This is a genomic window from Aquibacillus koreensis (genome assembly GCF_025154055.1).
Lineage (GTDB): Bacteria > Bacillota > Bacilli > Bacillales > Amphibacillaceae > Aquibacillus_C > Aquibacillus_C koreensis.
In genome coordinates this window covers 57,672-110,129 of record NZ_JAOALK010000037.1, presented here as the reverse complement: position 1 = coordinate 110,129, position 52,458 = coordinate 57,672, and the positions used below count along the sequence as shown (strand labels likewise).

Annotated in this window: 58 protein-coding genes and 1 riboswitch (1 of these 59 cut by a window edge); of the genes, 25 read left to right on the top strand and 33 right to left on the bottom strand. The window is 37.4% G+C overall.

The features are described 5' to 3' along the window. Nucleotides 1-85: 85 nt before the first annotated feature. A protein-coding gene (locus tag NYQ66_RS10620; protein ID WP_259867866.1) for an IS3 family transposase occupies nt 86-1,248 on the top strand; the annotation gives its coding sequence in 2 pieces (ribosomal slippage) (nt 86-368 and nt 368-1,248; 1,164 coding nt in all). 59 nt (nt 1,249-1,307) lie between these two features. Here the strand turns inward: NYQ66_RS10620 and NYQ66_RS10615 are convergent. From NYQ66_RS10615 to lepB, 10 genes are all read right to left on the bottom strand, one after another. Continuing rightward, the gene (locus tag NYQ66_RS10615; protein WP_259869354.1) at nt 1,308-1,835 is read right to left on the bottom strand and encodes a type 1 glutamine amidotransferase domain-containing protein; all 528 of its coding nucleotides are present in this window, start codon (nt 1,833-1,835) and stop codon (nt 1,308-1,310) included. An 86-nt stretch (nt 1,836-1,921) separates the two neighbouring features. After that, nucleotides 1,922-2,572: a thiamine phosphate synthase gene (gene thiE / locus NYQ66_RS10610; RefSeq protein ID WP_259869353.1), complete on the bottom strand. Its 651-nt coding sequence runs from the start codon at nt 2,570-2,572 to the stop codon at nt 1,922-1,924. Then, nucleotides 2,569-3,393: a hydroxyethylthiazole kinase gene (thiM, locus tag NYQ66_RS10605; protein ID WP_407652071.1), complete on the bottom strand. Its 825-nt coding sequence runs from the start codon at nt 3,391-3,393 to the stop codon at nt 2,569-2,571. The genes thiE and thiM overlap by 4 nt, the downstream gene beginning before the upstream one ends. Nucleotides 3,394-3,400: 7 nt before the next feature. After that, nucleotides 3,401-4,207, bottom strand: a complete 807-nt coding sequence (gene thiD, locus NYQ66_RS10600) for a bifunctional hydroxymethylpyrimidine kinase/phosphomethylpyrimidine kinase (RefSeq protein WP_259869349.1) — start codon at nt 4,205-4,207, stop codon at nt 3,401-3,403. Nucleotides 4,208-4,209: 2 nt separating this feature from the next. Further along, a complete protein-coding gene (gene tenA / locus NYQ66_RS10595) occupies nt 4,210-4,899 on the bottom strand; it encodes a thiaminase II (RefSeq protein WP_259869347.1) in 690 nt (229 codons plus the stop codon). A 110-nt stretch (nt 4,900-5,009) separates the two neighbouring features. After that, nucleotides 5,010-5,114: riboswitch (TPP riboswitch) on the bottom strand. Between the two features lie 81 nt (nt 5,115-5,195). After that, nucleotides 5,196-6,224, bottom strand: a complete 1,029-nt coding sequence (gene splB, locus NYQ66_RS10590) for a spore photoproduct lyase (protein ID WP_259869346.1) — start codon at nt 6,222-6,224, stop codon at nt 5,196-5,198. Next, nucleotides 6,217-6,489 carry a transcriptional regulator SplA domain-containing protein gene (locus NYQ66_RS10585; protein WP_259869345.1) on the bottom strand — a complete coding sequence of 91 codons (273 nt, stop codon included), beginning with the start codon at nt 6,487-6,489 and terminating at the stop codon, nt 6,217-6,219. The genes splB and NYQ66_RS10585 overlap by 8 nt, the downstream gene beginning before the upstream one ends. A 77-nt stretch (nt 6,490-6,566) precedes the next feature. Continuing rightward, nucleotides 6,567-7,139 (bottom strand): LOG family protein, encoded by a 573-nt coding sequence (locus NYQ66_RS10580; RefSeq protein WP_259869344.1) that lies wholly within the window; start codon nt 7,137-7,139, stop codon nt 6,567-6,569. A 49-nt stretch (nt 7,140-7,188) separates the two neighbouring features. Further along, on the bottom strand, nt 7,189-7,590 hold the full coding sequence (locus NYQ66_RS10575; protein WP_259869343.1) for a TIGR02328 family protein: 402 nt from the start codon (nt 7,588-7,590) through the stop codon (nt 7,189-7,191). A 71-nt stretch (nt 7,591-7,661) separates the two neighbouring features. Then, nucleotides 7,662-8,210: a signal peptidase I gene (gene lepB / locus NYQ66_RS10570; RefSeq protein ID WP_259869342.1), complete on the bottom strand. Its 549-nt coding sequence runs from the start codon at nt 8,208-8,210 to the stop codon at nt 7,662-7,664. 109 nt (nt 8,211-8,319) lie between these two features. Here lepB and NYQ66_RS10565 point away from each other — a divergent pair, with 109 nt between their 5' ends. After that, nucleotides 8,320-9,501, top strand: coding sequence for a CynX/NimT family MFS transporter (locus NYQ66_RS10565; protein ID WP_259869341.1), 1,182 nt, complete (start codon nt 8,320-8,322; stop codon nt 9,499-9,501). A gap of 4 nt (nt 9,502-9,505) precedes the next feature. Here NYQ66_RS10565 and NYQ66_RS10560 read toward each other — a convergent pair whose 3' ends face one another. Both NYQ66_RS10560 and NYQ66_RS10555 read right to left on the bottom strand, forming a co-directional pair. Continuing rightward, nucleotides 9,506-10,540 (bottom strand): EAL domain-containing protein, encoded by a 1,035-nt coding sequence (locus NYQ66_RS10560; protein ID WP_259869340.1) that lies wholly within the window; start codon nt 10,538-10,540, stop codon nt 9,506-9,508. Between the two features lie 15 nt (nt 10,541-10,555). Then, the gene (locus tag NYQ66_RS10555; RefSeq protein ID WP_259869338.1) at nt 10,556-10,984 is read right to left on the bottom strand and encodes a hypothetical protein; all 429 of its coding nucleotides are present in this window, start codon (nt 10,982-10,984) and stop codon (nt 10,556-10,558) included. Between the two features lie 342 nt (nt 10,985-11,326). Here NYQ66_RS10555 and NYQ66_RS10550 point away from each other — a divergent pair, with 342 nt between their 5' ends. Then, nucleotides 11,327-11,797 (top strand): NfeD family protein, encoded by a 471-nt coding sequence (locus tag NYQ66_RS10550; RefSeq protein WP_259869337.1) that lies wholly within the window; start codon nt 11,327-11,329, stop codon nt 11,795-11,797. A 14-nt stretch (nt 11,798-11,811) separates the two neighbouring features. Then, the gene (locus NYQ66_RS10545) at nt 11,812-13,263 is read left to right on the top strand and encodes a flotillin family protein (RefSeq protein ID WP_259869336.1); all 1,452 of its coding nucleotides are present in this window, start codon (nt 11,812-11,814) and stop codon (nt 13,261-13,263) included. Between the two features lie 49 nt (nt 13,264-13,312). Here the strand turns inward: NYQ66_RS10545 and proC are convergent, their stop codons facing one another. Further along, nucleotides 13,313-14,107, bottom strand: coding sequence for a pyrroline-5-carboxylate reductase (gene proC, locus NYQ66_RS10540; RefSeq protein ID WP_259869335.1), 795 nt, complete (start codon nt 14,105-14,107; stop codon nt 13,313-13,315). A gap of 197 nt (nt 14,108-14,304) precedes the next feature. On the opposite strand from proC, the gene NYQ66_RS10535 reads away from it, so the two are divergent. Both NYQ66_RS10535 and yidC read left to right on the top strand, forming a co-directional pair. Next, nucleotides 14,305-14,736, top strand: a complete 432-nt coding sequence (locus NYQ66_RS10535; RefSeq protein ID WP_259869334.1) for a hypothetical protein — start codon at nt 14,305-14,307, stop codon at nt 14,734-14,736. After that, nucleotides 14,631-15,446 carry a membrane protein insertase YidC gene (yidC, locus tag NYQ66_RS10530; protein WP_259869333.1) on the top strand — a complete coding sequence of 272 codons (816 nt, stop codon included), beginning with the start codon at nt 14,631-14,633 and terminating at the stop codon, nt 15,444-15,446. The genes NYQ66_RS10535 and yidC overlap by 106 nt, the downstream gene beginning before the upstream one ends. A 56-nt stretch (nt 15,447-15,502) precedes the next feature. On the opposite strand, the gene NYQ66_RS10525 is transcribed toward yidC, so the two are convergent. The 3 genes from NYQ66_RS10525 to pflB form a co-directional block, all read right to left on the bottom strand. Next, on the bottom strand, nt 15,503-15,922 hold the full coding sequence (locus tag NYQ66_RS10525; RefSeq protein WP_259869332.1) for an organic hydroperoxide resistance protein: 420 nt from the start codon (nt 15,920-15,922) through the stop codon (nt 15,503-15,505). Between the two features lie 693 nt (nt 15,923-16,615). Next, the gene (gene pflA / locus NYQ66_RS10520) at nt 16,616-17,356 is read right to left on the bottom strand and encodes a pyruvate formate-lyase-activating protein (protein ID WP_259869330.1); all 741 of its coding nucleotides are present in this window, start codon (nt 17,354-17,356) and stop codon (nt 16,616-16,618) included. Between the two features lie 112 nt (nt 17,357-17,468). Continuing rightward, nucleotides 17,469-19,727: a formate C-acetyltransferase gene (gene pflB, locus NYQ66_RS10515; RefSeq protein ID WP_259869328.1), complete on the bottom strand. Its 2,259-nt coding sequence runs from the start codon at nt 19,725-19,727 to the stop codon at nt 17,469-17,471. 403 nt (nt 19,728-20,130) lie between these two features. On the opposite strand from pflB, the gene NYQ66_RS10510 reads away from it, so the two are divergent. Further along, nucleotides 20,131-20,394 carry a DUF1292 domain-containing protein gene (locus NYQ66_RS10510; protein WP_259869327.1) on the top strand — a complete coding sequence of 88 codons (264 nt, stop codon included), beginning with the start codon at nt 20,131-20,133 and terminating at the stop codon, nt 20,392-20,394. Nucleotides 20,395-20,521: 127 nt separating this feature from the next. Next, the gene (locus tag NYQ66_RS10505) at nt 20,522-21,148 is read left to right on the top strand and encodes a LysE family translocator (RefSeq protein WP_259869326.1); all 627 of its coding nucleotides are present in this window, start codon (nt 20,522-20,524) and stop codon (nt 21,146-21,148) included. Between the two features lie 22 nt (nt 21,149-21,170). Here the strand turns inward: NYQ66_RS10505 and NYQ66_RS10500 are convergent, their stop codons facing one another. From NYQ66_RS10500 to NYQ66_RS10490, 3 genes are all read right to left on the bottom strand, one after another. After that, nucleotides 21,171-22,538 carry an amino acid permease gene (locus NYQ66_RS10500; protein ID WP_259869325.1) on the bottom strand — a complete coding sequence of 456 codons (1,368 nt, stop codon included), beginning with the start codon at nt 22,536-22,538 and terminating at the stop codon, nt 21,171-21,173. Nucleotides 22,539-22,695: 157 nt separating this feature from the next. Continuing rightward, on the bottom strand, nt 22,696-24,135 hold the full coding sequence (locus tag NYQ66_RS10495) for a DHA2 family efflux MFS transporter permease subunit (RefSeq protein WP_259869324.1): 1,440 nt from the start codon (nt 24,133-24,135) through the stop codon (nt 22,696-22,698). A 2-nt stretch (nt 24,136-24,137) separates the two neighbouring features. Next, nucleotides 24,138-25,031, bottom strand: a complete 894-nt coding sequence (locus tag NYQ66_RS10490) for a TetR/AcrR family transcriptional regulator (RefSeq protein WP_259869323.1) — start codon at nt 25,029-25,031, stop codon at nt 24,138-24,140. A gap of 170 nt (nt 25,032-25,201) precedes the next feature. Here NYQ66_RS10490 and NYQ66_RS10485 point away from each other — a divergent pair, with 170 nt between their 5' ends. Further along, nucleotides 25,202-26,092 (top strand): SDR family oxidoreductase, encoded by an 891-nt coding sequence (locus tag NYQ66_RS10485; RefSeq protein ID WP_259869322.1) that lies wholly within the window; start codon nt 25,202-25,204, stop codon nt 26,090-26,092. A 528-nt stretch (nt 26,093-26,620) separates the two neighbouring features. Next, complete coding sequence (locus NYQ66_RS10480; RefSeq protein ID WP_259869321.1) at nt 26,621-27,787, top strand: iron-containing alcohol dehydrogenase; 1,167 nt, start codon at nt 26,621-26,623, stop codon at nt 27,785-27,787. A 53-nt stretch (nt 27,788-27,840) separates the two neighbouring features. Here NYQ66_RS10480 and ytzI read toward each other — a convergent pair whose 3' ends face one another. Beyond that, nucleotides 27,841-27,999: a YtzI protein gene (ytzI, locus tag NYQ66_RS10475; protein ID WP_259869319.1), complete on the bottom strand. Its 159-nt coding sequence runs from the start codon at nt 27,997-27,999 to the stop codon at nt 27,841-27,843. Between the two features lie 157 nt (nt 28,000-28,156). Between ytzI and NYQ66_RS10470 the strand changes: the two genes are divergently transcribed. After that, nucleotides 28,157-28,576 carry a pyridoxamine 5'-phosphate oxidase family protein gene (locus NYQ66_RS10470; RefSeq protein ID WP_259869317.1) on the top strand — a complete coding sequence of 140 codons (420 nt, stop codon included), beginning with the start codon at nt 28,157-28,159 and terminating at the stop codon, nt 28,574-28,576. Between the two features lie 421 nt (nt 28,577-28,997). After that, on the top strand, nt 28,998-29,144 hold the full coding sequence (locus tag NYQ66_RS10465; RefSeq protein ID WP_259869316.1) for a BH0509 family protein: 147 nt from the start codon (nt 28,998-29,000) through the stop codon (nt 29,142-29,144). A 45-nt stretch (nt 29,145-29,189) separates the two neighbouring features. Here the strand turns inward: NYQ66_RS10465 and NYQ66_RS10460 are convergent, their stop codons facing one another. Beyond that, on the bottom strand, nt 29,190-29,879 hold the full coding sequence (locus NYQ66_RS10460) for a YjjG family noncanonical pyrimidine nucleotidase (RefSeq protein ID WP_259869314.1): 690 nt from the start codon (nt 29,877-29,879) through the stop codon (nt 29,190-29,192). Between the two features lie 34 nt (nt 29,880-29,913). Further along, nucleotides 29,914-30,936, bottom strand: a complete 1,023-nt coding sequence (gene ltaE, locus NYQ66_RS10455; RefSeq protein WP_259869312.1) for a low-specificity L-threonine aldolase — start codon at nt 30,934-30,936, stop codon at nt 29,914-29,916. 168 nt (nt 30,937-31,104) lie between these two features. Here ltaE and NYQ66_RS10450 point away from each other — a divergent pair, with 168 nt between their 5' ends. The 3 genes from NYQ66_RS10450 to NYQ66_RS10440 all read left to right on the top strand — a co-directional run bounded on the left by NYQ66_RS10450 (nt 31,105) and on the right by NYQ66_RS10440 (nt 34,913). After that, the gene (locus NYQ66_RS10450) at nt 31,105-31,335 is read left to right on the top strand and encodes a hypothetical protein (protein WP_259869311.1); all 231 of its coding nucleotides are present in this window, start codon (nt 31,105-31,107) and stop codon (nt 31,333-31,335) included. A 57-nt stretch (nt 31,336-31,392) separates the two neighbouring features. Continuing rightward, a complete protein-coding gene (adhE, locus tag NYQ66_RS10445; RefSeq protein WP_259869310.1) occupies nt 31,393-33,996 on the top strand; it encodes a bifunctional acetaldehyde-CoA/alcohol dehydrogenase in 2,604 nt (867 codons plus the stop codon). Between the two features lie 116 nt (nt 33,997-34,112). Further along, entirely contained in the window at nt 34,113-34,913 is an 801-nt protein-coding gene (locus tag NYQ66_RS10440) for an SDR family NAD(P)-dependent oxidoreductase (protein ID WP_259869309.1), read from the top strand. Nucleotides 34,914-35,145: 232 nt separating this feature from the next. On the opposite strand, the gene NYQ66_RS10435 is transcribed toward NYQ66_RS10440, so the two are convergent. From NYQ66_RS10435 to NYQ66_RS10425, 3 genes are all read right to left on the bottom strand, one after another. After that, the gene (locus NYQ66_RS10435) at nt 35,146-36,087 is read right to left on the bottom strand and encodes a nucleoside hydrolase (RefSeq protein WP_259869308.1); all 942 of its coding nucleotides are present in this window, start codon (nt 36,085-36,087) and stop codon (nt 35,146-35,148) included. 72 nt (nt 36,088-36,159) lie between these two features. Continuing rightward, nucleotides 36,160-36,807, bottom strand: coding sequence for a lysozyme family protein (locus NYQ66_RS10430; protein ID WP_259869307.1), 648 nt, complete (start codon nt 36,805-36,807; stop codon nt 36,160-36,162). 445 nt (nt 36,808-37,252) lie between these two features. Beyond that, nucleotides 37,253-37,603 carry a DUF1360 domain-containing protein gene (locus NYQ66_RS10425; RefSeq protein ID WP_259869305.1) on the bottom strand — a complete coding sequence of 117 codons (351 nt, stop codon included), beginning with the start codon at nt 37,601-37,603 and terminating at the stop codon, nt 37,253-37,255. A 490-nt stretch (nt 37,604-38,093) separates the two neighbouring features. On the opposite strand from NYQ66_RS10425, the gene NYQ66_RS10420 reads away from it, so the two are divergent. Further along, nucleotides 38,094-38,216: a hypothetical protein gene (locus NYQ66_RS10420; RefSeq protein ID WP_259869304.1), complete on the top strand. Its 123-nt coding sequence runs from the start codon at nt 38,094-38,096 to the stop codon at nt 38,214-38,216. 288 nt (nt 38,217-38,504) lie between these two features. Next, nucleotides 38,505-38,699, top strand: a complete 195-nt coding sequence (locus NYQ66_RS10415) for a hypothetical protein (RefSeq protein WP_259869303.1) — start codon at nt 38,505-38,507, stop codon at nt 38,697-38,699. A 337-nt stretch (nt 38,700-39,036) separates the two neighbouring features. Here the strand turns inward: NYQ66_RS10415 and NYQ66_RS10410 are convergent, their stop codons facing one another. From NYQ66_RS10410 to NYQ66_RS10400, 3 genes are read right to left on the bottom strand one after another with little or no spacing between them, the layout of a single operon-like run. After that, entirely contained in the window at nt 39,037-39,483 is a 447-nt protein-coding gene (locus NYQ66_RS10410) for a GNAT family N-acetyltransferase (protein WP_259869302.1), read from the bottom strand. Between the two features lie 28 nt (nt 39,484-39,511). Then, on the bottom strand, nt 39,512-40,474 hold the full coding sequence (locus NYQ66_RS10405; RefSeq protein ID WP_259869300.1) for a bile acid:sodium symporter family protein: 963 nt from the start codon (nt 40,472-40,474) through the stop codon (nt 39,512-39,514). 25 nt (nt 40,475-40,499) lie between these two features. Continuing rightward, the gene (locus NYQ66_RS10400; RefSeq protein WP_259869299.1) at nt 40,500-41,273 is read right to left on the bottom strand and encodes an ABC transporter ATP-binding protein; all 774 of its coding nucleotides are present in this window, start codon (nt 41,271-41,273) and stop codon (nt 40,500-40,502) included. A gap of 517 nt (nt 41,274-41,790) precedes the next feature. Between NYQ66_RS10400 and NYQ66_RS10395 the strand changes: the two genes are divergently transcribed. The 7 genes from NYQ66_RS10395 to NYQ66_RS10365 all read left to right on the top strand — a co-directional run bounded on the left by NYQ66_RS10395 (nt 41,791) and on the right by NYQ66_RS10365 (nt 47,864). After that, nucleotides 41,791-43,254 (top strand): catalase, encoded by a 1,464-nt coding sequence (locus tag NYQ66_RS10395; RefSeq protein WP_259869298.1) that lies wholly within the window; start codon nt 41,791-41,793, stop codon nt 43,252-43,254. 196 nt (nt 43,255-43,450) lie between these two features. After that, the gene (locus NYQ66_RS10390) at nt 43,451-44,407 is read left to right on the top strand and encodes a calcium/sodium antiporter (protein ID WP_259869357.1); all 957 of its coding nucleotides are present in this window, start codon (nt 43,451-43,453) and stop codon (nt 44,405-44,407) included. A gap of 26 nt (nt 44,408-44,433) precedes the next feature. Continuing rightward, a complete protein-coding gene (locus NYQ66_RS10385) occupies nt 44,434-45,036 on the top strand; it encodes a DNA-3-methyladenine glycosylase (protein WP_259869297.1) in 603 nt (200 codons plus the stop codon). A 77-nt stretch (nt 45,037-45,113) separates the two neighbouring features. Then, nucleotides 45,114-45,257, top strand: a complete 144-nt coding sequence (locus NYQ66_RS10380; RefSeq protein WP_259869296.1) for a YfhD family protein — start codon at nt 45,114-45,116, stop codon at nt 45,255-45,257. Nucleotides 45,258-45,604: 347 nt separating this feature from the next. After that, nucleotides 45,605-46,084: a diaminobutyrate acetyltransferase gene (gene ectA / locus NYQ66_RS10375; RefSeq protein WP_259869295.1), complete on the top strand. Its 480-nt coding sequence runs from the start codon at nt 45,605-45,607 to the stop codon at nt 46,082-46,084. Nucleotides 46,085-46,166: 82 nt separating this feature from the next. After that, nucleotides 46,167-47,438, top strand: coding sequence for a diaminobutyrate--2-oxoglutarate transaminase (gene ectB, locus NYQ66_RS10370; protein ID WP_259869294.1), 1,272 nt, complete (start codon nt 46,167-46,169; stop codon nt 47,436-47,438). Between the two features lie 39 nt (nt 47,439-47,477). Continuing rightward, a complete protein-coding gene (locus NYQ66_RS10365; RefSeq protein ID WP_259869292.1) occupies nt 47,478-47,864 on the top strand; it encodes an ectoine synthase in 387 nt (128 codons plus the stop codon). A gap of 32 nt (nt 47,865-47,896) precedes the next feature. Here NYQ66_RS10365 and NYQ66_RS10360 read toward each other — a convergent pair whose 3' ends face one another. Both NYQ66_RS10360 and mscL read right to left on the bottom strand, forming a co-directional pair. Further along, a complete protein-coding gene (locus tag NYQ66_RS10360; RefSeq protein WP_259869291.1) occupies nt 47,897-48,367 on the bottom strand; it encodes a hypothetical protein in 471 nt (156 codons plus the stop codon). A 246-nt stretch (nt 48,368-48,613) separates the two neighbouring features. Then, the gene (mscL, locus tag NYQ66_RS10355; protein WP_259869356.1) at nt 48,614-49,120 is read right to left on the bottom strand and encodes a large conductance mechanosensitive channel protein MscL; all 507 of its coding nucleotides are present in this window, start codon (nt 49,118-49,120) and stop codon (nt 48,614-48,616) included. A gap of 177 nt (nt 49,121-49,297) precedes the next feature. Here mscL and NYQ66_RS10350 point away from each other — a divergent pair, with 177 nt between their 5' ends. Then, nucleotides 49,298-49,732, top strand: a complete 435-nt coding sequence (locus NYQ66_RS10350) for a YueI family protein (protein WP_259869289.1) — start codon at nt 49,298-49,300, stop codon at nt 49,730-49,732. Between the two features lie 309 nt (nt 49,733-50,041). On the opposite strand, the gene NYQ66_RS10345 is transcribed toward NYQ66_RS10350, so the two are convergent. The 3 genes from NYQ66_RS10345 to NYQ66_RS10335 all read right to left on the bottom strand — a co-directional run. Further along, nucleotides 50,042-51,235: an aminotransferase-like domain-containing protein gene (locus NYQ66_RS10345; protein WP_259869288.1), complete on the bottom strand. Its 1,194-nt coding sequence runs from the start codon at nt 51,233-51,235 to the stop codon at nt 50,042-50,044. 205 nt (nt 51,236-51,440) lie between these two features. Next, nucleotides 51,441-52,235, bottom strand: a complete 795-nt coding sequence (locus tag NYQ66_RS10340) for an ABC transporter ATP-binding protein (RefSeq protein WP_259869287.1) — start codon at nt 52,233-52,235, stop codon at nt 51,441-51,443. 3 nt (nt 52,236-52,238) lie between these two features. After that, nucleotides 52,239-52,458, bottom strand: partial view of an ABC transporter permease gene (locus NYQ66_RS10335; protein ID WP_259869286.1) — the 3' end only. The gene runs 767 nt beyond the window's last position; 220 of the gene's 987 nt are visible here — the last part of the coding sequence; its start codon lies beyond the right edge, outside the window — the gene reads right to left on this strand; it ends in the stop codon at nt 52,239-52,241.

Genomic DNA, 52,458 nt, shown 5'->3' with positions numbered 1-52,458 from the left:
TGGAGTGACCTAACTAAATGAGACAGAGGAAAAAGCACCCCCTGAGTCGTATATAAATTAAACGACTACTGGAGGTGCTTTTCTCATGGGAGAAAATAAAAATGTTTATTCTGAAGAGGTTAAAAGGAAAGTCATTGAAATGAAGTTGTCTAAAAAATATACCAATAAACAGATTATGGAGAAGTGCGGTATACGTAACGTTAGTCAAATCAAAAGATGGATGAAATGGTTTCGTGATGGGGAGGAACACCGACTGTCGCAACCCATTGGTAAACAATATTCCTTTGGGAAAGGTCCTGAGGAGCTAAGTGAAATAGACCAATTAAAACGGCAAGTTAAGCATCTAAAAATTAAAAATGAAATCTTAAAAAAGTACCAGGAAATCGAAGGGAGTTGGTACCAGAAGTAGTAATAGAGCTAGTGGAGTCATTAAAGGAAGTTTATGCGGTATCGATGATATGTGATTGTATTGGAGTCCCTAGATCTACTTACTATCGTTGGCTTCAAAAGTCATGGGAACCGACTGAGCTAGAACAACAAATAATCGATATTTGTAAAACCCTAAAATACAGAGTTGGACATAGAATGGTTAAAAAAATATTAAAAGAGGATCATCATATTTCTGTAAATAGGTTAACTGTGCAAAGAATCATGCAAAAATACAACATCCAATGTCGAGTCAAACCTAAAAGAAAATCAAAAATTGCTGGTGAAAGTAAATGTATCGTTCCAAATTTGTTGGAACAGAATTTTAAAGCAGATAGACCTAACCAAAAGTGGGTTACAGATATAACATACTTGAATTTTGGAGAGTCAACGATGTATTTATCATCCATCATGGATTTGTACAATAATGAAATTGTTGCTTATCGAGTTAGTCATAACCAAGAAGTAGATCTAGTGCTAGAAACATTGAAAGCAGCTTGTAATGGGCGAGAAACGAAAGGACTGATACTTCACAGTGACCAGGGATCGCAATACACTTCGTATGCTTTTCAAGAGTTAGCTGAAGAAAAAGGCATTATCACAAGCATGTCCCGCAAAGGCAATTGCTTTGATAATGCCGTCATTGAATCCTTCCACTCCACCATAAAGTCGGAAGAATTCTACACACACCAAAAGGCGCGTCTTACAAACTCTATTGTACTAGAAAAAGTCGAATCTTACATGTATTATTACAACTATATACGACCGTTTTCAAAATTAAACTGCCTTTCCCCTGTTCAATTCAGGGCAAAGGCAGCATAGGTGCTTTTTCTTGTCTCATATTACTAGGTCAGTTCAAGTTGAAGGGACCTTTCATTATTTTAAGATTGCTCCGCTAGCTTATCAGCAAACTCTTTCATATAAGGCGGTAAATCAGGTGGACGACGACTGGAAATGAGATGTCCATCGACAACTACAGCCTCATCAATCCATGTAGATCCAGCATTTGTCATATCATCTTTAATTCCTGGTGTACTTGTTACTTTTTTGCCTTGTAGTATATCGGCAGAAATAAGCACCCATCCCGCATGACAGATTTGACCAATTAATTTCTTTTGTTGATCCATATGACGGACAAAATCCAACACTTCTGGATATCTTCTTAATTTATCTGGTGCCCATCCTCCTGGTACAAGGATTGCATCATACGTACTTACATCAATATCCGTAAATGCTTTATCTGACTCAGCTGGAACACCGTATTTTCCTACATACTTTTTATTTGCTTCTTTTCCAACTAAATGTACTTCCGCTCCCTCTTCACGAAGGCGTAGGACCGGGTACCAAAGTTCAAGATCTTCAAAATCATCTTCAATTAGAGCAATTACTTTTTTATTGTTTAATCGCATTTTTCTGACCTCCATTTCGATCTACTATTTTAAGTGTAACAAAGATATTTCGAACTACAGAACAGAATGCTCACTTGAATTACCTATCAGACGGACTTATGTTGATCCACTAACTCCCTTATATCACGAGCTGCAACAAGTGGAGATTCTGCCTGGCTAATTGCCGATATAACTGAAACACCATCAGCACCTGCCTTTATAATCCCAGGAGTATGTTCATGCTTGATCCCACCAATGGCTACCATAGGAATATCTCCTACAGCATCTCTAATCTCTGTGATCCCATCCAGTCCAATTGGCGCTTTCGCATCCTCTTTTGTATTGGTTGCGAATATAGGACCTACGCCAATATAATCCGCACCATCTATTACTGCTTGTTTTGCTTCGGCTAAATTCGTGGCCGATACCCCAACAATGAAATGGGAAGGGCAGTTTTTCTTAATATTTACTGCTGATTCATCATCTTGTCCAACATGCACGCCATCAGCGTGAATATTTATAGCAAGATTAACATCATCATTCACAATAAAAGGCACATTATATTGCTTGCAAAGCTGTTGCATATCCTTAGCTAACTTTACTTTTTCATCGCCAACTTTAGCGTTAGCACCTTTTTCTCTAAACTGAAATAACGTAATTCCACCTTTTAAAGCCTGCTCCAATACAAAAAGGGGATCTAAGTTTGCATTGTTACTTCCCATGATAAAATAAGCTCCAAGTGCTTCTCTCACGTTCATTTCGTTTCTACCTCTTCAATAAAGCGTTCTGTTAGCTTTATTGTGTCTGTTACAACATCACTATTGACATGGTATAGCGCATCGAGGAAGGCAACTTGAAATGTTCCAGGTGCACTTGTGTGGGATGCGGCAACTTCTGCGGCAACACCATAAAACCCGACCGCTCCAGCACATGCTTCTAACACATTTTCATGCGCTGCAAGAAAGGCTGCAACAACGGAGCTTAATAAACAACCAGTACCAGTAACCTTCGTTAACAAAGGATGACCATTTTCAATAACAAACACTTTGCTTCCATCGGTAATCACATCATGCTCACCTGTAACAATGACAGGGATACCTAGTTGTTTTGTCGCTTGAAGCGCTACTGCTTGATGATCTCCTTGCGCTTCGGCATCGACGCCTCTCATTACTGCCTTCAATCCTGCTAGAAGACCGACTTCTGCAGCGTTCCCTCTTACAACAGATACTTGGACATTGTCGAGAATTTTCTTTGCCATCGCGGAGCGATACGGTGTTGCACCAACACCTACTGGATCAAAAACTACTGGTATTCCTTTTTGATTTGCAGCTTTCCCAGCTAAGATCATAGCGTCTACTTGAACAGTCGTTAATGTTCCTATATTAAGTAACAACGCATCTGCATTGTTCGCCATATCCGCTGCTTCTTCTACGGCATTCGCCATAACAGGCGCTGCCCCAATTGCGTAAAGGCCATTTGCAGTGTAATTAATTACTACTTGATTCGTAATATTATGGACTAGCGGTTGCTTTTCTCTTACCTTATTTACTAATGATGTAATTTCACTCATGTGCTTCATCGTCTCCTTATTGGTTTGGAAGTCCTTTTAAACGATAACCCCAATGGTTTGTCGGTCCGTTCCCTTTTCCTACACCAAGCGTGTATTTAATCGCATCAGATATATACGCTTTACCCGTAGCCACAGCCTCTGCAATAGGTTTTCCCTTTGCTAATTCAGCTGTAATGACTGCAGAAAAAGTACATCCAGTTCCATGTGTATGTTTTGTATCAAAGCGTTCCGATTTAAAGTAGCTGAATTCTTTCCCGTCATATAAAACATCAATAGCTTCCCCTACGAGGTGCCCACCTTTGACTACCGCAGCCTTCGAACCTAATTCATTCACAATAACTTTGGCAGCTTTTTCAGCATCTTCTGTACTATGAATCTCAAAACCGACTAGGCTTTCTGCTTCTGGTACGTTTGGTGTTACAACGGTAGCTAACGGAACTAATACTTTACGAATTACTTCCCTAGACTGCTCTTCCATTAATGAATGTCCACTTTTTGCAACCATTACCGGATCAATAACATAATGAACGTTTTTATCTTTTAAATTCTTTGCGATCATTTCCATCATATCAATCGTTGCGATCATACCCGTTTTGACAGCATCTGGTGTAATATCTTCAAAAACAGCATGCAACTGTTTTTCAATAAAATCTACTGGCAGGTGTTGAATAGACTGAACTCCTAATGTATTCTGCGCTACAACCGAAGTTACGACACTCATGCCGTACACTTCTCTTTCCTGGAAGGACTTTAAGTCTGCTTGGATTCCCGCTCCACCTGTTGGGTCTGTTCCAGCTATCGTTAATGCACTTGCTACCTTCATTCTTATACCTCCTCAGCCGCTATTTTAAACGGCCATTCCTCTTGGATATAGGCCATTTCCCAAAATGCGTATTCCAATTGACAACTTTTTATAAATGCTTGTCTTGCCTTTTCCTTTTCGGTTTCCCCAACAGTCTCCGCCCAAAGATCTAACTTTTCCCGAAGCCCAGTTGTGACGGATGCCGATTCTTCCTTTGCATAGAAGGTAATCCAATCATAGAAAGGATGATTCGGTTCAGGCTTATATTTATCTTTTAAATAATGACCAATTTCTAGATATGTCCATGGACAAGGCAATAGAGCTGCTAGTAATTCGCCCATGCTCCCTTGTTGTGCTGCACTCTTCATATGGCTTACATAATGATCAGCTGTGGGCGGAAGCGCATAGCCTTGTAAGTCATCATATGCGACCCCAGCTACGTCACATAGATTATTATGTGGATGAATTTCACTATGTAGTATAAAACCTATCTTCTCGTAAAAATAAGTCATATCTTCTCTTGTTGAGCTCTTGGCAATAGCTAGCCCATAAATGTTCATAAATGCATTCAAGTACTCAAAATCTGCTTTAACATAATGGATGAGCGCTTCTTTTGGGACTACCCCTTTACCTAAGCCCTCCACAAATGGATGCTCGAAAATCCCTTGAAAAATAACCTCTGATTCTTTTCTTAATTCTTTTGAAAATGACATGTGAACTCCTCCTCTTTTAGTAGAAGAAAGCCCTAAGTAGTTTCGAGAACGATGCTTTATAATAGAAAAAACCGCTCTAAAACTGGAGCGGTTTGGTATCATTAAACATAGCTATCCCGTCTCCACTTTCCTACGCTGGTATTACCCAGTTCAGGTTCAAAGGGACAAAGGAATACTCCTTATCTCAGCTAACAAAAGCGCCCCTAGTGGACTTCCTATATTCATTTACATCTCTACTAAATCACTATATGATTCGCTTGTCAACTATAGCACACACTTAGATATGCTTATCCTGATTAAGTGAAGTATTCAATTTTAGCATTTGGAAATAAACGATTCACGTATCCATAAAGTTTATCCTTCATTTCCTCCTGTTCAGGATCTGTATAGACATATTTGCCTATCCCGTATTTCCCCCATTTGTATTTCCTTTTTGATTCATCTAGCTCTAATTTTGACATCGGATAGTTTTTTTCAATGACTCTCTTAGCGGGCTTTGTAAATCGATGTTGAATCAATTCAAACGTTACATCTTTTTTGGCAAAAGCAGGAAGTGCAGCTTCTAGCTTTTCTAACATCTCTCCATAACCTTCTTGCCATCCTTCATGTAGATAAATCGGAGCAATAATGAATCCTAAAGGATAGCCTGCTTCTGCAACTTTGACGGCCGCTTCAATTCGTTCGTTCAGTCGAGAAGTACCTGGTTCAAAATATTTAATAACATAATCATCATTAATACTGAACCTAAACCTTGTTCGACCATTATGTTCTGCATCTAATAAATGATCCACATGTGCAAATTTCGTAACAAAACGTAATAATCCATGATCAGATTTACCAAAAAATTCGATCGCTTGCTTTAACGTGTGCGTTAAATGATCGACCCCAACTATATCAGAGGTACAAGATGCTTCAAACCTCGTCGTTTCAGGCATTCTTTCTTGCATATATTTTTCGGCTGCATCAAATATTTCATCGGTATTTACATAGGTTCGAATATAAGGTTTACTGCCCATCGTTGTTTGTAAATAACAGTAATGACAATGCCCCATGCATCCTGTGGCAAATGGAATCGCATATTCAGCAGAAGGTTTAGATGTATCAAATTTTAACGTTTTTCGTATCCCAACTACTAAAGTCGATTTTGCATTGCGGTATTTCTGAAAGTCATTATCTCCAGGAAGGTCACGCACTTGGTTATGGGAAGTAGTTTCTCTTATATCTAATCCCATCTTCTCAAATTTTTCTTTCAGTTGTTTTCCTAAAGGATACTCCAAAGCACGAGGTTCAAAATAAACGAGTTGCGGTACAAATGGTTTAACCATAGTAATTCCATTCTCCTGAATCTGTGGTACCGAATGCCTGTTGAAATTCTTGTTCAGCTTCCATCTGAGAAGGATATACGGCTACTTCATCATTGAGCGGATAATACGTTTCATATACAAACAAAGCCAATTCACCAGGATCATCAGGATTTCTTACTACAGCAGCCTCCTGCACATTGGCAGCTCCTTGTACATGTGGATTTCGGATAATAACATAAACAACATCTCCAGGTTGATACATATCCATCATTTCACCTATCTTCATTAAGATTTCCTTTTATTATGACTCTGGAGATATTGTTTTATGTCTCATTTTCTAGAAAAAGATAAAAGAGGATTGACTTATGATTTCCATTTCGTTTCCATAACCGGAGGGCTATAGGTTTCTAATTTCTGTAATAACTGATCTGGATTATTAGAAGTTTGTATGATCCCCATATGCGCATCACCAGAGAACCCTTCTTCAGCACTGTATGTAACGAGTTGAATCAAAGGATCATAATAGCCCTTTACATTTAGAAGACCAATCGGCTTCTGGTGAATACCAATCTGTGCCCAACACAGGACCTCAAATAACTCTTCAAAAGTTCCTAATCCACCAGGTAATGCAATATAACTATCTGCTAGCTCACTCATTTTCGCTTTCCGCTCATGCATACTTTCTACCTCTATTAATTGTGAAAGACCATTATGTACCGTTTCACCACTAAAAAGGCCCTTTGGCATGACGCCTATGACTTGTCCGCCTTCCTTTAACACAGCATTTGCAACTGCTCCCATTAATCCCGTTTTAGACCCACCATAAATTAACCGAAGGCCTTTATTGGCAATTAATTTCCCTAACGCATTGGCACTTTCTTGATATTCTAAATGTTTCCCTAGTTTTGACCCTGCAAAAATACAAATTGATTGCATATTCATCCCCCACCATTTCTATTGTTTTTCAGGCTTTTATTATTCACACCTATAGGTAGCCAATATCACACTTGTTAATAACAATTCCTTTTTCTCTTAAATTATTCAGACATTCTTCTAGATATTCAGTATCATGCTCCACATAAAGGATTTCACCATGATCACCTTGTTCACTATGATATAACGTTTCATGATCAAACGATGGAGATGACTTTCCTCTATAATAGTGATCTAACCATAATGGGTCGACATTATATCCTCGATTCTCCATCTCATCTATGATCAAACGATGATATTTCACTAAATGAATAGGAGCATATTGAAATACATAATTCACCGTAGAATGCGGTCTGCCCCAACCTTTCCCCCGCAGGGCACAACACTCGCGATGTTGGCCAAGTAATTGTTGTCTTGGTAAATGTTTTATTAATGCTTCATGCCACAAACGCATCATCATACCTCCTAATACTGAAAAACCTCATCCAGGCAAGCTGCATAAGGTTTCAATCCATTCAATATTTGTTAATCTGGTACACCAAAATGTTGAAGTGGCCATATTCGCATTTTCACGTCACCAATCACTTCATCTTCAGAGATAAAACCAAATTCTCTACTATCCTTGCTAATGATTCGGTTATCCCCCATCACAAAATAATAACCTTCTGGCACTACCTGTTCATTCGTTAACGACTCCAACGTAAAATCATCGGTAAAGTGCTCATCCTCAGCTAATTGACTTTTGTAGCTATCAAGATATGGCTCGTTTTGCTTTTCCCCATTGATATAGAGCGCATCATCTTTCATCTCGATCGTATCTCCTGGCAATCCGATCACCCGCTTTACATAGTTCTCTTCAGAGTCAGGTGCATGAAACGCTATTTCATCAAAGCGATCAATCGAACTAAATTTAACTAAAATAATTCGATCGCCATCATGCAGATTTGGCATCATCGATTCCCCTTTCACAATAGAAGGAGTTAGGATAAACTGACGACAAACAAGTACAATGATTAGTGCAATGGCAATGGCCTTGATCCATGATAAAACTTCCTTTAATAATGGGCTGTTCATATGATTCATTCCCTTTTATCTATAATGTCACGCATGTTCCATTTGATGGGCAGTAGAACTTACTTTATACTATACTACGCTATAATTAATTTATATAGGGAGATTTTCCATGCGACGTATAATAAAACCTAAGGTCCTCTTCATTACTGCTATTATTCTAGTTTCATTTAACCTTCGCCCCGCTATCACATCCGTAGGCCCTATTATCGGGACAATCAGAGATGACTTAGGGTTAGCAAATTGGAATGCGGGGTTAATTACAAGCTTACCATTATTAGCGTTTGCCGCAATGTCTCCATTAGCGCCAAGGCTGGCGAATAAACTTGGAAATGATAACGCCATTCTTAGCGGACTCATCCTTCTTAATGCCGGCATCATTATTCGCTCCATCGCATTTTTACCAACGTTATATATTGGCACCATGCTTATTGGATTAGGAATTGCCATATGTAATGTCTTACTACCTGGTATTATTAAAGAAAAATTCCCAAATAGCATAGGACTAATGACAGGTGTTTACACAACATGCATGTCCATCTTTGCGGCTACTGCATCAGGGCTAAGTGTGCCACTTGCACATGGGTTACATCTAGGTTGGCAACATGCATTACTTAGTTGGAGTGTTCTTGCAGTGCTTGGGCTTATCTTATGGTTTATTGTAATGAAGACAAAGGAAAATGAAATAGATAAGCAATTCTTTGAACCTTCAACCCAAAAGTTAAAGCACAGTGGATTAGCCTGGCAAGTAACGATCTTCATGGGCCTACAGTCTACCATCTTTTATGTAACAATTTCATGGTTTCCCGAAATTATACGAAGTGCTGGCTTTTCCATGGAGACTGGTGGCTGGTTATTATCTTATATGCAGTTCATTAGCTTACCTGCTACTTTTATTACCCCAATTTTGGCTGGGCGTATCAAAAACCAACAAAGTATCATGATAGCAATCGCTACATGTGCATTGGTTGGTTATGCTGGTTTACTTCTCGGTGGAGCATTACCTCTCATGGTTGTATGGACCACATTAATTGGTTTCGCCTTAGGTTCTAGCATTAGTCTAGCACTCGCACTTTTAGGATTGCGTACAACCAATGCTCGACAGGCAGCTGAACTTTCAGGTATGGCACAATCATTTGGTTATTTACTTGCATCCATTGGACCAATTCTGATCGGATTCTTCTATGATGTAACGAATAATTGGACGGTTTCGATCATAACCATCTTAATCTTCTCATTATTCATGTTATTCTTTGGTCTTGGTGCGAGTAAAAACAAGTATGTGCTAGATTAACAATCTAGTAGAGGAATCTATTCATTTGCAGTGGCTTAGGTGCAGGTTTTCCAATAAAATAACCTTGAGCCAAATCCACACGAATCGAACGACAATACGCTAATTCTTCTTCTCGTTCGATTCCTTCTGCTAGTACTTTAATACCCATGCTATTTGCGATATGCATGACATTTTGTAAAAACTGTTGTTTTTCACTATCTTGATCACAATATGATATGTACTGTCGATCAATTTTCACATAATCTGGTTGTAGCAACTGCAACATCTCCAACGTTGCAAACCCTGAGCCTACATCATCTAACGCAACTTTCATTCCTGAACGTTTATACGTATTTAATATTTTCTTTAAGTAATCAACATCCGTAATTTTTTCTGTTTCTACCACTTCAAACACAAGGTCTTCTGGGTTGACATTATATTTTTCAACAACGGAAAAAGTATGTCTTAAGCAAAAATCCGGATTGTATATAGTAGATGGTAGAAAGTTAATAAAACTCTTTACACCTTCTTGAATGTTATTCACTCTTGATTGCACTGCAGTTTCTCTTGCTTTTTGATCTAATAACGAAAACAAACCTGTCGATTGTGCTACTTGAAATAACTGACCTGGCGAAATATTAAAATGTTCATCCCCTGATCGAAGCAAAGATTCATACCCGTAAATAGAGGAATCCTTCAGATTTAAAATCGGTTGGAAGTGACTGATAAAATTGCCTGACGAAATAAATTGAACAAGCGACTCATTCTCTACTCTCTCTCTTAAATAGCCGAACGGAATCATCACTGCATGGTTTCTAACTTTATACTTACCCGTAAAAACCATTAGCTCACTTACGTCACAGGTTTCCTCTATTGTGGAAATCAACTGTGATAAAGCTTGTTTACTAACGTACGGAACGTAATAAAGGTCACCTTCTTGCTCATATACTCCATTTAAATTATGTAGTGCTTGTTTCTGATCAAATATGGATAGGAAACCAGAATCCCTAATCGGAAAAGGTAAACCACATTCGATGCAACTCTTTGTTTGTGTATCCATTCGAGACCTCTCCTATTACTGTTTATTCATTTCTTTATACAATATTACTTTGACTGCATCCAATTCTTCTGCGCTTAACTTACTTGTTAATTTGTTTATTAATTCCTGTTGTTCTTCTGTTGTTATACCATCTTCGACCGTTGACTGCATTTCTTGCATATCTGAGAAGCTTAGTTTTTTTACAATTTCTTTCATCGCCTCTTCTTTCGTATGAAATGGAAGGGAGTCTTCCTTAATTGTAGCACCTTCCCTTACGAATTGGCTTAGTGTAGCGTCCTGCTCAATTATTTGCTTTACCTGTTCAAATTGTGTTTCGTTGCCCAATTGCATATCTACTTGTTCAGCTACTTTATCAGCTACAAGGTTTGTGCCAAAATGATATACTGCATAACCAATCCCCGCAATAACGATGCAAAATACAAACAACCTTCGCAAAAGCTTCACATTGTTTTCCCCTTTTCGTATTTATTTCATCATTATACCAAACAACCATTAATCTGATTACTATTTGATGCTCTATCATGAAATCTTTATAAACCTACACACCTATAAAAGTGATAAGACTTTCGCGTCCGACTTGATATAAATTTGTCAATACTTCAGATAGATGTGCCATTCTAACAATTTCTGAACCGTTCAATCCTATGTTTTAGAATCTTCAAAAAAAATGGAACTATTTAGCATTTGTCTCGTATATATTAGGGAGGAAAAAAAGAAAGGGTGTGAGCTTTTATTGAGGCGTTAGATATCTATTGGTGGTTACTATGGGGAAGCCTTGGCATTGCAGTGATTTCATTATTTCTAGGTGATGTGTTAGACGGCGTGCTAGATAGTATCTTTGATAGCATAGGCGAATTTTTTAATCCACTTTTGCTATTTAGTACATTAGCAGTCATCGGTGGATCTGGTGTTCTTTTTACGAAATACACAGGTTTATCTGGTGCTTATGTTCTATTAATTAGCTTAGTTATTGGGTTAGGTGCATACTTACTAATTTACTATTTTTTAGTCATCCCTTTGTCTAATGCGGAAGCCTCCTCCTCATTTTCCGTACAAGAATTAGAAGGTAAGCTTGGTGAAGTGATCACCACCATTCCCGCAAATGGCTATGGGGAAATATTTATTGAATCTCCAAATGGTAGCCGTAGTGAAACTGCCAAAAGCTTTGATGAAGTGGAGATCAAGCAAGGTCAAAAGATTGTAGTTGTAGAAGTAATTGACCAAATTTTGTATGTATCAAAATTAGATGAATTTTAAAAGGAGGAAATAAAATGACGGACTTATTTATTATTATAGGTGTTATTGTCGCTGTTATATTAGCTTTCACCATCCTGTTTGCAGCTAGGTATAAAACTGTCGGCGCAGACGACGCCATGATTGTTACAGGTAGTTTTCTCGGTAATAAAAATGTACATAAGGTGGACGGTAGTGGCATTAAGATTGTTCGCGGTGGCGGTGCCTTTATCTTACCTATTTTTCAACAGTATGAAAAATTAAGTTTGCGCTCTCATAGTCTTGATATCTCAACTCCAAACGTGTACACCGAAAATGGTGTTCCTGTGATGGCTAACGGAACAGCGATTATAAAAGTGCAAAGTACAACAGAAGGGATTGCAACCGCGGCTGAGCAATTCCTTGGTAAAGATAATTCCGAATTACAAAAAGAAGCACAAGAGGTTCTGGAAGGTCACTTACGCGCGATCTTAGGGACGATGACGGTAGAAGAAATTTATAAGAATCGCGAAAGATTTGCGCAGGAAGTACAAACACAAGCAGCTGTTGATCTGAAGAAAATGGGACTTCAAATTGTATCATTTACCATCAAAGACGTCCAAGATGAAAATGGCTATTTAGAAGCACTAGGAAAGCCGAGAATATCAGAAGTAAAACGTGATGCACAAATCGCAGAAGCAAATGCAATGCGCGATGCTCGTATTAAGAAGGCAGAGGCAGAACGCGAAGGTAAAAGCGCTGAAATACTAAGTGAAACACAAATTGCAGAAGCAACGAAAGATAAAGAGTTAAAAATTGCAGCTTATAAGCGCGACCAAGATACAGCTCGAGCTGAGGCGGATATGGCTTATAAGTTACAAGGGGCAAAATCCGAACAGCAAGTAAAGCAAGAAGAAATGCAGATCCGACTCGTTGAGAAAAACAAACAAATTGAAATTGATGAAAAGGAAGTTATTCGTAAGCAACGTCAATATGAAGCAGAAATCTCTAAGAAAGCAGAAGCAGAACGTTATGCGACGGAACAAAGGGCAGAAGCAGATAAGGTTACTCGCGTGAAACAAGCCGAGGCAGAAGCCGCGCAAATCCGATTAGACGGGGAAGCAGAAGCCGAGGCAATTCGTTTGAAAGGTTTCGCGGAAGCAGAAGCTAAAGAAAAACTAGCTGATGCGATGGCTAAATACGGAGAAGCAGCTATTCTAGAAATGATCATTAAGATGCTTCCTGAATTTGCTGGTAAGATCGCTGAACCAGTAGCATCGATTGATAAGATAACAGTTGTTGATAGCGGAAATGGTTCAGGTGATGGCGCAACTAGAGTAAGTAATTATGTTACAAAATTAATGAGTCAATTACCAGAGACGCTTAAAGATGTATCTGGTGTCGACTTAAAAGGCATGTTAGACAACGTAGCTGCCAAAAGTGAAACTAGAATAAAAGACAGCTTAGCTAAAGCGGAAAGTAAGGATATTAATGCCGACGACATAGAATAAATAATAATAGCTACGAATGACTTATCATTCGTAGCTATCTTTTAAGAAATTAATGCTTTGCTCTCTCGTGACAAGCAGCAATAGCACGCTGTAGCATTTGATCCAATCCACTTTCATCTAATACTTCCAAACCAGCTGCTGTTACCCCACCTGGAGTAGCCACTTGATCTGTAAGATAACTCGGTTTTTGCCCGGTTTGTAACATAGCAGCCGCACCTTCTAACATGGAAGATACTAGGTTTTGCGCTTGTTGTTCCGTAATTCCACTTTCCTCTGCACTTCGGATCAATGATTCGGCCATTTTATATACAAAAGCTGGTGCACTGCCAGTGATAGGTGTTAAATGGTGCACTTGTTGTTCCGTCACTTGTTCATATGTACCAACTTGTTGAAGCATCGCTTGTAACCATGTTTCATGCTCAGCTGTCATATAACTGCCATTGGCAAATAGGGTAGTCGACTTACCAACCTGCGCAGCTGTGTTCGGCATCACCCATGCAACAGGCGTGCCGTTTGGTAATCTTTCTTCTAAGTATGCTGGGCCAATTCCCGCTGCTACCGTAATGATTAGTTGTTGATCTACAAATTCAGCTAATTCTTTAAGGATTGAATCATGTCCTTCTGGAGGTAAGGCTAAAACAATAATATCGGTTGATTCCATTTCTTCTCTCCAGCTTTCAATCACTTCTACATTAAAAGTATCTTGTACGTATCGAAGTCTTTTTTCATCACCATTATTCGTCACCATTATGTGAAAACTAGAATCATTTATTAAACCCGAAATAATAGCCTGTGCCATTCTACCAGCACCTAGAAACAACACTTGCTTTTTATTTGAAATCATAAGATCCCCTTCCTATTGATCGTACCATTCTTATCTATATATGTATCATTGTATCATTATTCTTAAGAGATGCCTTACTATAATAAAAATTATCCATTTTTTACAAACCAATTGTCACAAAAGCTCCTTTGACAATTACAGTTACTTATTAGATGATAGTTAGTATTCTCAAATATAATTAAAGGAGGTGAATACAGTTGTTTTTCGAACTATTTTTTGATTATCAATCTGATCTATATCCGATGTATATGTATGTTTCATTTCTATTTACTATGATGTACACATACAGGTTATTTCAACTTTCTCATACACATGTACAAAAGTACCGATTGCTCTATTATAAGCAAAAACATGAATTATTAAAGCTTAAAAAGCAAACATCTACCCATGATAACACACCTTTAAAGGCTACACGTGTGTGGATCATAAAGAAGATGAATGTAAAAGACAGTACAGATGATGATGCAGAAAATCCTTTCTTGTTTTTTAACCAATTACATTTAAAAAAACAAGGAGGATCTTCATGTCAAAAAACACTGTATTCACCTATAAAAAAGCTAGCTTTGTTGGATCTATTATACTGGTATTATTTCTATCCGGGTGCCAGGCTGCAAATGGGGAACCGATAGATCCTGACACAGCAGGTTTTTTTGATCGATATTTTGTTTTAACTTTTTCTAGTGTCATTAAAGGAGTAGCAAACTTCTTTCATGGTAATTATGGACTCTCTATTGTACTTGTTACGATTCTGATCCGTCTTGCTTTAATGCCACTGATGCTAAAGCAAACAAAAGGTAGCTATCAGACGCGTGAAAAGATGGCAATTATGAAGCCAGAGTTGGATGATTTAAAAGAAAAGTATAAAGAAAAGAAGGATAGTGAGTCACAAAGAAAAATGCAACAGGAGATGATGGAGCTTTACAAAAAGCACAATTTTAACCCAATGACATCCATTGGATGCCTACCAATGCTAATTCAATTTCCTATTTTAATTGGTTTTTATTATGCAATAAGGTCTACACCTGAGATTGCTTCCCATTCATTTTTATGGTTTAACCTTGGTCAGTCAGATTTGATCATGCCATTTATTGCAGCGGCCATTTATTTTTTCCAATTTAAAGCCACACAAATTGGTTTAGATGCCCAACAAAGAAAACAAATGGCGATCATGGGATTAATCTCTCCACTTATGATCGGGTTCATATCCTTTAATGCGCCTGCCGCTTTACCACTTTACTGGGCAGTTGGGGGTACTTTCTTAATATTCCAGCAGGTGCTTTCCAAGAAGCTGTATCAACAAAAGCCATCAACCATTACTACGGAACCAATTAAAAATTAATAGAAAAGCATAAAAAAACGCTCCCTTTTCTTCAAAGGGAGCGTTCATTATTTACATTATACTGCTTTAGGCTTTAATTCTACGTCAATATTCCCTCTAGTAGCTTTGGAATACGGACAGAAATCGTGTGCTAGCTTAGCAAGCTCTTCTGCTTCTGCTTGGCTTACACCTTTAATCTCAACATTTAAAACGACGCCTATCTTAAATCCATTATCCGCCGTATCTTTAAGTAAGCTTACTTCAGCTGTAATAGAAGATTCAATTTCTTTTTTCTGTTTAGATGCCATTAGGTTCAATGCCCCATCATAACAAGCTGCATAGCCCGCCGCAAATAGTTGTTCAGGATTTGAACCTTTCTCGTCGGAACCTCCAGCTGGATTTACTAAATTTAAATCAATTAAGCCGTCACTTGACTTTACGTGACCGTCACGGCCGCCTTTTGCTGTAGCTTGGGATGTAAAAAGAACGTTACTCATCTTATCCACTCCTTTATTTTGTTAGACCTTCTTGAAAAGTCTTATTGTAATCAATTCTACTCTAGCTATTCCTTTTCCTACCATAATTTAAACAATTTAATAGTAAAAAAATATAATTTATTATTACTAGTAATATTATTGAACTTTTCATATAGAGTGCGTCGTAACACAAGATAATGAGAGAATACAACGCAAGCGGTCATGAGTTCCCTTATTTTCTTGTTTTTAACCAATTTTGAATCTGAGCGGTCATACAGTAAGCTATTTTAACAAAATGCCATCGGAATCAATGCAATTAGGGCATATCACGGATCTGGTGACCGCGAAAATTTGGTAATCATGAAATTTAGGCAAATAACGGATCTCATGACCGCAAAGATTCCTTAGAATTCTGAGCGGCTATGAGAGACCTTATTTCCCTATTTTAGGCCAATTTAAAATCTAAGCGGCTTTACAGTACGTTATTTTGGCAAAATCCCCACATAATCAATGAAATCAGGGCAAATAAGGGATCTGGTAGCCGCTAAAATAATGTAAACGAAGATTTCGGGCAAATAACGGATCTCTTAGCCGCCAACATCGACCATAGATTAGCGGCTGCTATAGTTACGTCGCATTTTACATCAACTTTGAAGAAAAGGTGGGAGATAAAGGAATAGAGTACCAAACCCGGTTGGGTTTGATACTCTATTTTTAGTTTAATACTTTCTGCCGATTCAAGATGGCTACTGCGTTTTCTACACGTTCTTCGGAAGGTGGTTCTACACCCTCTAATTTATATTCCAAACCTAGATTTTCCCACTTGTACACCCCTAATTTGTGATAAGGAAGTACTTCTATTTTTTCTACATTATTTAGCGTGTCAATGAAATCAGCTAATGGGTAAAGGTATTCATCAAAATCGCTAATTGTAGGTACTAGTACATGTCTGATCCATACAGGTACTTGTTTTTCAGATAAATAGTTAGCAAGGTCAATAATATGTTCGTTTGACATACCGGTTAACTCTTTGTGTTTAATTGGATCAATATGTTTTAAGTCTAATAAAACAAGATCTGTTAGTTCCAATAACTCATCTAAATTTTTCAAAAAGCGAGGAGAGCGACTGAAGCAACCGCCAGAGCTATCTATCGTTGTATGCACGCCTAATTTCTTTAATTCTCTAAACAACTCAATTAAGAATTCCACTTGTAATAATGGTTCTCCACCACTTACCGTTACGCCACCGTTTGTAGACTGAAAGAATGGTAGATAATCTTTAATATCTTTAACGATTTCTTCTACAGTCTTTTCTTTACCTTGGTTAATTTTCCATGTATCAGGGTTATGACAAAACTGACAACGCAGTAAGCACCCTTGTGTAAATATAACGTAACGTAGTCCTGGTCCATCAACGGTACCACATGTTTCTATGGAATGAATTCTTCCTTTCATGTTGTCGCCCTCCTTGCTTTTATTTGGGAACGAGGGGGAAAAGCGCCCCCTCTGGAATGTTTTTCTTACTCTATTTTTAATACCTTGTTGTCTTACTACCCTTCAATATTACTTATAGACTATCATGGAACGTACGGTTGATCACGTCGATTTGTTGTTCTCTTGTTAGTTTTATAAAGTTGACCGCGTAACCAGAAACACGAATCGTTAATTGTGGATATTCTTCAGGGTGTTCCATCGCATCTAATAATGTTTCACGATCAAATACGTTAACATTTAAATGGTGACCTTTCTTGATTGCATAGCCATCAAGCATACCTGCTAAGTTGGCGATTCTTGTATCTTCTTCTTTACCCAATGCTTTAGGTACGATGGAGAATGTGTTTGAGATTCCATCTAGAGAGTATTCATACGGCATTTTAGCAACTGAGCTTAATGAAGCTAATGATCCATTTGAGTCACGGCCGTGAAGTGGGTTTGCACCAGGTGCAAATGGTTCGCCAGCTTTACGTCCATCTGGTGTATTACCAGTTTTCTTACCATACACAACGTTTGATGTGATTGTTAAAATGGATTGTGTTGGTAAAGAATTGCGATACGTTTTATTTTTAGCTATTTTTTGCATAAATGATTTTACTAAATCTGATGCGATCTCATCTACACGGTCATCATTGTTACCGTATTTAGGGAAGTCGCCTTCTATTTCATAATCAACTACCAGACCATTTTCATCACGAATCGCTCTAACTTTTGCGTATTTAATTGCACTTAGCGAGTCAGCTACTACGGATAAACCAGCAATACCACAAGCCATAGTGCGTAATACTTCACGATCATGTAGTGCCATTTCAATGCGCTCATAGCTATACTTATCGTGCATGAAGTGGATAATGTTTAGTGTATTTACATAAAGACTAGATAACCAATCTAACATCGTGTCATACTTTTTCATTACTTCATCATAATCAAGGTACTCAGATGTGATTGGTGCATAGTTAGGAGCAACTTGAACTTTTAATTTTTCATCTACCCCACCATTGATTGCATATAGTAATGCTTTTGCAAGGTTTGCACGTGCTCCAAAGAATTGCATTTGCTTACCAATTTTCATTGCAGATACACAGCAAGCAATACCATAGTCATCACCGTAAATATCTCTCATTAGATCGTCATTTTCATACTGGATGGAGCTTGTTTTGATTGACATTTTCGCACAATACTTTTTATAGTTATCTGTCAGTTTTGTAGACCATAATACTGTTAAGTTCGGCTCTGGTGCTGGTCCTAAGTTATCTAATGTGTGCAAGAAACGGAATGAGTTTTTCGTAACTAAAGGACGGCCATCTACTGCCACACCACCAAGTGATTCTGTTACCCATGTTGGGTCACCACTAAATAGTTCATTATATTCAGGTGTTCTCGCAAATTTAACAAGACGTAATTTCATCACAAAGTGATCCACTAATTCTTGTACTTCTTCTTCTGTAATTACGCCATTAGCTAAGTCTCTTTCTACATATACATCTAGGAATGTAGAAACACGACCAAGGCTCATTGCCGCACCGTTTTGTTCTTTGATTGCAGCTAAATATCCTAGGTATAACCATTGGAATGCTTCTTGAGCAGTTACTGCTGGTTTTGAAATATCAAAGCCATATGTTTTTCCTAGTTGTTTTAATTCTTGTAGCGCACGGATTTGCTCCATTGTTTCTTCACGGTCACGGATCACATCTTCTGACATGATGCCATTTCCACCAATGATTTCTAAATCCTTTTTCTTTTCTTCAATTAAGCGATCCACACCGTATAATGCTACACGACGATAGTCACCAATAATTCTTCCACGACCATATGCATCTGGTAAACCAGTAACAATACCAGCTTTACGCGCCATTCTCATTTCTGGTGTGTACGCATCGAATACACCTTGGTTATGTGTTTTGCGATAATCAGTAAAAATCTTATCAATTTCTTCATCCACTTTAAAACCATATGATTCTGCCGCTGCAACTGCCATTCTGATTCCACCATAAGGCTGCAATGAGCGTTTGAATGGTTTATCTGTTTGAACACCAACTACTTTTTCTTTGCCTTGATCTAAATATCCAGGACCATGTGACGTGATTGTAGAAACGATTCTCGTATCTAAATCTAATACGCCACCATTTTCACGCTCTTGCTTTGTAAGATCCATTACTTGATCCCATAACGCTAATGTATCTTCTGTTGGTCCTGCCAGAAATTCATCATTGCCTTCATATAATGTAAAGTTCTTCAAAATAAAATCACGAACGTCAATTTCTTTCTGCCATCTGCCTTCTTTAAAACCATCCCAAGGGTTCTTTTGCAACACTTCATCAGCTAATTTCATTTTCGTTGCCTCCTTAATATGATTAAATTGCTCATTAATGAACAAATCATTATCTTAAGTTTATTATATATCCTCCCCACTCCATTTGCATGTGATATTTGTCACACTAACAAACTGTTATAGTGAAAGTTCTTAAAATGTTCAAATTTAGCTTTACTGATTATCCTCGGCATAATTGACCCAACACCCTCCCATAAATCCTTTAAATAACAACGCTAAATAAGAAATATAAAATTAGAAAAAACAGAAAATCTATGCCCTTCCACCAACTGTACTACACTGTTATATCCATTATCTAATTTTTCATTAATACAGTTCATCCTCCCTTAACTATTGGTACAAAATTAGTATAAGTGTATTGGATATCGTAAAAATTAGAAGGGATTAGGAAAGGAGTATCCGCATGGAGCACAAAATTATTCTTGAGTCTGAAGATACACTTATTATGAAAGATGAGCACGGTGTAGAAACAAGTTATGTTATTGATGCTGTGATTGAGATGAAAGGTACAGAATTCATCCTTTATTCGAAAGATGAGGAGCTTGTTGTAAGCAAAATCATTCGCCAAGATAAAGGAGAATATTTAGAAAATGTAACAGATGATGAATTAGAAGAGATTATCGATGCATATGGACAAGCATTGATGGAGCACGAGCCAAAAGAGTAATAACTTCCTATTAAAGAACTGAAAACATACCCAACAGCAGGGTATGTTTTCTTTTGTACTAAAATGGTATTAAATTTTTCATTTACTGAATAGAATATACAAGCTGTCTATTAAGGAGAGAACTGTCTTGAGTATTTTTTTCAGTTATGTTTTTCTAGGTTTATCTTTAGCTGCTCCAATTGGACCCATTAATGCTGCACAATTGGACAAGGGTATTAAAAACGGTTTTATACATGCGTGGTTTATTGGGTTAGGATCTGTAACGGCAGACCTTATCTATATGTTAGCAGTGTATTTCGGCGTCGTTCAATTTTTAGAAATCCCTTTAATGAAAGCTTTTCTTTGGTCATTTGGTTGTTTTGTGCTTTTATATACGGGGGTTGAAAGTCTATTTAGCGCCAAGCATATCGACATGTCGGACAAGCGCAACAGAAATAATTCCTTAACAAAAACCTTTTTTACCGGTTTTTTCCTATCCATCTCTAATCCACTAACGATCCTGTTTTGGTTAGGCATTTATGGTTCCGTATTAGCACAAACAGTGACAAAATATGATGCGACGCACCTTGCCCTATATAGTGGCGCAATAATACTCGGACTACTTTTATGGGATTTTACGATGGCATTAGTCGCTAGTAGTTTTCGCCATATCCTCACCAACAATATACTTATTGGTATTGCGGCAATTTCCGGCCTTTCTTTAATTGGCTTTGGCCTTTACTTTGGTTATCAAGCATACCTATTAATTTTTTAGAAATTATAATGAACTAGCCACTTTACTTTTTTTCGAATAAAGAAGTAGGTGGCTCTTTTTTTGGAGGTTCTTGCTTCCACTTGGTTCGCATCTTAAGCGTAACCATACCAATTAAGCCAATAAATAACAAGCTAACAAAAAAACCCGGTCTACTCGTTGAATCAAACAACGTTCCAGACACTGCGATCCCGATAAGCAGAATACCAAGGAAACTCTTCATCTTGCCAAATCCACCTATCTTAACGAGTTTTCGATAAGAGAGTAAAATAAATAGCCATGTATATAACAACATAAGCCCGGCAGCTGTTGTAAAGTATTCAAAAATTTTATCAGGCAACAACAAGGATGCAACGATAGATAAAATTAAGCCACAGATGGTTAGACCTAATGCTCGAAAAGGAATATTTCTCTTGCCTGTCTTTGCGAAAAAAAATGGTGCATCCCCGTCTTTTGCTAACGTGTTTAATATTGTAGTGATTGCATATAAAGAAGCAACCATAGTTGAAAAACCTGCGATAATGAGCGCACCGTTAAAGACATGAGGTACAAATGCAAGAGAGTAATTATCCAATGATATAACAAATGGACTTTCATCTGCCGTAAACTTATCCCAACTGACTAAGTAGATTGCCAAGAATAAGGAAGTGCAATAGATCGTTACTAAAGTCAGAAGCATTAGACTACCCGACTTTGGTGCTTGCTTGGGATCCTTCAAATCATTTGCCATAATCCCCATGACTTCAATACCACCAAAGGCATAAAAGGCAAAAATCATGGCCGTCCAAAATCCAACCACTCCATTAGGGAATAATCCCTCATACGAATATGTAAAGGAACGGTCGGGTCTATTGCCATCTAAAAGCCCAAATATTGCGGCACCTGCAACAATGATAAACATAAGAATTGCAGCAACTTTTATAACTGCAGAGATATTTTCGAACCTTTCAAAACCACTTAAACCAGTTAAAATAACGATAATACCAAGCACACCATAGATAGAAGCAAAAATCCAAAGTGGTGTATTTGGAAACCAAAAGCGTGAAAAAATCCCCAATGCAGTTAATTGACTTCCCATTATCAACAATTCCGAAGACCAATACACCCATCCATTACTAAATCCGGCCCATCGACCAAATGCCTTTTTTGCATAGGAACGAAAAGAACCTTTTGTTGGATGACTCGCAGTCATTTTGGCAAGGGAATCAAACACAATATATGTAGCAATCGCAGCCAGAAAAAAAGCAATTAATGACGCCGGACCACCTTGCTTAATAGCAATGCTCGATCCAAGGAAAAAACCTGTACCTATAATTGCCCCAATGCCTACTAAAGAGAGCTTCCACCATGTTAAATTTTTCTGTTCGGTTTTATTTTGTTGGTTTGGCACCATGATCCCTTCCTTCCACCTCGTTTAGTGTGACAAAAATGAAATAGAATTATGCAGGTCCATTGGTTCTAAGAAGGGATAAAGCAAACCTTTTTAAAAATGGAACAGAAAAGAGAGGACGCTATAAGCATCCTCCCTACAAATTTATTCCTATTATATTTTACGTTTCGCCTCTTGCTGCTTGTGCAGCTCTCTCTTCTGCAGGCGTAGTCCCCTTAATAAAGAATGATAGCACTAAGCCTATAACTGATAGGGCTGAAGCTACATAAAAAGCAACATTTACCCCATGGATCAAGTCACTTGGCATAGCATTTTCTCCCGTATTTAGTGCCGTACTTGTCATGACCGTCACCAGAATTGCCGTGCCAATGGAAGCAGCTACCTGGCGCATCGTATTATTCATTGCTGTCCCATGTGGAATTAATCGTAAAGGCAACTGATTCAGACCTGCTGTTGTTACTGGCATCATTACCATGGACATGCCGAACATCCTGATTCCAAATACAATCGTTAAATAGGTTAACGAAGTTTCCGTAGAAAGATTGGTAAACATAAATGTGGTAATCGTCATAAGGCTTAGTCCAGTAATCGCTAGCCATCTCGCTCCAATCTTATCAAAAATTCGACCAGTAATTGGAGACATCAATCCCATTAAAATAGCACCTGGCATAATCATAATTCCAGACTCAAGCGCAGAAAAACCAGCCATATTTTGCATATAAATTGGTAAAATCGTTTCGGAACCAATCAAGCTCATGAAAACAATCATGCCAATAGCGGTCGTGATCGTAAATCCTTTTGACTTGAAGACCCTAAATTCTAAGATTGGCTGCTTTAACTTGAATTGTCGGGTTATAAAAAATACCAACGATACAATTCCGACAATTAAGGAAATCATTACTTGCATGCTCCCCCAACCATTGTCTCCAGCGGTACTAAATCCATAAAGCAATCCGCCAAAGCCGAGGGTAGAGAGGATAATGGATAAGAAATCTACTTTCGGGAATGTTTGCTTCGTAACATTTTTTAACACGAAGTAAGCCACGATGATATCTATAATAGCAATTGGTAATACGATTAAGAACATGACTCTCCATGGATAATTTTCGACAATGTAACCGGATAAGGTTGGGCCAATAGCCGGGGCAAAGGAAATAACTAAACCAACCATTCCCATTGCAGATCCTCTTTTTTCTATTGGAAAAATGGTTAAAAAGACCGTCATCATAAGTGGCATCATAATACCAGCTCCACTTGCCTGCACGACTCTACCGACCATCAACAGACTAAATGTTGGTGCAATCGCACAAATGACCGTTCCAACTGCAAAAATCGCCATTGCCGTTATGAATAACCTTCTGGTAGTAAAAGTTTCTATTAGAAAAGCTGTAATTGGGATCATTACCCCATTCACAAGCATGAATATTGTTGTTAACCACTGCGCCGTATTCTCTGTGATACCGAAATCAGCCATCACATGTGGGATAGCAGTTGCTAACAACGTTTGATTTAATATAGCAACAAAACCGCCTGCAAGCAGAACTGCAACAATCGTCAGTCGGTTTACGTTTTGAACCCCTTCGACCTGTTTTTCGCTCATTTTCACCCTCCTTGGTGATCAAATACATCTAGCAGTATTCTTATTTCTTTTATCTCTTGTTCAAGCACAGGAATTTCCTCTACATATGTTAATAGTGCGTCAATGAGGAATTTCCTTGGCTCTTTACTATCCAGTTCCTCTTCTAAAAGAGATGCCGTCGCTATTAAATCAGAGGTGGATTTTTCACTATCTTTTATCGTCTTAGATTTTTGCTTTACACGTTCCAAAACTTCAGCCATTTGTTCCTTACTAGAAATAACGTTCTTATCTATAGCAAACGTTTCATATGACTTCATCATTTGTCTTGGAATAACTGGAGATGGTTTTTCTTCATGATTAATCATTGCATCTATATTAAATAGTAAGAATGCTGCAACTCTTTCAGGTTCGATCTCTATTTTCTCCTGAATTTTAAATTGTATAAATTCTTTTAGTACACCATGAATCGTTATCACGATGTCCCAAACGTGATCATTCACTTTTTCTGTGTAGGCTTGTTGAATCATGTCCTTATGCCAATTCATCATCTCAGCACGCATTCGCCTTATCAATGGTCGAAACTGATTACGCTTATCATTCGGTAAAGATGTTGATAGTAGATTAAAGTATTCTTTGTTTTGCAGGATACCTTCAAATTCAACTACCAACAATCTTCTTAGCTTTTCCTTTGGAAGAATTGTTGTATCAATCGTGATATATTGAGCTCGCTTCATCATATTCTCATGGTTATATTGAAAAACTTGAAGGAGTAAGTCTTCCTTTGATTCGAAGCTATTATATAAAGACCCTTTTGACATACCACATTCCGAAGCAATTTCTTGCATTGAGGTTGAGAAGTAACCATGAGCAGCAAATAATTTCATCGCTGCTTCTATTATGTTTTTTCTTTTATCCATGGCAGAATCCCCTTTAACCATAACCATTTGACCAGTTAGTCATTTTTACACCTTTAAGTTCTGGCATATCAAGTGATTATAGTAAACTAAACGATGTAAGTCAATTAAATGGTTTGGATGAACGCCTACTGCGGTAGATGAATACATTGTTCACGAGGAGGATGGACTTTATGAATGAACAACGAAAAAACAATGATAAGAACCTTCCAACTGACTTTCCCCCACAACACCAAGCATACCAACCAGGCATTGAGTCGCTTATGAAACCTATGCCAATTATAGAAGACAGAGATTATGTAGGATCTGGGAAGCTTAAAGGAAAGGTTGCTATTATCACAGGTGGAGATAGCGGAATTGGTGCCGCTGCAGCAATCGCATTTGCGAAAGAAGGTGCAGACCTTGTTATTCCTTATTATTACGAATATGAAAATGAAGATGCATTTCGCACAAAAAAACGAATAGAACAACTAGGGCGCAAGTGCTATTTACTTGTCGGAGACTTACGAGAAGAAGATAATTGCAAGCAAGTGATTAAACATGCAATTAACCATTTCGGAAGGCTTGATATTCTAGTCAATAATCATGGAGTGCAATTTCCACAAGATAATTTATTAGACATTTCAACAGAACAATTAGATGCTACATTTAAGACAAACATTTACTCGTTTTTTTATCTAACAAAAGCTGCATTACCTTACTTAAAAGAGGGTAGTTCCATCATTAACACCGCATCAGTTGTTGCCTATGAAGGAAACAAAAAATTAATCGATTATACTGCAACAAAAGGAGCAATCGTTGGATTTACACGTGCCCTATCTCAAAATCTAGCTAATCAAAAGATCCGGGTGAATGCCGTAGCACCAGGGCCGATTTGGACACCACTTATCCCTTCCAGTTTTTCTGCAGAATCCGTAGATGATTTCGGAAAGGATACCCCGTTAAAACGAGCAGGACAGCCATTTGAATTAGCACCGGCATATGTATATCTTGCTTCCTCTGATTCTTCTTATGTCACTGGCCAGGTTATTCATGTTAATGGAGGTACCATGGTAAGTTCCTAACACCTTGTTAAGGTTTCACTGTTTAGTGAAACCTTTTTAATTTATTGTCTTTCGCATACTTACCATAGAATCCGTTGTAACTTAACAATCAGGAACTATCAACAATGACCTTTATAAGCGGACATTTTTTCCGTTATTTTCACTAAACAATCGTTTTAATGGCTTCTCGAGGACATTTTTTCCGCTATTTTTTCATTTAGAAGCAACAATCTTTCATTTTCTATAGAATAACGGAAAAAATGTCCGACAAAATGCTAAATGACTAAGAAATTACTAAAATAGAGGAAAAAATGTCCGTTTAATTTCATTATCCATCTAGCATTCAGGGATTAAGTGGTGAAATCTCAGCTGGATGCTATTATGACAGGTTTCCATCTAATCCAACGTTTCAAAAATGAATATGCCTCAAACAAATTAACCAGTATGAAGTATTATAATTTTACTTTTTTCCTAAAATCTATTTTAATGAATAGTGGTGAGAAGGATAAGCTATGATTGAAACGAAAATCTTTCCAAGAGGTGATTGTTGTGCAAAATTTTACATACTTTAATCCAACAAAATTAATTTTTGGTAAGGGCCAGTTGGAACAATTAAAAGAGGAAGTACCTAAATACGGAAAGAAGGTTCTTCTTGTCTACGGCGGCGGGAGCATCAAACGTAATGGACTATATGATCAGACAAAGTCCTTACTAGCAGAAATTGGTGCTGAGGTTTTTGAGCTTGGTGGAGTAGAACCTAACCCACGCGTGACAACCGCAAGAGCTGGCATAGACATTTGTAAGAAAGAAGGCATTGCGTTTATTTTAGCTGTAGGCGGTGGAAGTACGATTGATTGCACGAAGGCTATCGCAGTTGGCGCTAAAACAGATGATGACATCTGGGATATTGTCACTAAAAAAGCGACTGCCAAAGATGCATTACCATTTGGAACGGTATTAACACTAGCAGCTACAGGCTCAGAGATGAATGCTGGTTCTGTTATTACAAACTGGGAAACAAATGAAAAGCATGGCTGGGGAAGCCCTTTCTCATACCCTAAATTCTCTATCCTTGATCCGGTAAACACTTTTTCTGTACCAAGAGATCAAACCATTTACGGGATTGTAGATATGATGTCTCATGCATTAGAACATTATTTTCATCATGAAGAAAATACATTATTGCAAGATCGCATGGTGGAGGCTATCTTACGTACAGTAATTGAAACCGGACCAAAATTATTAGAAGACTTAGAAAGCTACGAGCATAGAGCAACCATTCTTTATAATGGAACAATGGCGCTAAATGGCATGGTAAATATGGGTTACCATGGCGACTGGGCAACGCATAACTTAGAACATGCAGTGTCTGCAGTACACGACATTCCCCATGGTGGTGGGTTAGCAATTTTATTTCCTCACTGGATGGAACACACGATTGATGCAAATGTTGGCCGATTCAAGAAATTAGCTCTTAACGTATTTGATGTGAATCCAGAAGGTAAAACCGACCGCGAAGTTGGACTCGAAGGCATTAAGAAGCTTAGCGAATTCTGGACAAGTATTGGAGCACCATCTCGATTAGCTGATTATGATATTACAGAAGATAGCGTTGAACTTATGGCAGAAAAAACAGTAACTGCTTCATCTGAATTTGGAAACTTTAAAAAGTTAACAAAAGAAGATTCCATTGCCATATATCGCGCAAGCCTATAAATAGAAAGCAGAAACCTGAATCACTAGACGTGTTCAGGTTTCTTTACATTTAATTATTCATTTGTACGGTTACTTGGATCCTCTTTATTAGAGTCTGGCTCTGGTATTGGGTCCACTGTATGTTTATAAGCATAACCTTTGTTTATTGTCAGTAGTGATAAACATAAGACAAGCAAAGTCACTACAATACAAACTACAATCACAACAACCATTTTATTACCCCTCTCTACCCTTGCATCCCTACTTATACAATAAGCCCATTTTCCCATTGAAACAAGTGCCATCTATCTATTCATCATGTATAAGACCGTAAGAGATACCTCATAATAGTGATAGTCTAACATCTTAAGGATTAGGAGTGACATAAAAGTGCAATCAGCGAATAAAAGTGAAGTAGAAAAAATTCTCAACGACCATCAATTAGGTACACTAGCAACTGTTAAAGATGGAAAGCCATTTTCTCGCTATATGACATTCTTCAATGACGATTTAACTCTATACACCGCAACAGATAATCATACACATAAAGTCGATGATATTAAAAATAATCCAAATGTTCATATTCTGATTGGCTATACTTATGATGGACTAAATGATAAATATTTAGAAATAGAAGGACAGGCAGATGTTGAGAACACAGAAGGCATAAAATCCAAACTGTGGAATGAGAAGCTAGAACCATGGTTTGATGGCCCAGAGGATCCGAACTATTCTGTATTGAAAATAACCCCTACTGAAATTCGATTAATGAACACAGAAGACCACGAACCAAGAATTTTAGAACTATAAGTTTCGAGCTTGCCTCGTAAGTTTTAACAAGAAGTTGTTGGATACATATCTGGCAACTTCTTTCATTATGCTCTTTAATGAATGAATTCCACGCAATAGATCTAATTAACATATGATTTGCAATTTCCCCAACGAATAAGTCCTACTTAATACGAAATTCTAAATGAAAGCCTATATAGAATATTACGTTTTAATATAAACACTATATGATTGGGTGGTTTAGATTAAGGTTTTTGACCCTGAATCTGTCTTCTATAATTACGAACTTAAAATCACTATCTAGTATTATTCACGAAGCAATTAATCTCAAATTGATATTTGTTTAATCTCATTATGAGATATATAATAGAGACAAGAAGAAAAAGAAAGCGATTACAACATAAACACTTCCTTTAAGGATGGTTTATTAGGAGGATTACGTATGAGCCAATCAGAAAGAAATTTTAAAGTGACACACTTATTAGAAAAGAAGAAATTCAATCTTAAAGAAATCGGAATTATGACCGATGAACAAATTGAATATTTCCACTGGCTCTATTTTGAAGATTCTGTATATGATCTTATGTAAAAATACAAAACAGCTCTCGCGCTAAGCACAAGAGCTGTTTTTTTATTATTTACCTAAGATTTGATACAGCTCTTCCAATCTCTCCATCTCATAAGTCGGACGAATACCTGTATGATTATGCTTTTTTGAAGGATTGATCCAACACGTATCCAAGCCTGCTTGTTGTCCACCTTTTATGTCTGCATTTAAAGAGTCTCCAATAATTAAAGTCTCTTCAGCTACAAAGTCTGGCACACTGGAGAATACATGATCAAAAAACTCCTTTAAAGGCTTTTGATATCCAATTTCATCGGAAATAAAGATGTCTTTAAAGAGTGGGAATAAGCCAGAATTTCTCAACCTTTTGCGTTGCGTAACTGAAACACCGTTTGTAACAATATACAGATCATAGTGTTGTGTGAGATCAGATATCAGTTCTAGTGCACCTTCTAATAGTTGGTTTCCCTGTCCTAAGTAATTCCGATAACTTTTTTCCAATAATACCCCATCCACTTCCAATCCGTATGCTTTAAATAGATTGGAAAATCTAGTGTGAAGTACTTCTTCTCTTTCGATTTTGCCTTCCTCAAATGACTCCCAAAGGCCTCGATTTATCTCTTTATAGTGGGTCTCCATTTCTGGAGTTAATGTATAATCATGCTCTTCAAAAAGTAACTGTAAAGCTAATTTTTCAGCAGCACCAAAATCTAATAGCGTATCATCTATATCAAATAATAGTGTTTTATATTTCTTCATTAACTGTTTCCCCTTTTTTTACCCGGGATATTAATTACCTAACCATTGCTTGCAGACGTTCTAAAACTTCATCAATATCCTTTTTAGAGATATTAAGATGTGTAACAAAACGAATCGTTGTTGGTCCGTATGGAACTGCTAAAACGCCGATCTGTTTAAGTTGCTCTAAGAACTGTTCCACAGTCAATCCTGTACCTTCCACATTCACTAAGATAATGTTTGTTTCCACATCATTTTCAACTTTTAAATTTGGAATATTGTTTATACCGTCCGCTAATTTCTTCGCGAGCTCATGGTCGTCCGACAGACGTTCCACATTCTCCGTTAACGCTACTAAGCCCGGTCCGGCTATCATACCAGCTTGCCTTAAACCACCACCCAAACGTTTGCGCCATTTCTTCGCCTTGTGAATGAATGCTTGATCTCCAGCAATAATAGAACCTACTGGCGCTCCTAAACCTTTTGATAAACAGAATTGAACCGTATCTGTGTATTTGGCATATTCACGTACCGCAATTCCCGATGCAACAGATGCATTAAATAAACGTGCACCATCCAAATGTACCGGAATATGATGTTTTTTTGCTACCTCATAGATTTGTTTCATATTATCAAGTGGAATAACTGTACCACCAGCCTTATTGTGGGTATTCTCTAAGCAGATTAGCGTTGTTTCAGGAAAGTGGATATCCTCAGCTCTTATAGCAGCAGCTACTTCGGCAGGATCCATCGCTCCTTTCACACCTTGAATCGGGCGTGATTGAACGCCAGCTAGCGCAGAGAAAGCACCTGCTTCATATAAATAAATATGTGCACTTGCTTCCATAATCACTTCATCACCCGGTTTACAATGTGTCAAAGCTGCAATTTGATTCCCTTGGGTACCACTTGTGACAAACAAAGCCGCTTCTTTCCCTAATATATTAGCAGCTGTCTCTTCTAACCTTTTCACAGTGGGATCCTCTCCGTAGACGTCATCCCCTACCTCGGCTTCATAAGCAGCTTTCCTCATTGCTGCAGTTGGCAGCGTAACAGTGTCACTTCGTAAATCGATCACGGCTATGCCCTCCTTCTATACAATCTCCCATCTATTTTACTATAAAAATAGATAAAGTAGTGTTCAACACAACTTGTGAAACTTTTCACAAACTTGCCACAATTGCCACATTTTGTAAACGCTATCACCTGATATAGTAAAAATATAAAGAGCGAAGGGGTGAAAAAAATGATCTTATACGAATGGAAAAACTTCGGTACCGAAACAGACATATACACACGCGAAAGCTTTGAAGCAGAAATTGGTGATGAATTTGAAGCAATGATGTTTGATGAGAAAAAAGATATACCGAGCTTGATTTGGACAAAAAACTTTGTCGTCAACATCAAACCAATCGCAAGGATGTATAGGGATGTTTCGTTTGTTAAGATCCCCCGTAACCCGTCGTCAGCAAAGTAAATCATTTATGGGGTTTCATGCTCAACAGTTCACAAATTTAACTAGGAGGGATTTACCATGGCTAAGGTGATAAATAAGCCTACACAAGAAAACAATGTAACAAAAAGTATTGATGTACTAGTAGATCAAGCAAAACAAGCATTGGTAGAAATGAAACAATTGAACCAAGAACAGGTGAATGACATTGTTAAACAGATGGCTTTGGCTGGCTTGGATCAACATATGCAATTAGCTAAATTAGCAGTTGAAGAAACTGGTCGAGGTGTTTATGAAGATAAAATCATTAAAAATATCTTTGCTACAGAATATATTTATCACAACGTCAAGTACGATAAAACGATTGGTGTCATCAATGAGAATGTACATGATGGCGTTGTAGAGATTGCAGAGCCAATTGGCGTAATTGCTGGAGTAACACCAGTTACCAACCCAACTTCAACAACGATGTTCAAAGCGATTATCTCAATTAAAACAGGTAACCCAATCATATTCGCTTTCCATCCATCTGCTCAAAAAAGTAGCTCAACAGCAGCGCGCGTCTTGTACGATGCAGCTGTAAAGGCTGGGGCACCGAAAAACTGTATTCAATGGATTGAACAACCGTCATTGGAAGCAACGCAAACATTAATGAACCATGACCGCGTTTCTTTAATACTTGCAACAGGTGGAGCCGGAATGGTGAAAGCGGCTTATAGTTCCGGAAAACCAGCATTAGGTGTTGGACCTGGTAATGTTCCATGTTACATTGAAAAGTCTGCCAACATCAAACGTTCTGTCAATGATCTAATTCTATCTAAGACATTTGATAACGGCATGATCTGCGCATCTGAGCAAGCTGTGATCGTGGATAAAGAAATATATGAAGAAGTTAAAAAAGAATTATTAGATAATGGTTGTTACTTCTTGAGTCCTGCCGAAAAAGCGAAGGTCGAAAAGTTAGTAATTAATGAAAATACTTGCGCTGTCAACCCATCTATCGTTGGTATGAAACCTGTTAAAATCGCAGAAATGGCAGGTGTTAAAGTACCTGAGGATACGAAGATTCTTATAGCTGAATTAACTGGTGTAGGACCAGATCACCCACTTTCTCGTGAAAAATTAAGCCCTGTTCTTGCTGCATATAAGGTGGAGAATGTGGAAGAAGGCTTAAAACGCGCAGAAGAAATGCTAGAATTTGGTGGACTCGGACACTCTGCAGTTATCCATTCAGAAAACCAAGAAGTGATTGATGCATTTGGTCTTAGAATGAAAGCAGGTCGTCTAATCGTTAATGCACCATCATCTCAAGGAGCAATCGGCGATATCTATAATGCTTACATGCCATCATTAACACTAGGGTGTGGGTCTTATGGCGGTAACTCTGTATCTACAAACGTAGGCGCTGTTCACTTAATCAACGTAAAGAAGATGGCGAAAAGGAATGTTAATATGCAATGGTTCAAAGTACCACCAAAAATTTATTTCGAGAAAAATTCTGTTCAATATTTAGCTAAGATGCCTAAGATTTCAAAAGCATTTATCGTTACCGATGAAATGATGGTTAAACTAGGCTATGTTGATAAAGTGTTATATAACTTGCGTAAACGTGCAGATTACGTACACTGTGAAATTTTCTCTGATGTAGAACCAGATCCATCTAAAGAAACAGTCATGCGTGGTGCTGCGGCGATGGATGCATTCCAACCAGATGTCATTATCGCACTTGGTGGTGGATCTGCGATGGACGCTGCAAAAGGAATGTGGTTATTCCATGAACATCCTGAAACAGACTTTAATGGCTTAAAACAGAAATTCCTAGATATTCGCAAACGTGTTTACAAGTACCCTGAACTTGGACGACGTGCACAGTTTGTAGCGATTCCAACTACATCTGGTACTGGATCAGAAGTAACATCATTCTCGGTTATTACAGATAAAGAAAATAATGTTAAATACCCGTTAGCAGATTACGAATTAACACCAGACGTTGCCATTATCGATCCACAATTTGTGATGACTGTTCCACCAGCAGTAACTGCCGATACGGGAATGGATGTATTGACTCACGCAATTGAAGCATACGTGTCTATCATGGCAAATGACTATACAGATGGTTTAGCTATTAAAGCAATTCAACTTGTATTTGAATATTTACCACAGGCTTATAAAGATGGTTCTAACGAAAAAGCTCGCGAAAAAATGCATAATGCATCAACGATTGCAGGTATGGCCTTCGCCAACGCGTTCTTAGGTATTAACCATAGCCTGGCTCACAAATTAGGCGCCGAATTCCATATTGCTCACGGACGTGCAAATGCAATCTTAATGCCACACGTTATTCGTTACAATGCAATTAAGCCGAAGAAATTCGCTGCATTCCCGAAATATGAACACTTTATTGCAGACCAGCGCTATGCTGAAATTGCTAAAGTGTTAGGTTTACCAGCAAGAACAACAGAAGAAGGTGTAGAAAGCTTAGTGCAAGCAATTATCAGCCTAGCTAAAGAATTAAACATTCCGATGAGCATTGCTGAAAATGGCGTGAGCAAAAAAGACTTTGAAGCAAAAGTAGACTATTTAGCTGAACGTGCGTTTGAAGACCAATGTACAACAGCAAACCCTAAACTACCTTTAGTAACAGAACTTGCAGAAGTTTACCGAAATACATTTAAAGGCGTTTAAGTTTTAAAACTACCTCCCTATATATATATATATTTATCCTCCCACAAGTGTGGGAGGATTTTTTATTTTTCATCTAGAAGGGTATGAGTTAGATAAGACTAAAAGGAGGCGTTCACATGTCTATATATTCAAAAGATGCGTTAAAAGATCATCACGCTTTGATTACAGGTGCCACTGGAGGAATTGGTTTCGAAACTGCTCTGGTTTTAGCTAGTATGGGGGCAAATATAACAATCACTGGGCGGAAACAAGATAAATTAGAGCTACTAAAAGAAAAAATATTTGATGAAAACCCACAAGCATCTGTTTTTATGTATCAAGCAGATCTTAGTGACTCCAATCAAATTGAGTATTTAGTGAATACTGCTTCGAAAGAAATGGGTGATATATCTTTATTAGTTAACGCTGCTGGGGTACTTGGCGGAGATATAGTGGAAAATTTAACACAAGACGAATTAGAAAAAGTGATGCATATGAATTATACAGTTCCAATTCTTTTATCCCAACAAGTGTATAAACAAATGAAACAGAATAAAAAGGGTGCGATTGTGAATGTCTCCTCTTTATCCGGTCTGCGAGGAACTTACGGAGGAACAGCCTATTGTGGTTCTAAATTTGCATTAATTGGATTCACACACGCATTTGCTCTAGAAGCAATTGAGCATGGGGTCAGAGTTAATGCGGTTTGTCCTGGATTTGTAGAGACAGAGATGGGGAGAAAAGCAATTGAAGCGAAAGCTAAAAGAGAGAACCGTAGTTTTGATCAACAATATAAGTTGGCAAACACAGGGTTACCTTCCGGCCGGATATCAACACCTGAGGAAGTTGCTAACACGATTGCATTCCTATTATCAGATGCTGCAACAAATATTGTAGGTGAATCCGTGAAAATATCTGGCGGAGCTGTGATGAGATAAAGAGGGATTTTCGTTTTAATTAATATGTAAACAAAACGGCACTAATAGCTTAGTGCCGTTTGAAGTATTCATATCGATTTCATATGTACTATAAGAACGTTTTCCTTACATCTACGCATTACAAAAGAATTAATATTGTTATCCCTCTTCATGTAAGGGGGTAATATTTCCCAGGCAATGTTATGTCCCGCATATTATTAGGATGTCCCGACTAAGCAAGATAGCAACGTAACTATTTACTTATTTTCTTTGCTAATTCAATAATATAGCTAAAGAAGTCATCCGCTTTAACATCATACACAACATTGACTTCTCTGCCCTCATCTAATTGAGTTGTCCTTCCTTGACTTGGTCCTTCCGCAATAACCGTGCTTTTTACTACCTTTGAAGAAACCAAATCTTCTCTTCCGACAGAGGCTGTAGTTAATACATCCCATAAATAGTACGTGGAGTTTGTCTCCATATGTACTAATGGAGGTACCGCTGCGTAACACTGACCTAGAAAATCCACTCCTTCATATTTGCGTTCTGATGCCCATTTATTTCTTACTTCTAATGTTAACGGAACTTGTTTCGTACTCTCTAAAGCAACCATATCTATTTTTAATCCACTTGCCCAAACCCGTTGCACTGCATATGGATCCCAAAATGCATTCCACTCCGCAGTTCCATCATGCTCTGGTTCCTCTACATTCCCCATTTCTTGGAATGTACCACCCATCCATACTAACTTTTCTATTTTGTCTTCAATCTCAGGAGCTTCATCAAGTGCTCTTGCTAAATCAGTTAGGGGTCCAGTAAAAAGAAGTGTCGTTTTCTCTTTCGTTTTTTTCAATGTCTCAATTAAATGTTTGTGCGCAAACAAGTCACTTAATGGTGTTTCCATTTTGCCGCTTTCGTTTAAAATAGGTAGAGCATCAACCACAAATGTGTGCATTCTCCACTCGGCCGGGAACGGGTTCGCTGCTCTTGAATTAGATTTTGCCACTTCAACCGGATAAGAACAAAAACGATCAATAATTTTTCTGCTAGCATCCGTTCCTGGTTCCAAATAACCATCAGCAGGAATAACCGATACACCGGTCAACTGAATGTCTTCCATTTGGGTTAATAAAAATAACGATACGAGATCATCTACACCCGCATCATGATTAAGATACACATTTTTAGTCATACGAATCTCCTTTAAATTATGGTCATATTTTTTTCTAAACAATATAAAACAGTTGGGACATAGTCGAGGAACTTACTCATTCACTAATGCAACCTGCGTACTTTTATCCAATCTTGATAATGCATCAGAATAATAGTCTAACACAGCTTGGACATACATAAAATCTCCATAACAAGCATTATAGGGTTCAGCTTCTTTTCTTATACAGCTATAGATTCCTGTATGCTTTAGTTCCTCATACTTTTTTTGTGAGAATTGAATAGCCAATTCTTCTGTGTACTGCCCACCATTGTCTTGAACATAAGAAATAAATCCGATACCAAAGTTATAGGATTGTAAAGCAAGCTTCACATCCCCATTGGCTTGTTCCAGCACCTTAGAAAAATAAGCAACTCCCTGTTTAATAGATACCTCAGGATCTTCTATACATCCAACTTCGCCGCAATAACTTTCCGAAGCTTGCATCGGGTCATTCCCTCTTCCACTAGACTCTTGCATCATCAACGAAAGAACTACTGCAGTGTATTTTTCCTTATTATGTTCTTTCAAGTATTTATTCACAAGTGGCTTATACTGTATTACTTCTTCGGTTAATGACTTTTCTATATTATTGGATTCTAGAGGTTCTCTATTATTATCTTCAAATAAAATGAAAAAAGCGACCAGTATTAGCAGGATGGCTCCTATATGTGCAACAGATGTGTGTTTCTTTTTAGTCATAAAATCCGATCACCTTATCCTTTCTAATTCACTAATATTCTAGTCTTTTACTCTACTTGTTATTTTATCTATTAATTTCACTTTTATACAGCTAGTACACTATCATTAAATTCTTTCTGAAACAGGTTACCTGCCTTATCCAAAAAAACCCCCTTACGCATATACTTAATAAAGTATCATCATTTTAACATACATTGAGGTGATCTTATGAAGAATAAAGAAGTATCGAATGAGTCTGTAAAAAGAAAGAAAAAAGGAAGAAGAGCCGGGTGTAATTGCGGTAGAAGAAGAAGAGTAAAAAAATAGACATTGATATGGCGGCACCGTTTTTGGTGAAGCATTAGCTCCTAAAAGTCTGTGTATCATCACATTACGAACAACTTGTCTCCGCTATATTCGCTATTATTTAACTAACCCTAGACAGAAGTTGTCTAGGGTATATGTTTTAATAACGAAGGGAATCAAGTACAACTTGAATGATCGATGCAACTGCTGCCAAGGCGAGTATAACAATTATAGGAAAGAACATGTATGGGAATAATGTATAGCCTACAAAGATAATCGCTGCACTCCATACACCGAAACACCATTGACAGCTTAGTAATTCTCCAATAAATCTCTGAATGCCCTTTCCCTTTATATGGATAACTTCCTCTATAGAACCATCTTCTAATACTTCTTCTTTGACTTCGTGGAATGGTTCTCTCAAGAAATTAGTTATCGTATCAAATACAATAAGTCTTGTAAAACGAAATGTTGCCAAACCGAGTAATATAAACATATACCAAGAAAGCATTGTATCACCTCATTTAGTGGAATTACTCCATCTTATTCGGTCAGACAAATTAAGTTATCCTTTTTGCGTTCATTTATAATGCTCCAAAGTACTTATTTACATTTTAAATTTTTTAAACTAATATGGATGATTACAAGGGAGGGATGATGCTTGCGCCGATTTCTACTACTTTTATGTATAAGTATTATTTCTATAACCCTACTAGGAAACGCAACCACTATATTCAACAATGATTTAGATCATGTAATCGTTGAAAGTGAAATAATAACCTATGAACCTGAGTCAACAAAAAATTCTAACCCCTTTTTGTTACCAAACACGACGACCTACTTCATTATAAGCTCGATAACTATTATGATTGGTCTTGCGCTACCACCTATACGATTACTTAAAAAACCTTTTTTAATAACTATTTTTTATCAGTCATCTTATCTCGGAACAAACCGTTTTTCCTCATAATTTCGGAAATTTGCTAGAAGGGGGAACGGTCATGATTATTCACATCTCACGCATGATCTTTATAGGAATTTTTTCTTTTACTGCACTATCTTTATTGGCTTATCAAGGAATTGAAATTGTTCATTCCTTTTACAACTTATTTCATAAAAAGTGATACCATATTTTTAGATACGTTTACTTACTGTGGAGAAAATATCAAATCACACACATATGATTTCACAGTAAATTCAACACCATATTATAGCTTGATTAAAAAAAAAAAAAAACGCTTGGATTTGAAATCCAAGCGTTTTTTATTGTTATTTATCTACAATAGTGAATCTTCTTTTTGACCTGCGAATTAATCACAATTAACTGTTAACAAAACTATGATTTAGAAAAATATGTTAAAATTATATTAATAATGAACTTGAGAAGAATTGATCGAACAGAGGTGAATTTAATGGATTTTGAATTAAGCTTAAAAAATAAACGGGTAAGAATATGGTTATGGATGATGATTCCTGCCTTATCTATCGCAACTGCATTGTTCCTATTCATACCAAAGGAACATAACTACATTGGTATTCTACCAATTATAATTGGTTACTTTATTTATATAGGATGGGTAATTGCCGAGAAGAAAAAACAGAGATAAACCTTTATTAACAGGGTGTTTATATCCCGTAAAGAAACGCAAGCTAGAGCAATATAATGACAGATTTCTTAATAAAGCCTATGATCTACAAAGGGATGTTTTAGATGTTTTTATTTTTTATACTTTTGTCAGTTATATTTATGTTTGTTCTTCTTGGGGTTATTTTAGCTTTTATATATTTTATATTGGCTGGCAAAAAACATTATTATTCTTGGTTCATTCTCGTTATACTCTTGTTATTTCTGTACATAACAGTTAGTTTTTTCTTTGACTACATTTAAGAGGAATAATATTTCTTTATTTTGGTTGAAAAAAATGCACTTAGCATCGGCATCCATTATTTTTTATATTGAGCCAACAAAACTCCTGGAGCCACTTCAACATCATTTATATGACGAAAGCCTAGCTTCTCGTATAACTTCCTTGCTGGATTATTTTTAGTCCCAGTACTAACGAATACAGTTTTAGTTGAAGCAATTTGTTCAATCACAAATAAGACTAGGTTCTTCCCAATTCCTTTTCCGAAATGATTTGGATTAACAACCAATCTACAAATATCAACACTTTCCTCTTCTACCTCATAAGAAATCACACCTAAGATGCGGTTATTTTCTACCCATCCAAGAAAGGTTTCTTTACTCCTAGTTATAGAGGATACATCTTCATACAGTTGAGGAATTTCATTAAACCCAATTAATGCTGCTTCTACTTGATAAGCAGGGATTTGAATGTCTAAAATGTCCTTTGCAACCGCGGCATTCTTATGAACCAATGGTTGAATCATAGCTTGCGCCAACTCTCACTTTTTTTAATTAATCGTATTGATTTTGTACCGTTGGCTCAGCATAGTACCTGCCAATAAATTGTCCATAAATGGATGCAAGTACCTGTTGAAACAACATCCCAATCACCACAGGCACTGCCACAGGTGGAGGGAAAAATGCTACTGCAATAACGGCACCAGCACTAATATTCCGCATTCCACCTGTAAATGTTAATGCAATCACTATATCCTTTTCCCTTTTCAAAATGGTGCCGATCGTCCACGATAATAAGTATCCACAGAAAGCAATACCAAACATAACAGCCGCGATTCCAACTAGCTTCCAACTGATTTGGCTAAGGAATGGAGCAACTACAGCACTATTAATCATAATGACACTGGCCAATCCCAACTTTGAGATTGGCGCTAATATTGGGCTCCAAGAATCTGTAATTTTCCCGTTTGTTATATGGTTTAGAAACATTCCAGCTAAGGATGGCAAAACAATCATACCAATTAAACCTTTCATCATATTCCAACTATCCAGTTCCACTGACTGGCCCACCAAGATAGATAGACTACTAGGTACAATAAATGGCGCAAGGATCGTATCAATAAGAATAATGGATAGTGTTAAAGCAATGTTCCCTTTGTACATTGCCACCCAAATAAAACTAGTAATACCAGTTGGAATCACCATCGCCAAAATAAAGCCAGTTATCGTTAACATATCATCCTGAAATGTAATATAGCCAACTGCCCAAGCCAGGAGTGGCATGAAAACATGTAAGATTGTTAGCACAATTACGATTGGAAAAGGATTGGCTATTGCACGTTGTAGCGATTTGAAGCTTGAACTTAAACTTCCTGAAAAAGTCATAAACGCAAAAATCCAAGGGACTAGAAAAGAGAGAGGTGCTAATCCTGATGCTAAGAGCACACCAATAATGACACTTAATGGCGCAATTATTGGCATGATCTTTTCTATTTTTTTATTTAATCGTATAAGCATACTATTACCCCAAGGTTTGATTTTGTTATAATTTTACAAGCGAAGGCCTTGTGCGATCCCAATTAACTTCAACAGGAATACCAAAGAATTCGGACAACACTTGATTTGTAAGTACATATTTCGTTTGATCAGCGGTGAATACCTGGCCCTGTTTTAATAGCAGGGTGTGATCAAAACATGGTAGCACTTCTTCTACATGATGCGTGACATATATAATAGAAGGAGAACTTTCTTTTTGTGCAAGTGATTCAATTGATTCTAACAATTGCTCTCTAGCTAAAAAGTCCAATCCATTCGTTGGTTCATCCAAGATCAGTAATTCAGGATCAGCCATTAGTGCTCTTGCAATCAACACTCTCTGCCTCTCCCCTTGCGATAAAGTGCGATAACTGCGGTTCGCATATGTAAAGCTACCCATTTCCTTTAATAACCGCTGTGCCTTCTCTCTCATCTCATCCGTTGGTGTTTCGTAAAGACCGATGGACGCAAATGCACCACTCAATACGATTTGGTATGCACTATCTGTCTCATAAATCCTTTGTTGGATTGAAGAGGAAACAATTCCTACCTTTTTACGAAGCTTATCTCCTAAGGGATCTTTCCCAAACCGATGTCCAAGTACGTTCACATCACCTTTTGTCGGAAAATAATAGGCACAAAGCATATGCAATAAAGCTGTCTTTCCCGCACCATTTAACCCTAGCATAGCCCAGTGCTCCCCTTTATGTATGTTCCAATCTATGTCCTTTAAAATCCATTTTCCTTCTTTCATTAGCGAAACGTTCTTTAACTCTAACATTGCACGGATCTCCTTTAATTAATCATCTTCATCTATTATCTCTTATTATTACAATATTTTCGAGTACCACGGCTTTCAAAAGAGAAAGCTATTCATTCTCATTTATGATGAACTAATAATAATCACATTTTTTGAAATTTATATCACGAAAGATATTGAAAATGATTCTCATTATCATGTATAATGATAATTGTAATACACATCCAATTGCGAAATCTGGACACATCCCAAGCTCATCAATTATTTGTTACCCCCAATTAACAAATTCTATAAGGATGTTTCCAAACATATGAGAGAGGGTAGATAAAAATACCTTCTCTCTTTTTTTATCTTATTTTAGCAAATATCCCTAATCCATCTCCCACTTACACATAACTTCTTCACACACAAAATAAACACTATATAGATTAACTATCTATTTATAATTATTTTAATTAAACATTGATTTTTATAAAGTTTGTATTATAATAAGATATGTATTATTCATTAAACAATTATAGGGAGAGGTGTTCACATAGTGAGTAAAGAAAAAAATTACTTAACAACAGCATCAGGAGCGCCGGTTGGCGATAACCAAAATTCAATTACTGCAGGTCATCGTGGACCTACTTTAATCCAGGATGTACACCTTTTAGAAAAACTTGCACACTTTAACCGTGAACGCGTTCCGGAACGTGTTGTGCATGCTAAGGGTACTGGTGCACACGGTTATTTTGAAGTGACTAATGATGTTTCTAAATATACAAAAGCAGACTTTTTATCAGAAGTTGGTAAACGAACTCCAATGTTCATTCGTTTCTCTACTGTTGCTGGTGAGCTAGGATCTGCTGACACAGTACGTGATCCTCGTGGTTTCGCTGTGAAATTTTATACAGAAGAAGGTAACTATGATTTAGTAGGTAACAATACACCTGTCTTCTTTATTAGAGATGCAATAAAGTTCCCTGACTTTATTCATACACAAAAACGTCACCCAGGTACTGGAAGAAAAGACGCTAACATGGTCTGGGATTTCTGGTCTTTATCTCCGGAATCTTTACACCAAATTTCAATTCTTCACTCTGACCGTGGTATTCCTGCAACATTACGTCATATGAACGGGTATGGAAGCCATACATTTAAATGGGTAAATAAAGATGGAGAAGCTTTCTGGATTAAGTATCACTTTAAAACAGATCAAGGGGTTAAAAACCTAGATGTGGCTTTAGCTGATAAACTCGCAGGTGAAAACCCTGATTATCACGCTGAAGACCTTTATAACGCTATTGAAGATGGCAACCACCCATCATGGACACTTAAAGTACAAGTTATGCCTTACGAAGATGCAAAAACGTACCATATTGATCCATTTGATGTTACTAATGTATGGCCACATACGGATTATCCATTAATCGAAGTTGGTAAAATGGTGCTTGATAAAAACCCTGAAAACTTCTTTGCCGAAGTAGAGCAGGCAGCATTCTCACCAGGGCACTTTGTACCTGGAATTGAAGCATCTCCTGATAAAATGCTTCAAGGTCGTCTATTTGCTTATTCCGACGCGCACCGTTACCGCGTTGGAGCAAATCATGAAGCATTACCAATTAACCGCGCGAAATCACCAGTTAATAACAATCAACGTGATGGCGCAATGCGTTTTGACGGAAATGGCGGAAATAATATAAATTATGAGCCAAATAGCTTTAATGGTCTTAAAGAAACACCTGAAAACAAGACTAGTCCCTTTGAAGTTTCTGGTTTCGCTGATAGTGTTGCTTATGATAGTGACGATCACTTTTCTCAACCACGTAATCTATTCCGTAATGTAATGAATGATGACGAGCGTACTCGTTTAATTCAAAACTTTGTGGATCACTTAAGTGGTGTAGATTATGATGAAATCAAACTACGTCAAATTGAATTGTTCTATAAAGTAGATCCTGAATTAGGAACTCGCATTGCAGAAGGACTTGGCCTATCTGTTCCTGAAACTGCAAAATAATAGTATTTCCATTTGATGCCGTTCAATATTGAACGGCATTTTTTTGCATGATTAAATCTTTCCTTTAAAAAGACGTTACCATAAAGGGCTTCAGGGGAATGATAAACGGAAGATCTATATACTACATAAGTGGAAGAATACGATTTGTTCGAATGGAAAAACATATATTTATACTTTTGAATTGGTGGTGGCTATAATTGATTATCTTATATTAATAGTAGGCTTTGTATTGTTAATCAAAGGGGCTGACTTTTTTGTAGATGGCTCATCTAAAATCGCTAAAGCTTTACACGTTTCTCCTCTATTAATCGGCCTTACCATTGTTTCTTTTGGAACAAGTGCTCCGGAAGCAACCGTCAGCATTCTTGCTGCTGTGGAAGGTAATGCGAGCGTTTCCCTTGGTAATGTCGTTGGTAGTAATATTTTTAATATTACACTCGCTATTGGATTAACAGCCGTTATTTTCCCACTAAAGGTGGAAAGCGCAACGATTCGGAAGGAAATACCATTCACACTCCTTACTAGCGTGGCTCTATATATTCTGATAATTGATGTTACTTTACAAGGTACAGCTACTAATATCCTTACAAGGTCTGATGGCATTATCTTGCTGCTATTTTTGCTTATTTTTATGAGCTATATTTTTGAAGTAGCACGTAGTAACCGTGAACATGTTTTGGATAAGACAGTAACCACATCCACGAAAGAGTGGGGGAAAAATATTTTCATTACCCTAATTGGGTTAGGAGCTATCATATTTGGTGGAAACCTTGTCGTTAATAGCAGTACTGAAATCGCTTATGCATGGTGCATGAGTGAAACGCTAGTCGGTCTTACGATTGTCGCAATTGGTACATCCCTACCTGAATTAGTTACGTCTGTTATGGCAGCTTTTAAAAAGCAAAGCGATATAGCACTAGGAAACGTCGTTGGTAGTAGTATTTTTAATATACTATTTGTACTCGGAACGACAGCTACCATTACACCATTAGCGATTGAAAGTAAAATATTTTTTGATATCATCATTATGATTACTCTAACAATCGCTCTACTTGTTTTTTCAAGTACAAAACGTACGATAAGTAGAGGTGAGGGTGCCATACTAGCTACTGCATATATCATTTACCTGGTTTACATTATCATTAGGAATTAGCACTGTAGGATAAGGGAGTTTTCTTTGTGGAGAACATTTCATCACTTAAACCGTTGCCACGTACATTTTACAAGAGACCAACACTTGATTTGGCAGAGCAACTTCTTGGATGCATCATCATTAAAGAAACATTAGAAGGAATAGCTGCAGGAACGATCGTGGAGACCGAAGCTTATATCGGACCAGAAGACCAAGCAGCACATAGTTACCAAAATAGAAGGACGAAGCGAACAGAAGTAATGTTCGGACCACCTGGCTATACGTACACTTATTCGATGCATACGCATTGTTTATTTAATGTAGTAAGTGGAAAGGTCGACCATCCTGAAGCTGTTTTGATACGTGCAATAGAACCTTATTATAATATTGAATTAATGAGAAAAAGACGGAATAAAATTGGGAAAGAACGCGACTGGACTAACGGGCCCGGAAAGCTTACGAAAGCATTAGGCATAACAATGGACGATTACGGCCATCAACTTACGGATAATCCTCTATGGATTGCTAAAGGTGATACAAGGGGTGAAATGGTAAGCACAGGTCCCCGAATCGGAATCGACAATGCAGGAGAAGCAAAAAATTATCCTTGGAGATTTTGGTTAAAAGGAAATACCTTTGTATCAAGGTAGATGCATGCATAGCATTTGAAATAAAAATCCATACTAATTTCGAAGTTCTATTATATTTAGCAGGAGGATGGTCGGGTATGGCTAAAAAACAAAACAAGGAAAAGCTACCTGTAGAAAAAGCTGAAGATGTAGAATTTTCTTATGAACTGGCGGATTCTGAAGATTTAGAAGCTGTTGAGCGGATGAATAAAGCAGATCGCCGAGCAACTCAAAAAAAATAAAAAAAAGTTATAAAGAAAGCGGTGGGCTTATCCATCGTTTTCTTTTTTAATGAAAAAGCCTAAAAGAACAACGCCTCATTATTTTCAGACTATTTAGATTATATTCAAAAATGAATTATTTGTAAGGATTATTAACAAAACGGTAGCATTTAATAAGTTGTCGTACTTTATTGACACTAATCATTGCTTAGAGCGTTTAACGCTTGTTAATCGCTACATAACTCGTTTGATAAAAACCAAGCATCTCTATATCATAATATATGTTACAAAAAGTTGAACAATAAAAGTATTCGAAGGGAGACGTTATCATTAATAGTCAAATAGCAACTGCAACTGCTCCAGAAAAAGTGATTACATTTGAAAAGCCAAAGGTTGAAGATGGAGCAGCAATGTGGGAATTAGTAAACAATTCAACGTTAGATTCAAATTCTGTTTATAAGTACATTATGATGTGTGAGTATTTCGCAGAAACGTGTGTTGTTGCTAAAGAAGATGATAAACTAGTTGGCTTCGTAACTGCATTTATCCCTCCAGAAAAACCAGATGCGGTATTTATATGGCAAGTAGGTGTAGATTCTTCACAGAGAGGTAAAGGAATCGCATCTAGACTCTTAAATCACCTGATTGAAAGAGAATACTGCCAAGATGTTCGCTTTGTCGAAGCGACTGTAACTCCATCCAATAATGCGTCTCAATCATTATTCCGTAAACTAGCACGTGATCATCAGACAGAATGTACTGTCACTGAATTTTTCAAAGAAGAATTATTTCCTGGCGATGATCATGAAGAAGAATTGAACTTCCGCGTTGGACCAATTGAAAAATAATTCAAGGGTTTAACTTTAAGGATATCGGGTATGTAAAACATACCTTAAAGATGTACGTAAATACTAAGGAGGAAATTTAAACGTGACTCATAATTTAAATATTTTTGAAAATATGGAATCAGAAGTACGTAGCTATGTACGTAGCTTTCCAACTGTTTTTACAAAGGCAAAAGGTTATAAAATGTGGGATGAAGCTGGTAAAGAATATATCGATTTCTTCTCCGGTGCAGGAGCACTTAACTACGGTCACAACGACACAGTAATGCAAAAGAAATTAGTTGAATATATAACAAGTGACGGAATTACGCACTCTTTAGATATGGCATCAAGTGCAAAAGCAGAGTTCTTAACTAAATTTAACGAAACAATCCTAAATCCTAGAGACATGGATTATAAAATTATGTTCCCTGGACCGACTGGAACAAACACAGTAGAAAGTGCGCTAAAGCTTGCACGTAAAGTAACAGGAAGAACAGATGTTATTAGTTTTACAAATGGATTCCACGGTATGACAATTGGTTCTCTATCGGTTACAGGTAATTCAATGAAACGTAAAGGTGCTGGGATCCCACTTCAAAACGTGGTGACGATGCCTTACGACAATTATGTAGATGATCAAGATTCACTAGATTATTTGGAGCGTTTCTTAGATGATAGCGGTAGTGGTGTTGCAATTCCTGCAGCAATGATTCTTGAAACTGTTCAAGGTGAAGGTGGAATTAATGCGGCGAGCTTCGAATGGCTTCAGAAAGTAGAAAGCATCTGTAAGCGTTGGGGAATCCTACTAATTATTGATGATGTTCAAGCTGGTGTTGGCCGTACTGGTACATTCTTTAGCTTCGAGCCTGCAGGTATTAAACCTGATATTATTTGTATGTCCAAATCACTAAGTGGTTATGGCCTTCCATTTGCAATTACATTAATTAAACCTGAGCATGATAAGTTTGCACCTGGTGAGCACAACGGAACATTCCGTGGTAATAACCATGCATTTATCACTGCAACATCAGCGTTAAGCTATTGGGAGAACGAGCAATTCGAAAAAGATATTAAAGTAAAATCAGATATCATGATGAATTTCTTAGAAGAAATGGTAGAGAAATACCCAGAATTAAAAGGGGAAGCACGTGGACGTGGATTCATGGTAGGTATTGCTAGTGACGTGGATGGTCTTTCTAATAAAATCGCTGCTAAAGCATTTGAATTAGGACTAATCATGGAAACTTCTGGACCAAAAGATGAAGTATTCAAGTTATTCCCACCGCTAACTATCGATGAAGATGGATTGAAACAAGGTTTGGCTATTCTTGAAGAAAGTATTAAAGCTACAGTAAAAGAACCAGTAACGAACTAACTTTAATTTCAGCTATAAAAGCAAACAGGAGGAACCGTAATGAAAGTAATTTCTTTAAAAGATGTAATGGGGACAGAACAAGAAGTAGATGGAGGTAATTGGATCTCTAGACGTCTACTTTTGAAAAAAGACGGTATGGGCTATACAGTTAACTATACTACGATTAAACCAAATACAGAAACACACATTTGGTATCAAAATCACCTAGAATCTGTTTATTTAACAGAGGGTGAAGGTGAAGTTGTTACACTTAGCGATAACAAAGTTTGGCCTATAAAAAAAGACGATCTTTATGTACTAGATAAACATGATGAGCACTTACTACGTACGAAAACAGGTATGAGCATGGTTTGTGTATTCAACCCACCACTAACAGGTAAAGAAGTACACGATGAGAATGGTGTATACCCTGTAGATGAAGATTAATGATTAACCCCACTCTTGTGGGGTTTTTTTTATTATTCAACTTTTAGAGCGAAATTATAGACAGCATCGCCGTTAGATACTCTTTCTTCTTGTTCATCCATCCACCACACGCCATATGAATAATAAAAAACTCCTTCTTCTAAAGGGGCAGAGAATCGATTATCTTCCACATTTACTTCAACTTCACTACTTTCACTTATCTGTAATACATGAAACTCATTCGGTTGTGGCTCATAATTCATTACAAAAGTTATGTTTTCTCCAGATTTAACTTTGATTGGTTCCTTACCTTTTAAAAGTTCTTTTGGCCCAGCCATATCGACACAGGTGGATTGGTCATTTGATTTCCAACAATAAGAACCTAACGTCGTTTCGTAGGATTGATCGCCTATATCCACCATAGCTTGTGGAGGCTTTTCCCCATCAGTTTCTTTATTTGAATCTGAACAACCAAAAAGGATAATGCCAGCAATTAACAACGATGGAACTAACCATTTTTTCATTGGTTTACCTCCTCTCTTTGAAATACAATTGATTATACTACACTCATTATATTCTATAAAAAAGGTACTTTCCCTTTTTATAGAATATAATGAGTGTTTAAAAGCCAATTGATATATTTTTAACAATTTTGATCACAAGCTAGAATTCTTCTATCCCAACAAAGAAAGCATATGATTCAATATGAAATCACATGCTTTTTACAGTAATCTATCCCTTGAAAATACTTGAATGAACCCACGTGCATTTTACTTTGCTTTAAACCGCAGTCTCGGTGAGGAAGTATTTTTTATTCGCTTTTCCCCTACCTCATCCAAATCTGACGAACAATTGGGACACTTTATTGCCTTCGATGGAATGGACATCCGGCAATAGGGACATTCTTTCTTTGTCATGGAGTCCACTGGGTGTTGCCCTGGCTTTTTCCACCGATTCAATTGTCTTATAACTAAAAAGATAACAAATAAAACGATAACAAAACGAATAAACGAGGTGATAAATAACCCATAATTAATTGTTGCTACCCCAGCTTCCTGCGCTTTTGTTAACGTATCATAGTGCGTCTCCCCTCCTAACGTAATAAATAGGTTAGAAAAATTCATTTTTGCTAGTAGTACGCCGATTGGAGGTAGGATCACATCCGTAACCAAGGAATCAATTAGCCCACTAAAGGCTGCTCCCAATACTAAACCAATCCCCATATCAGCAGCACTTCCTTTTAATGCAAACTGCCGAAATTCTTTAAATAATCCTATTTCCACCAGTCCCTTTTTATCTCAAGATTAGTTACTATATACTATGTGATAATCGGACATGCTATGAATACAATTATCTATAGGATTCGTCTCAAAACTGTCATTTTTCTAGTACAAACAATTAAATGAAGCAATTATAATAGATAGTAATGAACTCGATTGTGAGGAGGGATAACGATGAAAAAAGATATAGATGATTTGCTGCAAGAAGGAATTTATGGAGCAAAAGAAATAAATCCATCTGAAAGAAAGTTATTTCTAGGCTCTTTAAGAGAAAGAGTTTTACTAGCACTTACAAAAGGACAAGTAATGAAGAACAAAGGGTTGCAGCAGTTGGACGGGTTAATGAAGGAGCATAAGGATTCTACTTTATTATTGAACGGAAACGTTAGCTATCGCTTTTTTAAGCAATACCGTGCGTTAGCTTCTAAGAACAAAATCCCTTATACTTCCGTTAAAAACAAACAAGCAAAGTCCGACTTTGGTGCAGTGTTGACACTAAATTATGCGATAGATAAAGAAGATATTGAATTAAATGAGGAACCTGTGAATAGCAATGAATCGAAAAAGAAAGAAAAAAAATCTTTTTTTGGTTCTTTATTTAAACGATAATACTGCCTGTTTGAATGACGCCCTTTCTATAGAGTGCGTCGTAACACAAGATGATGAGAGAATACAACGCAAGCGGTTATGAGAGACCTTATTTTCCTATTTTAGGCGATTTTAAAATCTAAGCGGCTATACAGTACGCTATTCCAGCAAAATGCACACGTAATTAATGAAATAATGGCAAATAAGGGATCTGATAGCCGCCAAAATCGAACATAGATGGCGGGTGAGAGATAGTTACGTCGGTTTTTCAACAAAAAAAATAGACTGAAATACTTCTACGTATTTCAGTCTATTTTTCGTTGTATAAAATTACATCACCGGCTCGTATTGATGTGCATTAATGACGGACACTAACCGCTCCATCCCGATTTCAATCTGTTCTGGAGATGCGTTCGTAAAGTTCAGGCGCATCGTATTCTGTTCTGGATCAGACACATAGAATGGCGCCCCGGGAACGAATGCAACCCCATTGTCTACTGCTACTTTCAAAAGCTCTGATGTATTAATTTCCTTTGGCATGTTAACCCAAAAGAACATACCACCCTTGGGCGTAATGTAGGATAATTCTTCACTTTCGACTTTATCTAGTAATCCCTTCATCACATGCATACGCTGGAAGTACGTATCTCGCAGGTTTTGAATATGACCATCCAGATCAAAGTCCTTCATTAAATGAATTAATGCATGTTGGCTTATTGAATTCGTGTGTAAGTCTGTTGCTTGCTTTGCTTGTGCCATTAATCGAATAATTTGATGTGGCCCCACAATCCAACCAATTCGCATTGCAGGTACAACTGTTTTTGAAAAAGTGCTTGTATAGAGCACTAACTTATTATTATCCATCGACGCGATCGATGGTGGTGCTGGCGCCTTATCAAATTGAATCTCCCCATATGGGTCATCCTCGAAGATAACGACATGATATTTCTTTGCTAATGCTAGTAACTTTTTACGTCGCTCTAATGACCAAACTTTCCCGCCTGGATTGGAGTATGTTGGTACAACATAAATACATTTTGGTTTTAACCGTGCAATCTTATCCTCGAGATCCTCTTCTAGCATTCCATCATCATCTGAATCGACTGCTACAATTTTGGTTTCGTATGATTCAAAAACTTGAAGTGCTGCCAAATAGGTTGGGTTTTCAGTCAGAATGATATCCCCAGGATTGAACATTACTCTGGCAAATAAATCAATGGCTTGTTGAGAACCAGAGGTAACTAAGATATTCTCAGGATTACGGTGTATCCCTTTCTTTGCCATTCTTTCTGCTAAGCGTTCTCGTAATTCTAGGACGCCTTCGGTTTCTCCATACTGTAATACTTTATTACCAGATGCAATGGCGCTTTGAAAAGCTTGTTGAACAGCTTCGACCGGAAATAAGTTCTCATCTGGTAATCCACCAGCAAAAGATATCACATTCCCTTTGTTAACAACCTTTAAAATGTCACGTACCGCAGAAGACTTCATGTAGCGAACTCGATGCGAAAATCCATACTTCACGTTATTCCCACCCTTACCGTCATTTTATATAGATCTATATATTATTAATAATTTAGAAAAGTCTGATAATGTTTTATAATTATAACATGATTTGTTAAGATTACAAGGAGGCAACAAGCATTAAAGTTAGAATTATACCATTCCATAAATAAAGTGGATTTACACCTTCATGAAAGAGGTGCAAACCCACTTTTACGCACACTTGTTAGCCTAATATCGCTCGATCATTTTCCATCTGCTGACCCCTGATGCGCTTGAATTCATGTAATAACTTCTCAATGGTTAGACTTTGTTTCTCATTTCCAGATACGTCTAGGATAATTTGACCTTTATCCATCATAATTAAGCGATTCCCCAAATCTAAAGCTTGCTGCATGTTATGCGTTACCATTAAAGTCGTTAAATGAAACTTATCCACTACTTCTCCTGTGAGTTTGGTAATCAACTCCGCACGAGATGGATCAAGCGCTGCTGTATGTTCATCTAATAATAATATATTTGGCTCTGTGAACGTAGCCATTAAAAGCGATAACGCTTGTCGTTCCCCACCCGATAAGAGACCCACCTTTGCGTTTAATCGATCTTCTAATCCAAGGTGTAAGGTGTTTAAATACTCTTTAAACAATTCTTTTCTTTTTTTAGTCACGCCAATGCGTAGTCCGCGTTTCTTATTTCGCGCATAGGCCATTGCCAAATTTTCCTCTATCGTCATCGAAGGAGCAGTTCCGGCCATTGGGTCCTGAAACACCCTTCCAATATATCTCGATCGTTTAAATTCCGGTAAGGACGTAACGTTTTTGTTACCTATCTCCACTGTGCCGATATCAGGCTTTTGGCTACCAGAAATTACGTTCATTAACGTTGATTTACCTGCACCATTACTACCAATAACTGTTACAAAATCACCTTGTTCAAGCGTTAAGTTAATATCCTGCAACGCCTTTTTCTCATCCGGTGTTCCCTCATTGAAAGTCACTGAAATGTCTTTTAAATCTAACAAAACTTACGCCCCCTTTGCCTTATCTTGTAACTCTAATCGTTTTCGTTGGCGACGTCTCTGGTCTTTTATTGTTGCAATGAATTTAGGCGTTACTAAAGCACCTACTACTAGAATAGCGGAAATCACTTTCATGTCCCCTGAATCCAAAAATTCTACTTTTAATGCTAATGTTAAAACGATTCGATATATAATTGCACCTAATATAACCGCTAACGTGGTTCTG

Coding starts and splice junctions, on each gene's coding strand:
- NYQ66_RS10360 (WP_259869291.1), bottom strand. CDS start 48,367: ATGAAAAAATGGTTAGTTCCATCGTTGTTAATTGCTGGCATTATCCTT.
- NYQ66_RS10350 (WP_259869289.1), top strand. CDS start 49,298: ATGAAAAAAGATATAGATGATTTGCTGCAAGAAGGAATTTATGGAGCA.
- adhE (WP_259869310.1), top strand. CDS start 31,393: ATGGCTAAGGTGATAAATAAGCCTACACAAGAAAACAATGTAACAAAA.
- thiM (WP_407652071.1), bottom strand. CDS start 3,393: ATGAAGCACATGAGTGAAATTACATCATTAGTAAATAAGGTAAGAGAA.
- NYQ66_RS10560 (WP_259869340.1), bottom strand. CDS start 10,540: ATGGATACACAAACAAAGAGTTGCATCGAATGTGGTTTACCTTTTCCG.
- NYQ66_RS10380 (WP_259869296.1), top strand. CDS start 45,114: ATGGCTAAAAAACAAAACAAGGAAAAGCTACCTGTAGAAAAAGCTGAA.
- NYQ66_RS10485 (WP_259869322.1), top strand. CDS start 25,202: ATGAATGAACAACGAAAAAACAATGATAAGAACCTTCCAACTGACTTT.
- NYQ66_RS10575 (WP_259869343.1), bottom strand. CDS start 7,590: ATGCGTTTGTGGCATGAAGCATTAATAAAACATTTACCAAGACAACAA.
- NYQ66_RS10565 (WP_259869341.1), top strand. CDS start 8,320: ATGCGACGTATAATAAAACCTAAGGTCCTCTTCATTACTGCTATTATT.
- NYQ66_RS10415 (WP_259869303.1), top strand. CDS start 38,505: ATGGATTTTGAATTAAGCTTAAAAAATAAACGGGTAAGAATATGGTTA.
- NYQ66_RS10410 (WP_259869302.1), bottom strand. CDS start 39,483: ATGATTCAACCATTGGTTCATAAGAATGCCGCGGTTGCAAAGGACATT.
- NYQ66_RS10615 (WP_259869354.1), bottom strand. CDS start 1,835: ATGCGATTAAACAATAAAAAAGTAATTGCTCTAATTGAAGATGATTTT.
- NYQ66_RS10405 (WP_259869300.1), bottom strand. CDS start 40,474: ATGCTTATACGATTAAATAAAAAAATAGAAAAGATCATGCCAATAATT.
- thiD (WP_259869349.1), bottom strand. CDS start 4,207: ATGAAGGTAGCAAGTGCATTAACGATAGCTGGAACAGACCCAACAGGT.
- NYQ66_RS10460 (WP_259869314.1), bottom strand. CDS start 29,879: ATGAAGAAATATAAAACACTATTATTTGATATAGATGATACGCTATTA.
- NYQ66_RS10495 (WP_259869324.1), bottom strand. CDS start 24,135: ATGAGCGAAAAACAGGTCGAAGGGGTTCAAAACGTAAACCGACTGACG.
- NYQ66_RS10490 (WP_259869323.1), bottom strand. CDS start 25,031: ATGGATAAAAGAAAAAACATAATAGAAGCAGCGATGAAATTATTTGCT.
- tenA (WP_259869347.1), bottom strand. CDS start 4,899: ATGTCATTTTCAAAAGAATTAAGAAAAGAATCAGAGGTTATTTTTCAA.
- splB (WP_259869346.1), bottom strand. CDS start 6,224: ATGGTTAAACCATTTGTACCGCAACTCGTTTATTTTGAACCTCGTGCT.
- NYQ66_RS10435 (WP_259869308.1), bottom strand. CDS start 36,087: ATGACTAAAAATGTGTATCTTAATCATGATGCGGGTGTAGATGATCTC.
- pflB (WP_259869328.1), bottom strand. CDS start 19,727: ATGAAATTAGCTGATGAAGTGTTGCAAAAGAACCCTTGGGATGGTTTT.
- NYQ66_RS10465 (WP_259869316.1), top strand. CDS start 28,998: ATGAGCCAATCAGAAAGAAATTTTAAAGTGACACACTTATTAGAAAAG.
- pflA (WP_259869330.1), bottom strand. CDS start 17,356: ATGAAAGGAAGAATTCATTCCATAGAAACATGTGGTACCGTTGATGGA.
- NYQ66_RS10510 (WP_259869327.1), top strand. CDS start 20,131: ATGGAGCACAAAATTATTCTTGAGTCTGAAGATACACTTATTATGAAA.
- NYQ66_RS10500 (WP_259869325.1), bottom strand. CDS start 22,538: ATGGTGCCAAACCAACAAAATAAAACCGAACAGAAAAATTTAACATGG.
- NYQ66_RS10365 (WP_259869292.1), top strand. CDS start 47,478: ATGAAAGTAATTTCTTTAAAAGATGTAATGGGGACAGAACAAGAAGTA.
- NYQ66_RS10580 (WP_259869344.1), bottom strand. CDS start 7,139: ATGCAATCAATTTGTATTTTTGCAGGGTCAAAACTAGGGAAACATTTA.
- NYQ66_RS10525 (WP_259869332.1), bottom strand. CDS start 15,922: ATGAGTAACGTTCTTTTTACATCCCAAGCTACAGCAAAAGGCGGCCGT.
- ytzI (WP_259869319.1), bottom strand. CDS start 27,999: ATGGTTGTTGTGATTGTAGTTTGTATTGTAGTGACTTTGCTTGTCTTA.
- lepB (WP_259869342.1), bottom strand. CDS start 8,210: ATGAACAGCCCATTATTAAAGGAAGTTTTATCATGGATCAAGGCCATT.
- NYQ66_RS10585 (WP_259869345.1), bottom strand. CDS start 6,489: ATGAAGATAGGTGAAATGATGGATATGTATCAACCTGGAGATGTTGTT.
- NYQ66_RS10400 (WP_259869299.1), bottom strand. CDS start 41,273: ATGTTAGAGTTAAAGAACGTTTCGCTAATGAAAGAAGGAAAATGGATT.
- yidC (WP_259869333.1), top strand. CDS start 14,631: ATGTCAAAAAACACTGTATTCACCTATAAAAAAGCTAGCTTTGTTGGA.
- proC (WP_259869335.1), bottom strand. CDS start 14,107: ATGATTTCAAATAAAAAGCAAGTGTTGTTTCTAGGTGCTGGTAGAATG.
- NYQ66_RS10440 (WP_259869309.1), top strand. CDS start 34,113: ATGTCTATATATTCAAAAGATGCGTTAAAAGATCATCACGCTTTGATT.
- thiE (WP_259869353.1), bottom strand. CDS start 2,572: ATGAACGTGAGAGAAGCACTTGGAGCTTATTTTATCATGGGAAGTAAC.
- NYQ66_RS10545 (WP_259869336.1), top strand. CDS start 11,812: ATGACGGACTTATTTATTATTATAGGTGTTATTGTCGCTGTTATATTA.
- NYQ66_RS10425 (WP_259869305.1), bottom strand. CDS start 37,603: ATGCTTTCTTGGTATATGTTTATATTACTCGGTTTGGCAACATTTCGT.
- NYQ66_RS10430 (WP_259869307.1), bottom strand. CDS start 36,807: ATGACTAAAAAGAAACACACATCTGTTGCACATATAGGAGCCATCCTG.
- NYQ66_RS10450 (WP_259869311.1), top strand. CDS start 31,105: ATGATCTTATACGAATGGAAAAACTTCGGTACCGAAACAGACATATAC.
- NYQ66_RS10420 (WP_259869304.1), top strand. CDS start 38,094: ATGATTATTCACATCTCACGCATGATCTTTATAGGAATTTTTTCTTTT.